Origin of the sequence: uncultured Mailhella sp., assembly GCF_963931295.1 — a bacterium.
GTDB lineage: Bacteria > Desulfobacterota > Desulfovibrionia > Desulfovibrionales > Desulfovibrionaceae > Mailhella.
Genome location: NZ_OZ007001.1, coordinates 976911 through 1034581 on the forward strand (window position 1 = coordinate 976911; position 57671 = coordinate 1034581).

Annotated in this window: 48 protein-coding genes (1 of these 48 only partly in view); 20 read left to right on the forward strand and 28 right to left on the reverse strand. The window is 62.3% G+C overall.

Going from position 1 to position 57671, the window contains the following annotated elements; genetic code table 11:
• A protein-coding gene (locus ABGT79_RS03875) for a LysM peptidoglycan-binding domain-containing protein (protein WP_346665090.1) crosses the window boundary here: on the reverse strand, positions 1-207 show its beginning. The gene continues 1701 nt to the left of window position 1, outside the view; the window shows 207 of its 1908 coding nt (coding positions 1-207); its start codon is at positions 205-207; its stop codon lies beyond the left edge, outside the window.
• A 306-nt stretch (positions 208-513) separates the two neighbouring features.
• Between ABGT79_RS03875 and ABGT79_RS03880 the strand changes: the two genes are divergently transcribed.
• Positions 514-1251, forward strand: a complete 738-nt coding sequence (locus tag ABGT79_RS03880) for an RNA methyltransferase (protein WP_346665091.1) — start codon at positions 514-516, stop codon at positions 1249-1251.
• A gap of 321 nt (positions 1252-1572) precedes the next feature.
• Here the strand turns inward: ABGT79_RS03880 and ABGT79_RS03885 are convergent, their stop codons facing one another.
• The 5 genes from ABGT79_RS03885 to ABGT79_RS03905 form a co-directional block, all read right to left on the reverse strand.
• Complete coding sequence (locus ABGT79_RS03885) at positions 1573-2286, reverse strand: YggS family pyridoxal phosphate-dependent enzyme (protein WP_346665092.1); 714 nt, start codon at positions 2284-2286, stop codon at positions 1573-1575.
• Positions 2287-2355: 69 nt separating this feature from the next.
• Positions 2356-3297 carry a GTPase Era gene (era, locus tag ABGT79_RS03890; RefSeq protein ID WP_346665093.1) on the reverse strand — a complete coding sequence of 314 codons (942 nt, stop codon included), beginning with the start codon at positions 3295-3297 and terminating at the stop codon, positions 2356-2358.
• A gap of 115 nt (positions 3298-3412) precedes the next feature.
• A complete protein-coding gene (ybeY, locus tag ABGT79_RS03895; RefSeq protein ID WP_346666648.1) occupies positions 3413-3772 on the reverse strand; it encodes an rRNA maturation RNase YbeY in 360 nt (119 codons plus the stop codon).
• 122 nt (positions 3773-3894) lie between these two features.
• Positions 3895-6483: an HDIG domain-containing metalloprotein gene (locus tag ABGT79_RS03900; protein WP_346665094.1), complete on the reverse strand. Its 2589-nt coding sequence runs from the start codon at positions 6481-6483 to the stop codon at positions 3895-3897.
• Complete coding sequence (locus ABGT79_RS03905; RefSeq protein ID WP_294485365.1) at positions 6470-7480, reverse strand: PhoH family protein; 1011 nt, start codon at positions 7478-7480, stop codon at positions 6470-6472. Before ABGT79_RS03905 ends, ABGT79_RS03900 begins: the two co-directional genes overlap by 14 nt.
• Positions 7481-7993: 513 nt before the next feature.
• Between ABGT79_RS03905 and ABGT79_RS03910 the strand changes: the two genes are divergently transcribed.
• From ABGT79_RS03910 to ABGT79_RS03925, 4 genes are all read left to right on the forward strand, one after another.
• Positions 7994-9112, forward strand: coding sequence for a nitronate monooxygenase (locus ABGT79_RS03910; protein ID WP_346665095.1), 1119 nt, complete (start codon positions 7994-7996; stop codon positions 9110-9112).
• Between the two features lie 244 nt (positions 9113-9356).
• Positions 9357-10037, forward strand: a complete 681-nt coding sequence (locus ABGT79_RS03915; protein WP_346665096.1) for a flavodoxin family protein — start codon at positions 9357-9359, stop codon at positions 10035-10037.
• Entirely contained in the window at positions 10034-11161 is a 1128-nt protein-coding gene (locus ABGT79_RS03920; RefSeq protein ID WP_346665097.1) for an MBL fold metallo-hydrolase, read from the forward strand. Before ABGT79_RS03915 ends, ABGT79_RS03920 begins: the two co-directional genes overlap by 4 nt.
• 390 nt (positions 11162-11551) lie before the next feature.
• On the forward strand, positions 11552-12415 hold the full coding sequence (locus tag ABGT79_RS03925; protein ID WP_346665098.1) for an AraC family transcriptional regulator: 864 nt from the start codon (positions 11552-11554) through the stop codon (positions 12413-12415).
• A 402-nt stretch (positions 12416-12817) separates the two neighbouring features.
• Here ABGT79_RS03925 and ABGT79_RS03930 read toward each other — a convergent pair whose 3' ends face one another.
• The 5 genes from ABGT79_RS03930 to ABGT79_RS03950 all read right to left on the reverse strand — a co-directional run bounded on the left by ABGT79_RS03930 (position 12818) and on the right by ABGT79_RS03950 (position 17523).
• Entirely contained in the window at positions 12818-13462 is a 645-nt protein-coding gene (locus tag ABGT79_RS03930) for a flavodoxin (RefSeq protein ID WP_346665099.1), read from the reverse strand.
• Between the two features lie 120 nt (positions 13463-13582).
• Entirely contained in the window at positions 13583-14434 is an 852-nt protein-coding gene (locus ABGT79_RS03935; protein ID WP_346665100.1) for a carboxymuconolactone decarboxylase family protein, read from the reverse strand.
• A 236-nt stretch (positions 14435-14670) separates the two neighbouring features.
• Positions 14671-15669, reverse strand: a complete 999-nt coding sequence (locus ABGT79_RS03940; protein ID WP_346665101.1) for an aldo/keto reductase — start codon at positions 15667-15669, stop codon at positions 14671-14673.
• A gap of 22 nt (positions 15670-15691) precedes the next feature.
• Complete coding sequence (locus tag ABGT79_RS03945) at positions 15692-16741, reverse strand: alcohol dehydrogenase catalytic domain-containing protein (RefSeq protein ID WP_346665102.1); 1050 nt, start codon at positions 16739-16741, stop codon at positions 15692-15694.
• A gap of 290 nt (positions 16742-17031) precedes the next feature.
• The gene (locus ABGT79_RS03950; protein WP_346665103.1) at positions 17032-17523 is read right to left on the reverse strand and encodes a cupin domain-containing protein; all 492 of its coding nucleotides are present in this window, start codon (positions 17521-17523) and stop codon (positions 17032-17034) included.
• Between the two features lie 448 nt (positions 17524-17971).
• Between ABGT79_RS03950 and ABGT79_RS03955 the strand changes: the two genes are divergently transcribed.
• Entirely contained in the window at positions 17972-18451 is a 480-nt protein-coding gene (locus ABGT79_RS03955) for a flavodoxin (RefSeq protein WP_346665104.1), read from the forward strand.
• A gap of 69 nt (positions 18452-18520) precedes the next feature.
• Positions 18521-19465, forward strand: coding sequence for a cyclophilin-like fold protein (locus ABGT79_RS03960; protein ID WP_346665105.1), 945 nt, complete (start codon positions 18521-18523; stop codon positions 19463-19465).
• 189 nt (positions 19466-19654) lie between these two features.
• On the opposite strand, the gene ABGT79_RS03965 is transcribed toward ABGT79_RS03960, so the two are convergent.
• From ABGT79_RS03965 to ABGT79_RS03995, 7 genes are all read right to left on the reverse strand, one after another.
• Positions 19655-20002, reverse strand: a complete 348-nt coding sequence (locus tag ABGT79_RS03965) for a DsrE family protein (RefSeq protein ID WP_346665106.1) — start codon at positions 20000-20002, stop codon at positions 19655-19657.
• A 17-nt stretch (positions 20003-20019) separates the two neighbouring features.
• Positions 20020-22038, reverse strand: a complete 2019-nt coding sequence (htpG, locus tag ABGT79_RS03970) for a molecular chaperone HtpG (RefSeq protein WP_346665107.1) — start codon at positions 22036-22038, stop codon at positions 20020-20022.
• 292 nt (positions 22039-22330) lie between these two features.
• Positions 22331-23071 carry a DUF4851 domain-containing protein gene (locus ABGT79_RS03975; RefSeq protein ID WP_346665108.1) on the reverse strand — a complete coding sequence of 247 codons (741 nt, stop codon included), beginning with the start codon at positions 23069-23071 and terminating at the stop codon, positions 22331-22333.
• 389 nt (positions 23072-23460) lie between these two features.
• On the reverse strand, positions 23461-24405 hold the full coding sequence (locus ABGT79_RS03980) for a TIM44-like domain-containing protein (protein ID WP_346665109.1): 945 nt from the start codon (positions 24403-24405) through the stop codon (positions 23461-23463).
• 136 nt (positions 24406-24541) lie between these two features.
• Positions 24542-25285 carry a sulfite exporter TauE/SafE family protein gene (locus ABGT79_RS03985; protein WP_346665110.1) on the reverse strand — a complete coding sequence of 248 codons (744 nt, stop codon included), beginning with the start codon at positions 25283-25285 and terminating at the stop codon, positions 24542-24544.
• Positions 25286-26099: 814 nt separating this feature from the next.
• Positions 26100-27695 carry a (Fe-S)-binding protein gene (locus tag ABGT79_RS03990; protein WP_294485395.1) on the reverse strand — a complete coding sequence of 532 codons (1596 nt, stop codon included), beginning with the start codon at positions 27693-27695 and terminating at the stop codon, positions 26100-26102.
• Positions 27696-27707: 12 nt separating this feature from the next.
• A complete protein-coding gene (locus ABGT79_RS03995) occupies positions 27708-28628 on the reverse strand; it encodes a respiratory nitrate reductase subunit gamma (protein WP_346665111.1) in 921 nt (306 codons plus the stop codon).
• 355 nt (positions 28629-28983) lie between these two features.
• On the opposite strand from ABGT79_RS03995, the gene cobA reads away from it, so the two are divergent.
• The 5 genes from cobA to lpxB all read left to right on the forward strand — a co-directional run bounded on the left by cobA (position 28984) and on the right by lpxB (position 34045).
• Positions 28984-30504: a uroporphyrinogen-III C-methyltransferase gene (cobA, locus tag ABGT79_RS04000; RefSeq protein WP_346665112.1), complete on the forward strand. Its 1521-nt coding sequence runs from the start codon at positions 28984-28986 to the stop codon at positions 30502-30504.
• Positions 30501-31175 carry a phosphoribosylglycinamide formyltransferase gene (gene purN, locus ABGT79_RS04005; protein ID WP_346665113.1) on the forward strand — a complete coding sequence of 225 codons (675 nt, stop codon included), beginning with the start codon at positions 30501-30503 and terminating at the stop codon, positions 31173-31175. Before cobA ends, purN begins: the two co-directional genes overlap by 4 nt.
• Before the next feature lie 80 nt (positions 31176-31255).
• Complete coding sequence (locus tag ABGT79_RS04010; protein WP_346665114.1) at positions 31256-31702, forward strand: hypothetical protein; 447 nt, start codon at positions 31256-31258, stop codon at positions 31700-31702.
• A gap of 275 nt (positions 31703-31977) precedes the next feature.
• A complete protein-coding gene (locus tag ABGT79_RS04015) occupies positions 31978-32958 on the forward strand; it encodes a nucleoside recognition domain-containing protein (RefSeq protein WP_346665115.1) in 981 nt (326 codons plus the stop codon).
• Positions 32930-34045 (forward strand): lipid-A-disaccharide synthase, encoded by a 1116-nt coding sequence (gene lpxB / locus ABGT79_RS04020; protein WP_346665116.1) that lies wholly within the window; start codon positions 32930-32932, stop codon positions 34043-34045. Before ABGT79_RS04015 ends, lpxB begins: the two co-directional genes overlap by 29 nt.
• Positions 34046-34364: 319 nt before the next feature.
• Here the strand turns inward: lpxB and ABGT79_RS04025 are convergent, their stop codons facing one another.
• Positions 34365-35822, reverse strand: coding sequence for a catalase (locus ABGT79_RS04025; protein WP_346665117.1), 1458 nt, complete (start codon positions 35820-35822; stop codon positions 34365-34367).
• Between the two features lie 441 nt (positions 35823-36263).
• Positions 36264-36944: a septal ring lytic transglycosylase RlpA family protein gene (locus ABGT79_RS04030; protein ID WP_294485410.1), complete on the reverse strand. Its 681-nt coding sequence runs from the start codon at positions 36942-36944 to the stop codon at positions 36264-36266.
• Between the two features lie 436 nt (positions 36945-37380).
• Here ABGT79_RS04030 and ABGT79_RS04035 point away from each other — a divergent pair, with 436 nt between their 5' ends.
• The gene (locus ABGT79_RS04035) at positions 37381-40491 is read left to right on the forward strand and encodes a hypothetical protein (RefSeq protein WP_346665118.1); all 3111 of its coding nucleotides are present in this window, start codon (positions 37381-37383) and stop codon (positions 40489-40491) included.
• A gap of 16 nt (positions 40492-40507) precedes the next feature.
• Here the strand turns inward: ABGT79_RS04035 and ABGT79_RS04040 are convergent, their stop codons facing one another.
• The gene (locus ABGT79_RS04040; RefSeq protein ID WP_346666649.1) at positions 40508-40975 is read right to left on the reverse strand and encodes a tRNA (cytidine(34)-2'-O)-methyltransferase; all 468 of its coding nucleotides are present in this window, start codon (positions 40973-40975) and stop codon (positions 40508-40510) included.
• Positions 40976-41705: 730 nt separating this feature from the next.
• On the opposite strand from ABGT79_RS04040, the gene ABGT79_RS04045 reads away from it, so the two are divergent.
• The 6 genes from ABGT79_RS04045 to ABGT79_RS04070 all read left to right on the forward strand — a co-directional run bounded on the left by ABGT79_RS04045 (position 41706) and on the right by ABGT79_RS04070 (position 48179).
• Complete coding sequence (locus tag ABGT79_RS04045) at positions 41706-42542, forward strand: histidinol-phosphatase (protein ID WP_346665119.1); 837 nt, start codon at positions 41706-41708, stop codon at positions 42540-42542.
• Positions 42543-42764: 222 nt separating this feature from the next.
• Positions 42765-43625 (forward strand): zinc metalloprotease HtpX, encoded by an 861-nt coding sequence (locus ABGT79_RS04050; RefSeq protein WP_346665120.1) that lies wholly within the window; start codon positions 42765-42767, stop codon positions 43623-43625.
• 143 nt (positions 43626-43768) lie between these two features.
• A complete protein-coding gene (locus ABGT79_RS04055) occupies positions 43769-45343 on the forward strand; it encodes a hypothetical protein (protein ID WP_346665121.1) in 1575 nt (524 codons plus the stop codon).
• A gap of 124 nt (positions 45344-45467) precedes the next feature.
• Positions 45468-45902 carry a glutaredoxin family protein gene (locus tag ABGT79_RS04060; RefSeq protein WP_346665122.1) on the forward strand — a complete coding sequence of 145 codons (435 nt, stop codon included), beginning with the start codon at positions 45468-45470 and terminating at the stop codon, positions 45900-45902.
• Positions 45880-46209 carry a ferredoxin-thioredoxin reductase catalytic domain-containing protein gene (locus ABGT79_RS04065; protein WP_294485422.1) on the forward strand — a complete coding sequence of 110 codons (330 nt, stop codon included), beginning with the start codon at positions 45880-45882 and terminating at the stop codon, positions 46207-46209. Before ABGT79_RS04060 ends, ABGT79_RS04065 begins: the two co-directional genes overlap by 23 nt.
• A 485-nt stretch (positions 46210-46694) precedes the next feature.
• Positions 46695-48179: a histidine-type phosphatase gene (locus tag ABGT79_RS04070; RefSeq protein WP_346665123.1), complete on the forward strand. Its 1485-nt coding sequence runs from the start codon at positions 46695-46697 to the stop codon at positions 48177-48179.
• Positions 48180-48202: 23 nt separating this feature from the next.
• On the opposite strand, the gene ABGT79_RS04075 is transcribed toward ABGT79_RS04070, so the two are convergent.
• The 7 genes from ABGT79_RS04075 to ABGT79_RS04105 form a co-directional block, all read right to left on the reverse strand.
• Entirely contained in the window at positions 48203-49135 is a 933-nt protein-coding gene (locus ABGT79_RS04075) for a DUF1848 domain-containing protein (RefSeq protein ID WP_346665124.1), read from the reverse strand.
• Between the two features lie 211 nt (positions 49136-49346).
• Entirely contained in the window at positions 49347-50123 is a 777-nt protein-coding gene (gene trpA / locus ABGT79_RS04080) for a tryptophan synthase subunit alpha (protein WP_346665125.1), read from the reverse strand.
• Between the two features lie 33 nt (positions 50124-50156).
• Entirely contained in the window at positions 50157-51326 is a 1170-nt protein-coding gene (gene trpB, locus ABGT79_RS04085) for a tryptophan synthase subunit beta (RefSeq protein WP_346665126.1), read from the reverse strand.
• Complete coding sequence (locus ABGT79_RS04090; RefSeq protein WP_346665127.1) at positions 51323-51988, reverse strand: phosphoribosylanthranilate isomerase; 666 nt, start codon at positions 51986-51988, stop codon at positions 51323-51325. The genes trpB and ABGT79_RS04090 overlap by 4 nt, the downstream gene beginning before the upstream one ends.
• Positions 51978-52793, reverse strand: coding sequence for an indole-3-glycerol-phosphate synthase (locus tag ABGT79_RS04095; protein ID WP_346665128.1), 816 nt, complete (start codon positions 52791-52793; stop codon positions 51978-51980). Before ABGT79_RS04095 ends, ABGT79_RS04090 begins: the two co-directional genes overlap by 11 nt.
• Positions 52790-54376, reverse strand: coding sequence for an anthranilate phosphoribosyltransferase (trpD, locus tag ABGT79_RS04100; protein WP_346665129.1), 1587 nt, complete (start codon positions 54374-54376; stop codon positions 52790-52792). Before trpD ends, ABGT79_RS04095 begins: the two co-directional genes overlap by 4 nt.
• On the reverse strand, positions 54357-55787 hold the full coding sequence (locus ABGT79_RS04105; RefSeq protein WP_346665130.1) for an anthranilate synthase component I family protein: 1431 nt from the start codon (positions 55785-55787) through the stop codon (positions 54357-54359). The genes trpD and ABGT79_RS04105 overlap by 20 nt, the downstream gene beginning before the upstream one ends.
• 819 nt (positions 55788-56606) lie before the next feature.
• On the opposite strand from ABGT79_RS04105, the gene ABGT79_RS04110 reads away from it, so the two are divergent.
• Entirely contained in the window at positions 56607-57404 is a 798-nt protein-coding gene (locus tag ABGT79_RS04110; protein WP_346665131.1) for a 2-amino-3,7-dideoxy-D-threo-hept-6-ulosonate synthase, read from the forward strand.
• Positions 57405-57671 lie beyond the last annotated feature (267 nt).

Here is a 57671-nt window from a genome sequence, read left to right on the forward strand (position 1 = left end):
ATTTTTGTCCAGCTTGGAGGTGCTGGAATACGCCTTTTTCTCCGCGGAAGTGAGGGAGGAAAGAGAACCCAGATCCACGGCTTCCTGCCGGGCTTGGGAAGCCAGCAGGTCCGGGGATTCCACCGTCTGCTGTTTGCCGCAGGCGGAAAGCATCATCAGCACTGCCATTCCCGCAAGGGGAAGGCAGCACAGTTTGCCAATTTTCATGTCAGCGCTCCATCATGTGGACTTGCATCTCGAACAAAAGCAGGATACCAGCCAGAGAGCACGTTGCCAAAAACATGCCCCGAAGGCCGAAAAAAACACATGCCCGCAGACCGGAAACACGTCGGCTTTCCAGAACAGGCGGGCGACCGGGGAAAAGAAACAGGAATGTTTCCCGCGACCTGCTCCCAATAAGGGGCAAGAATACCTTGAAAAGGGCGGAGATTCAATCGGCCGTGACCGCCCCATGCCCGATTTTTTAACGTTATCCAGCGGAAATAACTTATAATGACGACGACTGACAAAGATATGGAAAATTTTTTGCCGGGCATGAAGCCCGTGCTGGAGCTTCTGGAACGCGAGCCGGAGAAGGTGGACATGGTGTATGTGCGCAAGGGACGCGCCAGCGCCGAAAGTTCCCGGCTGCTTGATCTGTGTCGTGAGTACGGCGTGCGCTTCTCCCTCGTGAACGACGACACGCTCTCGCGCATGGCCGCCCATGCGGGACATCAGGGCGTCATTGCGCGCCTGCGCGACGCCGCGTTCACGCCGTGGGAAACCTTTCTGGAACAGGCCGCGCACGCGCCTCTGCCGCTCATGGTGGCGCTCGATCAGGTGCAGGATCCCGGCAACGTGGGCACGCTGGCCCGCACGCTCTTTGCCATGGGCGGCGCCGGACTCATTCTGCCGAAGCACAACAGCGCCTTTCTCGGCCCCGGCGCCCGTCGTTCCGCCGCTGGCGCGCTGGAACGCCTGCCCATCACGCAGGTGGTCAATCTTTCCCGCGCGGTGAAGGAAGCCCGGGAGGCCGGATTCGTGACCTGCGCTGCGCAGAAGGTGGACAACAGCGTGAATCCGCTCACGGAAAAGCTGCCGCTGCCCGCCCTGCTGGTGCTCGGCAACGAAGACAAGGGCGTGCGCCCCGGCGTGCTCAAGCACTGCGAATGCAGCCTGTGCATCCCCTTCCGGCGCGAGTTCGACTCCCTCAACGTGGCGCAGGCCGGAGCCATTCTCATTTCCTGCTTCGCTCGCTCGCTGGAGCTCTGACGCCTGCCCGCCCTTTCGGGCAGGCCTGCGGACGCGTCCCTCCCTCAATTGGGATGTTTTCCGCGCGTCCGCGCCCGGCGGGGTCTCAAACAGTCCCGAGCATGCCCGGCTCCGGCGGCAGCGCCGCCGTCCGGCTGCGGCAGAATCCACGCGCCCGGGAAGTTCCCTTCGTCTCCCGCATCGAGCGCCCAGGCAAAAGGCCCCGACGCCGCCCCGTCTTTCCAAAACACCAAACGCCGCCCGGACACATCGTCCGAACGGCGTTTTTTTCATTCGTTCACGAAGCGGCAGCCCGGCGGATCGCCGCGCCCCGGCACAGCCCTACATCTTCACCGGACGCGGGCCGAAAATTTCCGTGCCCACGCGGATGATGGTGGCTCCTTCCTCCACGGCTTCGTGATAGTCGCCGGACATGCCCATGGAAAGCTCGGGCAGCGGCAGGCCGAAACGACGCACCATGTCGTCGCGCAGTTCTCGCAGACGCGCAAAGTACGGTCTCGCGGCCTCGCCCTCGCCGCAGCGGGGCGGCAGGCACATGAGGCCGAGCACCCGGAGTCCGGGCCCTTCGGCGCTTATGAGATCATCCTGCAGAAGCTGCTCGAAAAGTCCGGCCAGATCGGCGGGATGCACGCCGGATTTCTGCGGCTCCTCGCCGATGTTCACCTGAATGAGCGCGTCCTGCGTTGCGCCTTCCGGCAGACGACGCGACAGGGCGCGCGCGAGCTCTTCGCGATCGAGCGTGTGCAGCAGCGCAAAGCGGCCGGCCACGTCCTTGGCCTTGTTGGTCTGCACCGGGCCTATGGCGTGCCAGCGGATGTCGAGATCCGCAAGTTCCGCCTGCTTGGCGCGGGCTTCCTGAATGTAGTTTTCTCCGAAATCCTTCTGGCCGAGACGGCAGAGCTCGGCGATGTCCGACGCGGGATGAAATTTCGACACCGCCACAAGGCGCACGCTTCCCTGTTCGCGTCCGGCCCTGCGCACGGCTTCGGCCATGCCGTCCAGCACTCCTCTCCAGCGTTCTTCCAGCAATGTCATGTTCAATCCTTTGCCCCTGAGGCGCAATCTTCGGAAAAAAGGGCCGCCCGGAGGCGACCCTGAAATCCGTTATTCGTTTTCAAATCCGAGGTCGTGGAGCAGTTCGGTGTCCTCGGCCCAGTTGTCCTTCACCTTCACCCACAGCTGCAGATGAACCTTGCCGCCGATGAGCTTCTGAATGTCGCGCCGGGCCTCCGTGCCGATTTCCTTGATGGTGGCTCCCGCACGACCGATGACCATGGCCTTGTGCGAAGGACGCTGCACGAAGATCACCGCGTGAATGACGGTGAGATCGCGTTCCGGATCCTCCTCCCAAGCTTCGATGTCCACGGCGGTGGTGTACGGCACTTCCTGACGCAGCCGCTCAAACACCTTTTCGCGCACGATTTCCGCGGCGAGAAAGCGCGTGGGCGCGGTGGAAAGCTGATCCTCCGGGAACTGGGAGTCGCCCTCAGGCATCATGTTCACGATGATCTTCTTGAGATCGTCGAGTCCGTCCTTGGTCAGGGCCGACATGGGGAAGATTTCCGCCTTCGGGAAATATTCCTGAAGCGTCACCAGAAGCGGCAGCATGCGGGACTTGTCATGGAACAGATCGACCTTGTTCACCACCACGAGCAGCGGGCGCTCGTCTTCCGCCAGCGCGTCGCGCAGCGACTGGATGTCGCGTTCGAGAAATTCCGGTCTGCGGATGTAGAGCTCGGAGTCGAGCACCAGCATCACGGCGTGGGCGGCGGCCATGCTCTGCCACGCGGCCTGACTCATCATCTTGCTCAGATGACCGCGCTGCTGCTGACGCGAGTGGTTCACGCCGGGGGTGTCCATGAAAATGACCTGCGCGCCCGGTTCCGACATGATGCCCACCACGCGGCTGCGCGTGGTCTGCGGCTTGGAGGTCACAATGCTGATCTTCTGACCCAGCAGAGCGTTGAGCAGCGTGGACTTTCCGGCATTGGGCGGGCCCATGAGCGCCACCCAGCCGCAACGGTGTTCATTCTGTATTCTGGTCATAATGTCTCCGGTATGTATGATGTATGCGGACGCCTTCCCCCTTGCGGAAGAAGCGTCCGTCTGATGTCGAAAAGGATTTTTCAGCTTGTACTACGCGGGGCTGAACGTCAAGAGTCTATTCCCGCGTCTCTGCCGGAAGCGGACAGGATTCTTCCAGATACTCGCAGAACGCGTCCATCTCCGGGCCGTGATCGAAACCCGAAATGTGTCCCATGCCGTGCGCGAGCAGGCGTTTCGCGTGCGTTTCCGGGTCCTGACCGTAGAGCACGCATTCGCGCTCCAGCGTGTCGGCGCTGAGAAAAAGCGTGCCGAGCTCGCCCGCTTCGCCGGGAAAGCTCAAAATGTTGGTGGGGCCAAAGCAGCCGAGATTGCGGAGATTCACGGAAGCGATGTCGCCGTCGCCCGCCACGATGAGCTGTACGGGAAGCTCTTCCGGGGCAACGCTCGACTGTTCGGCCGCGCGGGGCCCGTTCATCTGCCCGGGCAGCATGCCCGCTTCGGCTGCGGCTGCACGCATGGCGGCAAGCCACGAGAGCCATTCCCGCCGGCAGAAGCGGCACGGACGGCGCATTTCCACACTGAGGCCGGTCAAAGAGCTCATGCGTCCTTCTCCGGGCTGTCCGCACTTTCTCCGTCGGTCGCCGCAGCTTCGCCCGCGGCGGCATCGCCGGGGGCCGATTCATTGCCGGGGGCCGGGGCGTCGCACGACGGCGCATGGCCCGCCGCTGCGCTGCCCGACGCCGTGCCGCCGGAAGTTGCGTTGCCTTCCGGGGCAGCCTTGGCGGTCGCTCCGCGGTCGCAGGGCCTGGCGCATTCCGCGGCACTGCCGCAGGCGCCCTGCTCCGCCGCGCGCTCCGTCTGCGCGCCCTTCTCCCGCTTTTCCTTCGCGCGGCCGGGTTCGATCACCCATTCCGGACGCAGCTCCTCGGCTTCGTCCTTGCGGCACTCCTCGTTTTTGCGGCCGTTCTTGTGGGGATCGGGCTTTTCCTCGGGGTAGGCGATGCGCTGATGAAAAAGTCCCGTGATGCCGCGCACGAAGCTGTCGATGAGCTTGTTCAGGTCGCGGAAGGTCAGGTCGGATTCATCGAGCTGCCCTTCGGCGTACACGCCCTTCACTATCTTGGTGACGTGGGCCCGGATGCGGGCGGGCGTGGGATCGACCAGCGTGCGGCTCGACGCCTCCACGGAGTCGGCCAGCATGACGATGGCGGCTTCCTTGCTCTGCGGGCGCGGGCCGGGATAGGAATAGTCCTGAAGGCGCGGATTTTCGCCCATCTGCTGAGCCTTGTTGTAAAAATACATGGCTCCGCGCGTGCCGTGATGCTGCACGATGATGTCGGTGATCTCGCGGCCGAGGTGATATTCCTCCGCAAGTTCCGCGCCCTGCTTGACGTGGGAGAAGAGGATGAGCGCGCTCATGGCGGGCGAGAGCTTGTCGTGCGGATTGGGGCCGCCGAACTGATTTTCCACGAAATATTCGGGGCGGGAAATCTTGCCGATGTCGTGATAGAGCGCGCCCACCTTGCACAGCAGGCTGTTGGCTCCGATGGCCGCGGCTCCGGCCTCCACGAGGTTGGAGACCACCAGCGAGTGATGATACGTGCCGGGCACCGTCATCATGAGTTCCTGAAGCAGCGGATGTTCCAGATTCATGAGCTCCATCATGCGGAAGCGGGTGGTGTAGCCCATGAGCATTTCCAGCACGGGGCTGAGAGCGAAGAGCAGAAACAGCGAACCCACGGCGTTGCAGATGAGCGCGAGCAGCAGGAAGGGAAGCTGCGCCCATTCCAGATGGATGAACAGCGCCGCGCCGACGCCGGTCATGAGCATCCAGATGAGCAGCGGAACGCTGCCCCAGACCACGTCCTGCCTGTTCTGCGCCCGCAGCACAAGCCAGGTGTTGGTCATGGACGACATGAAATAGAAGAAGAACAGCGCGATTTCGCCGCGGAAAATGACCGTGGCGAAGAACGAGAGCACGAGCCCCACGGTGCAGTAGCGGCGCGCGGCGAAAATAAGCGCGGCCATGCCCGTGCCGCCCGCCACCGGAAAGGCGAAGGCCAGCACGTGCGCCGTGGAGGCCGAAGCCGCCTCCACCAGAACGTACATGGTACACCACGCCGTGCCGCCGAAAAACACGAGCAGCAGCGCAATGAGGTTCTGATCCTTGGTGCGCAGCACCGTGCCCTTGTTGCCGCTCGGCGTGATGAACAGGCCGAGCAGCAGGAAAAGTCCCAGCACCACGCAGCCGCCGAACACGTGCCAGTCCACCACGCCGGGGGTGGCGCGGAAGAGCGCCTGCAGCTTTATCTGCTGTTCGTGGGTCACCATGTCGCCGGCGCGCACCAGCACTTCGCCGGGCTGCACCTTGTAGAACACGGGCTCCACGGCGGCGAGCATTTCCTCGTTGCGCTGACTGGTCACTTCCTGATTCACGGCGAGTGAAGGCACCACCATGAGCGGCATGACTTCCTGAAGCACGACCTTGGCGCGGGAACTGAGCTTGTCCTCGGCGCGCAGTTTTCGTCCCAGCGCCACCTGGAACGAACGCAGATCCTTGAGGCCTCCGGCCTGCGTGCGCAGCACTTCCGTGCCGCTGTCCAGATCGCGCACGATGACGGCGTTGTCGGTGTTGGCTATCTGACGCATGTCGGCAATGACGCCGTTGGACAGCGTGGACTCCATCCACGGAATGAGCGTGCCCAGAAGATATTCCTGCACGTAGGAGGCCGTCAGCTGCCGGAAGGCAGCGGCCGAGACGTCGGAGAGATGCCGTTCGTTGAAGGCGCGGCGCACGTTTTCCAGACCGGCGTTGTCCAGCCCGCGCTTGTTGATTTCGTCGATGAGACCGAGACTTTCCTCCCGGAAGCTCTCGATGGCCTTCTTGTCGATGTCGAAGACCATGGGCTGGAGCGCCAGCGCCCGATCGCGGCGCAGCTGCGTGGCCTGCGGATCCTCGACGAGCAGATCCCTGTCGGAAACCACGTCGTGCGCGGCGATCTCTCCGGCGGGATACACCACGCGGGCCGTTCTGCCGGGCTGGATGGCGCACAGAAGAGAAATGAACACCAGTGCCGCCGCCAGAGACAAAAGTCCCCAGTCGTGGTGATGGTGCATGAACATGGAACGGGAATGTCCCCAGAGCTGGGAAACGCTTACCGGAGATATCTTCCTAGTTTTTTTCATAAATATCGTAAGCTTCCACGATACGGCCCACCAGCGGATGGCGAACCACGTCGGAGCTGTGGAAATGGTGGAAGGCCACGCCCCGCACGCCTTCGAGCACCTTCAGCGCATGCACGAGTCCGGAACGGGTTTCCCCTTCCTTTTCCCCTTCCCTCAGAAAGGCCCTGTTCACGGGAGGAAGGTCTATCTGCGTCACGTCGCCGGTGACCACCACGCGGGAACCGAAGCCCATGCGGGTGAGAAACATCTTCATCTGTTCGCGGGTGGTGTTCTGCGCTTCGTCGAGAATGAGGAAGGCGTCGTTGAGCGTGCGGCCGCGCATGAAGGCCAGCGGGGCCACTTCGATGACTCCGGCCTCCTGCTTCTGGGCAAAGCCCTGCGGCCCGAGCATGTCGCTGAGCGCGTCGTAGAGGGGGCGCAGGTAGGGATTCACCTTGTCTTCCATGTCGCCGGGCAGAAAGCCGAGCTTTTCTCCGGCCTCAACCGCAGGCCTGGTGAGCACTATTTTCTTCACGCGCTTCGCGGCAAGCATGGAAATGGCCATGGCCACGGCCAGATAGGTCTTGCCCGTGCCCGCGGGGCCGGTGGCGAACACAAGCTCGTTGCGGCGCAGAAGCTCCATGTACTGCCGCTGCGCCGTGTTGCGCGCCACGATGCTCTTGCGCGGAGACACGATGACGCTCGCCTCGCGGAACATCTTGCTGATGTCGGCATGGGGATTGCGCAGAAGCTCCTCATAGCCCTGAAGAAGATCTTCGCCCCGCAGCGTATGCCCGCTGCGCAGAAGTCCGTACCCCTGCGTAAAAAGATTGAGCAGCAGTTCCCGCTGCGCCGGACGCGGGTCGCTCACGGTAAGTTCCGTGCCCCGCGTCTGCAGATCCGCGCCGGAAGCGTCGGATATCAGTTCCAGATGGGCGTTCAGGGGGCCGAAAAGCTGACTGGCCAGACCGGCGTCGTCGAAGGCCAGCGTTTCCGCATAGGACGATTTCACACGCATATCCTGTTTTTCCGTTGAGCCGCGGGCCGCGCCCCCGGCATGGTTTTCTTCCTTACGCCAAAACAGGCAAAGAGTCCACAGCCGCCGAAATCTCCCTCGAACCCGTCAGTTTTCCTTGCGTTCCCCGGCTGGCACGCGTCTTTTTTCCCGCCCGGACGACGTTATTTTTTTGTTCCGCCGCCCGCGCCGATCCGACACAAAAGAGACTTCGTTGTCACATTCATGCAACAAAGCCTTCCGCGGGCGCTTTTTCCCGAACCGTCTCGCCGGAACGACTGTTTAAAGCGCCGAAAAAATTTTTCCCCTCTTGTTTTGAAAATAACGGCGATTTTATAACTAACCCTTTGAACTGACGACTTTTAACGCTTATCCGGTAATAACTGTTATTTTTCTTCCCCCCTTGTCATAAAAGAAAACGGGTTTTACTATAGCGCCGCTCTCCAGGAAGAGCCCTTTATTATAACGAACGAACAGTTCCGTCTCCTTCGTCGGAGACCGGAGGTAAGGTTTTTCATGTCTTTCCCCGCGTTGAAAATCGGTGATCTGGTCGCCCGCACGCCCATCGTTCAGGGCGGCATGGGCGTCGGCATATCTCTTTCCAAACTGGCGTCCGCCGTGGCCAACGAAGGCGGCATCGGCGTCATCGCCGGAGCCATGGTCGGCATGCGCGAACCCGACGTGGCCTCGAATCCCGTGGAAGCCAACGTCCGCGCCCTGCGCCGCGAAATCGAAAAGGCCCGCGCCGCCACCAAAGGCATCATCGGCGTGAACATCATGGTCGCGCTCACCACCTTTGCCGAAATGGTGCGCGCCTCCGTCGAAGCGCGCGCCGACGTCATTTTCTCCGGCGCCGGTCTGCCCATGGATCTGCCGAAAATCTTTCTCGACGCCTGCGCCCAGAAAAAGGAAGAATTCCGCACCAAGCTCGTGCCCATCGTGTCTTCCGGCCGCGCCGCCACGCTCATCGCCAAAAAGTGGATGCACAAAACCGGCCTCATTCCCGACGCCTTCGTGCTCGAAGGCCCCAAGGCCGGCGGTCATCTCGGCTTTTCCGAAGAGCACATCTTCGACGAGGCCTTCTCCCTCGAACACCTGGTCTCCGGCGTGGTCGACGCCGCCAAGGCTCTGGAAGACAAGGCCGGACGCGCCATTCCCGTGATTGCGGGCGGCGGCGTGTTCAGCGGCGCGGACATCGCCAGAATGCTCTCGCTCGGCGCCTCCGGCGTGCAGATGGCCACCCGCTTCGTGGCCACGGACGAATGCGACGCGGACATCCGCTTCAAGCAGGCCTACGTGGACGCCAAAGAAGAAGACGTGACCATCATCCACAGCCCGGTGGGCATGCCCGGCCGCGCCCTGAACAATTCCTTCATCGAGGCCGCGCGCGAAGGCAAGCGAAAGCCCTTCAAGTGCGTGTTCCACTGCATCAAGACCTGCGATCCGAGCACCACGCCCTACTGCATTTCCTCGGCGCTCATCAACGCCATGAAGGGCAATCTCGACAAGGGCTTCGTGTTCTGCGGAGCCAACGTGGCCCGCGTGAAGAGCATCGTTTCCGTTCACGAACTCGTGGAAACCCTGCGCAGGGAATACGACGAATGCCTTGCCCAAAAGGAATCCGCCGCCGGATAATTCCGCACTTTCGGCGTTCCGCCTCGCGTTCCCAAAACGACGGCGGAACGCTCCTCCTGAGCAGAAAACGCCGCCTCAGAGACGGCGTTTTCCTTTTAAACGGCAAAACTTCCGCAATTCTCCACGCCCTGACAGAATCAGGCAATTAATCGAAAGAATAGTATCTATTCTGACCGTGCCGTGAACGTTATCGTCAGTGAAACAACGCGGGCGACCGCCCCCGTCGCCGACGCACGGAGGATTCATGAACCGGCGAGACTTTCTCAAACGCTCTCTCATGGCCACGGCCGTCGGAGGTCTGCTTCTCTCCGGCGCGGCGTCTTCCCTTTCCGAAGCGCGCGGCGCAGAACCTGACAAGGAGAAAAAGATGAAGATTCTCGTTCTCACCGGCAGCCCGAGGGAACACGGCAATTCCAACACGCTGGCCGATCACTTCATCAAAGGCGCGCAGGAAGCCGGGCACGACGTGTTCCGCTTCGACGCCGCGCAGAAAAGCGTTCATCCCTGCATCGCCTGCAACAGCTGCGGCATGGACGGCCCCTGCGTGTTCGATGACGACGACTTCAGTCTCGTGCGCGAGCACATCGTTCCCGCCGATCTCGTGGCCTTTGTCACGCCCATGTACTACTTCGGCATATCCGCCCAGCTCAAGGCCGTCATCGACCGTTTCTACGCCATAAACGGCTCCATCCACACGCCGAAGCAGGCCGTGCTCCTCATGACCTACGCCAACAACTCAAGGCGCGACGAAAGCCCCATGCTCACGCACTACGAAGTGCTGCTGGACTATCTCGGCTGGACCGACGCCGGACGCATCGTCGCTCCCGGCGTGTGGACCGAAGGCTCCATACGCAACACGCCCTTCCCCGAAAAAGCCCACCGCCTCGGCAAAGGACTGCGCCTTCAGGGAGAGCGCTCGCTATGAAACGACGCGCCTTTCTCGGCATGATGGCGGGAGCCGCCGTTGCGGCAGGCGCAGGCGGCGTGTTCGCCTTTCTGCGTCAGGAACAGTTCGGAGCCCTGCCCGAAGGCGAAGATATGCGCCGCATTCTGCGCTCGCCGCACTATGCCGACGGAGCCTTCCACAATCTCATTGAGCGCCCCGTGCTCAGCGACGACAGCACCTTTGCGGGCGCGCTGCTCCGCTCTCTCGTGGAAGAGCGCCCCAATCCCGCGCCGAGCGCGCCGGTTCCCTCCCAAAAGCCCGACCTTCTCTCGCGAGACCGCGCCGAAAACTTCGTGGTCTGGCTCGGGCATTCCAGCTTTTTCCTCCAGATGGGCGGCAAACGCCTGCTCATCGATCCGGTGTTCAGCGATCACGCCGCGCCGGTCTCGTTCAGCACTCGGGCCTTTGCCGGAGCCACGCCCTGCACGGTGCGCGACATGCCCGACATCGACGCCCTGCTCATCTCCCACGATCACTGGGATCACCTGGACTACCCCACGGTCACGGCGCTGAAAAAACGCATCGGCCTTGTCGCGTGCGGACTCGGCACGGGCGCGCATTTTCGGCGCTGGGGCTTTGAGCGCGAGCGCATCCGCGAGGCCGACTGGGGCGACGACATCGACCTGAACGGCGTTCGCATCCGCTTCGTCACGGCCAGCCACTATTCCGGCCGCACCCTCACGCAGAACAAGACACTGTGGACCGGCTTCATGCTGGAAGCGCCGGGCTGCCGCGTCTTCTTCAGCGGAGACAGCGGCTACGGCCCCCACTTCGCCGACATCGGAAAAAAGCTCGGCGCGCCGGATCTCGCGCTGCTCGACTGCGGACAGTACAACGAGCGCTGGAAGTACATCCACATGACGCCGGAAGAGGCCGTGCAGGCGGCGCAGGATCTGGGCGCAAAGGCGCTGCTGCCCGCACACGTCGGCAAGTTCGCCCTGGCCTGTCACCCCTGGGACGAACCGTTCCGCCGCGTGACGACCGCCTCGCAGGGAAAGGCGTTCCGTCTGGTCACGCCGATCATCGGCGACGTCGTGTCCCTGACGCGACCTCTGCCGGAATTTCCCCGCTGGTGGGAAGCGCTGGCCGCCCGGCAGGCCTAGCGGAGCGCTGCGAAGGCGCGGGGCCCCGCGGAAAAATTACGCCGGGCTCAGGCGCGGTGCGGACGCCGACGCGGATCCCCTCTCCCGCCGGAAAAGGGCCGCCGAAGTCAGGAGGCTATCTTGCCGTCGCAACGAGGCGCGCCCGCCGAAAGAGCTCCGGCAACGCAAAGTCTGCGTCGGGCGCGCCGGGACGGCATGTGAAACGCCGGACGGGAACATTGTTCCTTCGGCTCGACGATGAAGCAACCGAAAAACGCGTCGGGCTCACGACCGGTCTGCGCGTCCAGCGCCCGCGGGCCGGAAAACATTTTTTTACTCTGGCGGAGGTCATGGCCCATGTCGGAACAGCTGCAACGGATCAGGCAAATTCAGGAATCGCTGAAGAAAAACATGCTCCGCTATCTGGAGTCTCCCCGAATCTTTGCCACGGCCGTGGAGGGCTTTCACCTCGTCCGCCGCGAAGACAGCGGAGCGCCGGAACAGTGCTTTGAAAAGCCCCTCGTCGGACTCGTGGTGCAGGGCACGAAGCATTCGATCATGGCCGGGCAGGAATTTGTCTATACGGAGAACCAGACCGTCGTGGCGGGCGTGGACATGCCCATTGCGTCCTACCTGGTCAATCCCACGCACGACCATCCGTTTCTCTTCGCCTACCTCTATCTGAACAAAAAAATGCTCTCCTCCCTGGCCCTGGAAATGAAGGACGCGCTGCCCGAAAGCGACGAAGAAAGCGCAGGCGTTTCCGTGGCCGACGCCGACGTCGACATCATGGAAATGTTTCTGCGGCTTATCGAGCTTCTGGAAAAGCCCGAACAGATTCCCGTCCGCGCGCCCATGATGCTGCGCGAACTGCACTATCTTCTGCTCATCAGTCCGCACGGCCCGCTGCTGCGCCGTCTGAACACGCCGGGCACGCAGAATCATCAGGTCATGCAGGCCATCAGCTGGATACGGGAAAACTACAGAAATCCGCTGAAGGTGGAATCGCTGGCCAGGCAGGTGAACATGTCCGCATCCAATCTGCACCGTCACTTCAAGCTGCTCACGGGGCTGAGCCCGCTGCAGTATCAGAAGCAGCTTCGCCTGTACGAGGCCCAGCGCCTCATGCTGGTAGAGCACGAACGCGCTTCCAGCGCGGCGCTCAGCGTGGGCTACGAAAGCGTGACGCAGTTCAACAGAGAATACAAACGGGTGTTCGGCGAGCCGCCGCTGCGCGACATGAATCGCCGCAGAACCTTGTCCGGCCTCTCCTGACGAAGGCGCGGCCACGCAGATCGCGTCGGAACCTCAAGCCCCGACGCCAAAACGACGCGCCCGCCGCGCCGACGACAAAAACCGCGAGGACAAGCGACGCTCGTAATCCAACGATGCGCCCGGGATAAATAACTTGCGCCTGCCAAGAGGCCGCCCGCGGAAAAAACGAAGCCCGAAGCAAAAACACGCAACGAACAACGCGCAAAACAAAAAGTTCAAACGCTGTCCCCACAGGCGGGGCAGAGCTCAAGGCAAAAGCGCCGAACGTACCAAGCCCGCGACAAGTCGCAAAGCACGAAATCGAAGAGTTATCCCTACCACCACGACAAAGGGCGGCCCTGAAAGCCGCCCTTTCGCAATGCTACGCTCTCCGCTCCCCCCACAGAAGCGGAAAGCCCGCGTTTACCCGGCCGTTTTGAAGCCCAGACCGCTCAGCCATTCGTTCACGTCGTCGGCTGCGCCGGACACGCGGGAGCCGCGCACCTCGAAGCCCTCAAGCATGCGGGCCTGCGGGCACAGCGCTTTGAGATCTCTCTCGCTGCGTCCGAAGCGGCTGCCCTCGTGGGTGCAGAACGGAATGACGGTCCGATTGCCGAGATCGTACTTTTCAAGCAGCGTGAAGAACGGCATGGGCAGCGTGCCCCACCAGTTCGGATAGCCGATGAACACCGTGTCATAGCCGTCCAGCGAAGGCAGTTCCGTGGCAACGGCCGGGCGGGCGTTCGCCTCCTGCTCCTTCTTCGCCTCGTCCACCACGGTATCATAGTCTTCGGAATAGGGCTTCACGGTTTTCAGTTCCACCATGTCGCCGCCCACGCGATCGTGAATGAATCCCGCAAGACGACGCGTGTTGCCGCTATGAGAAAAATACACGATCAGCACCTTGCCTCCCGCTTCCGCGGCCAGGGCCCGCGTGGAAAACAGCGCGGGCGCGGCCAGCGCGGCGGCCCCCAGCGCAAGAGTCTTCAGAAAAACGCGTCTCGACGCGACGCCGACCTCAAGAGAACACATGTCTGCCGACACGCGGCGATCATCAGAGTTGCTCACAATCGTCTCCTGTTCATGACGCCGGGCTCTGCGCCCGACGGAAAAAACGTGCAGACCAAGACCATCCCGCTCAACTGCGGGATCCTCAGTCAGGCGAAAAACGCCTTTTGTCGGAAAAAGCTACTTGCCCGCGGCCGGAGCCACGGCGTTCACGCAGGCCAGCGCGTTCAGCGTGCGCGGGAAGCCCATGTAGGGCAGGCTCTGCGCGAGCGCATCGATCAGATTCTCGCGGGTGTTGCCCACGGCAATGTTGCCCTGCACATGGGAACGCACCTGAGAATCGCATCCGCCGAAGGCGCTGATGATGGAAAAGGTGAGAAGTTCGCGGGTCTTCAGATCCAGCCCCTTGCGGGTGTAGATGTCGCCGAAGCAGAAGGCGGAAAGATAGTTCTGCACCACGGCCTTCTGATCCTCGGTGGCAGCCTCGTGCATTTTGTCGATGCCCTCGCCGAAAATGGACTTCTGCACCGCCAGACCGTCGGCGTAGCGGGTCTGCTCCGTCACGGTGCTCTGCTTTTCCAGAGGCAGGGCGATCTTGTGTTCCGCAAACACTTCGTTCATCAGCTTCACGGCCGCTTCCGTGCGGGGAAAGCCGATGTAGGGCGCGCACTGATACAGCGCTTCCCGAATTTCCACGGGCGTTGCGCCCACGCGCAGCGCGGCGTTCACCTGCGTCTTGAAGTCGTCCAGCGTCTGACCGGCGGTCAGCACCACCAGCGTGACGAGCATGCGCTGCTTGTCGCTCAGCGTGCCGTGATCCATGATCTCGCCGTAGAGGAGCCTGTCGCGCATGGCGGCAAGATCGGGATCCGTGGCCGCCAGAGACGACGTTGTGCTTCCGAGAAACTTCTGCATGTTCCGCGCCGTCGCGTCCACGCGTCCTGCGCTCTGATCCGGAGCGGCAAGGGCCACGGCGGAAGACAGCATCAGGCCCGCAACAATCATCGCACCCAGAGTAACGGCTTTCTTCATAAAAACTCCCTTGCCCGGCAAATATGAGCCGCGGCGTCTTTTTGTTGTTTGTGCCTCAATCATATCAGGCCATGCCCAGGCCGCCAGATACATTTCTCTTGAGTTCTTGCCCGATTCTGCCCGAGGCGGCGTGAACGGAACGCCTCACCGGCGCCACCGCACAGGCCGGGCGCCTTCCTGCCCCGCTCCGCGCATGCTCGCCCCCGACTCCCTCCTCGGCGAACGCCGCCGTCCGGCTACCTGGCCCTCACCGAGCCCAGCCGTTCGATATCCTCGTCCGTTCTGTTGCCGTGTACGACCATGCCCGAAAGCGCGCGCTCCAGAGCCTCGAACTCCTCGTCGGAAAGTTCCACGTCCGCCGCGCCGAGGTTCTCCACAATGCGCTCTTCCCGACGCATGCCCGGAATGGGAACCACAAAATCCCGACCATGCAGCATCCAGGCCAGCGAAATCTGTGCGGGCGTGGCTCCCTTGTCTTCGGCAACGCGTCGGAGCAGCGTCAGAATCGGCTCGTTGGCCGCCATGTTCCCGGGCTCGAAACGGGTGATGACGCGGCGCACGTCGTCGCCCTGATACACGGCGTTCACGGCGCACCTGCCGCTGAGAAAACCGCTGGCCAGCGGCGAAAACGCCACAAAGCCGATGCCGAGCTCGGCGCAGGCGGGAATGACGTCCTTTTCAAACATCCGCTCCATGATGGAATACTCACTCTGCACGGCCGCAAGCGGCGTGACCGCATGGGCCCGGCGTATCTGCGATTCCGTGGACTGCGACTGTCCCCAGCCGCGTATCTTGCCCTCCGCGATCAGCTCGCCCATCCAGAACGCCACATCTTCCACGGTTTCGTCGTCGGGAACGCGGTGCTCATAGTAAAGGTCGATGTAGTCCGTGCGCAGACGGCGCAGCGAATCCTCCACGGCACTGCGCACCCCGCTTCGGCTGAGCTTGCCCTCGGGCATGTTCTGACCGGGCAGCGCAAACGGCGAAAACTTCGTCGCCAGCACGATGCGGTCGCGAAAAGGCTCCACGGCCCGCCCCACAAGTTCCTCGTTCACAAAGGGCCCGTATCCTTCCGCGGTATCGAAAAAGGTGCAGCCGAGCTCAAAGGCTCGGCGTATGAGCCGCACGGCCTCCTCTTCCGAAGGGACGGCCCCGTAGCCGTGCGAAAAGCCCATGCAGCCCATGCCTACGGCCGAAACTTCCAGGCCGCTGCGCCCCAGATTTCTTTTCTTCATGTCGCACCTCCCCGGCGGCCCGCTACGGGCGGATCACCGTTTTCAGCACGCGTCCCTCGGAGGACACCTGCATTTCCAGCGCATGCTGAAGTTCTTCCAGCGGCAGAACGTCGGTGACGTACTTTTCAGGATCAATAATGCCGCGGGCAATGAGATCAATGGTTTCCTCAAATTCCCGGCGCGTGCAGGACACGCTGCCGGTGAGCCTCACTTCATGCAGCACTGCCCGGTTCAGCTCGAAAGGCACCGTGGGCGCGACGGAATTGCCTATCATGACCACCTCTCCGCCGGGCTTCACGCCGTCCAGACAGGCCGCCAGCGAGTCGCCGGAACCCACGGCCTCAAAAACCACGTCGAAGCCGCCCTCGGAAAGCTCCAGCATTCTTTCGGCCCTGTCCGGCGCGTTGCCGTACACGTAGGCGTCGAAATCGCCGATTTCACGCGCCTTGCCCGTCTGCCGATCGTCGATGCGGGACATGACGAGCAGCGAGGCTCCGGCCTTCTTCGCCAGACCGCCGATGAGCTGGGCAATGATGCCGCTGCCCACGACAAGCACCTTGTCGTGCAGCTTCAGCCCCGAACGACGCACCGCGTGATAGGCCACCATGAGCGGATCAATGAGGCCCGCGGCCACGTCCGACACCGAATCGGGCAGCCGATAGGCGTTCATGGCCTTGCCGACGAAGTATTCCGCATAGCCGCCGTTGCACACGAAGCCGATGTAGTTCGTGCCGTTCACGGCGCGGCAGAGCTGTTCTCTGCCCGAGCGGCACATGTCGCATTCGCCGCAGTACAGGTTGGCCCAGAACGTGACGCGCTCGCCTGCGCGAAAATCGCTGTCGCCGGGATCGGTCACCGTGCCGCAGAATTCGTGTCCCATGATGAAGTGTTCCGGCGGCTGACTGCTCCAGCCCTTGCCTGCCTTCCACATATGGATATCGCTGCCGCACACGCCGCAGGCGCTCACGCGAATGCGCATCATGCCCGGAGCCATGTCCGGGACGGGCACGTCCATGATCCGCACCTCGCCGGGACCGACGAGCACGCCGGCCTTCATGGTGTTCTCTGCCATAAAAAATTCTCCTTTGTTTACGAATGAGTCTGATGAACGAACGTTGCCTTGCCCGGCGCGACCGCGATCTGCTTCGCTCGGCGCAGACAACGCGCGCAAGGCTCCGCCGCCTCCCTCTGCTGTGTTCAGAGGCGACTAAGCAGGACGCATCGCGCCTCGGTACGCACAGGGCCGAGCATGCCGTTCGCTCAAAAATGCCGCGGCATGCAGGCTGCGACACAAGAAAAACACCCCGCCCCGGGACTTGCCGCAGGACGGGGATGACCGCTCACTACTGCGGAATCAGACAATTACCTGGCGTTGTACTGTTCGTCGGTGACCTTTTCCATCCAGACCACGACCTTGCCCGGTTCCTTTTCTTCGCAAATGGAAATGTGCGTCATGGCGCTGTTCGGCGCTGCGCCGTGCCAGTGCTTGACATTGACGGGACAAATGACCACGTCGCCCGCACGGATGACCTGAATGGGCTTGCCCCACTCCTGCGTGAGGCCCACGCCGGACGTGACGATGAGCGCCTGCCCCACCGGATGAATATGCCAGTTGGAACGCGCGCCCGGTTCAAAGGTGACCACGCCCACGCTGGAGCGCATGTCGTTGTTGGCGGGATAGAGCTGTTCAACGCGCACGCTGCCGGTGAAAAACTGATCCGCCCCCTTGGCGGTCGGGAACTCGCCGTTGCGCAGAATGGTCTGCGACTTGCCGATTTCGGCAGCGTCGCTCTGCCCGGGCAGAGCACAGAGGGCAGCGAGAGTCAGGGCCATGGACAGGATCAACTTGTTCATAGAGAAATCCTCCGGTTTTTCGATGAGCATGAAGGCATGGTACCGGGAGGCGCAGCGCTCAGCCAGCTACGATACTCTCTATTTTTTGCCCGATCGTTGCAGAAGCAACAGGCCGCCCCACGCTTTTGCCCGAAGAGACCGCATCTGCGTTGCCCGTAACAAAACAATCTGCGAGAAACAGGCAAGAAGATGCGAGAATTGCAGCTGTTCGCCGTCGCGCCCTCCCGTTATGCATAAATAAGAAGCGGATCTCTTTCCGCCGACGCTTCTCCCCGGCTGCTTTCAACCGGAGCGCATCCGGCGGAACATGCATCCGGGAGGAACCATGCATTATCCAAAACCCCTTACGTCCCCTCTCTTCGTTCTTCTGGCGTTCTTTTTCGTTTTCTGCGGCACGGCGTCGGCCGCGCCTCAAAGCAGTTCTTCAAAGCACGCAGACTCTTCGCGCATGCTCATCGCCTACTTTTCCCTCTCAGGAAACACCCGTCTCATCGCCCGCGACATTCAGCGCATGACCGGCGGAGAACTCTTTGAAATACGTCCCGTGCGCCGCTACGGCCCCGACTTCGACACCGCCGTGGAGCAGGCCAGACAGGAACTCAGGGAACATGCGAGGCCGAAGCTAAAGGAAACCATCTCCGACATGAGTCGTTACGACGTCGTCTTCGTGGGCTTTCCCAACTGGGTGGGAACCATGCCCATGCCGGTCTTCAGCTTTCTGGAACAGCACGATTTCAGGGGAAAAACCATCGTGCCCTTCTGCACGCACGGCACCAGCGGCCCGGCCAACACCATAAACGATCTCAAGGCCCTTCCCCTGCATGCCACTGTCCGCGACGCGCTTTCCGTCTATCGAAACGACGTGCGCGACGCCGAAGGCAGAGTGCGCGCCTGGCTGAAGGATCTCGGCTATCTGAAGGAAGACTGATCCGCCCCTTGCCACCTTTTCCCGCACGCAAAAGAGTCCATCATCTCCAACATTCAAGGAGCACACTGCATGAAGGACATACTCGCCACGCTGCTTGGAGCCCTGCTCACCTTTACTCTTGCCTCGCCCTGCTCCGGCGCTCCCGCCTCGCCAGACTCCGGCCGAAGCCTCATTCTCTTCTATTCGCTCTCGGGAAACACCCGTCTGACGGCCGAAGCCCTGAGCCGTCTCACCGGCGCGTCCCTGGCGGAAATAAAAACCGTCGAACCCTATCCCGACGACTTTCACGCCGTGGTGGAACAGGCAAGGCAGGAGCGAAGCACCGGCTATCTTCCTCCCCTTCTGCCCCTTCAGGCAAATCTGAACGACTACGACACCATCTATCTCGGCTTTCCCATCTGGAGCAATTCCATTCCGCAGCCCATGGCAACCTTCCTTTCCGAACATCCTCTCGAAGGAAAAACCATCCTTCCCTTCTGCACGCACGACGGGTACGGCCCGGGACGCAGCGCCCGCGTGGTGACGGAATACTGTCCGAAGGCGCAAGTGCTCCCCATATTCGACATGCTCGGCTCCGAAGCCAGAGACGCGGAACCAAAACTCGCGTCATGGCTGCAGGAGCTCGGCGTGGCCGCTTCCTCCGCGCGGAACATCGTCATCCGCATCAACGACGTCGAACTTTCCGCCGTGCTCGACAACAGTCCCGTCGCCGGGGAATTTATGCGCCGACTGCCGCTTTCGATACCCATGGTGCAGTACGGCGGCCGTGAATACTACGGCGGCCTCGACCGGGAAATCCCCACCTCGGAAGAAGGAAGACTGCGCTTTGACGACGGCGACATCACTTACTGCCCGCAGAACAACAGCGTGGCCATCTTCTACGCCCAGAGCTCGCGGCCGAATCTTACCATGAAGGTCATTCCCATGGGCCGCGTGACTTCCGACCTTGCCCCGCTGCACGAACTGCCCTCGTCCGTCATCGCGCACTTTTCCCTGCAAAGCGCTCAGCCCTGATGCGCGCCGCCTGTTTTAACCCAAAAACGCCGTCCGGAATTTTTTCTGTTCCGAACGGCGTTTTTCTCTCCGTAAAGAGCGCTGCCTGCTCGCAGACGCAAAAGAGGCGGAACGCTCACGCGTTCCGCCTCTTTGTTTCGGCGCGCAAAGCTTCTTTCCGAAACATCGCGCGCCGTTGTCTGCTAAAAACTACGGACGCAGCAGGGCAAAGCCCTCGCGCTGCAGCTTCACGATTTCCACCACGCCCGCAGGCACGACTTCGCAGCCTTCCCACAGATCTTCGCGGGCCACGCTGAACGACTTCAGCGCGTTGTTGCACAGTCTGATGGAAAGACCTTCGGCCATGAGCTTCGCGCCGCGTTCGGCAAGAGCTGCGTTGGCGCGGGTAAAGAGCTGCACCGCCGGTCCGTTGGCCACCATGACCACACGGAAGTCTTCGCCGGGCAGCGCGGCCTTGTAGTTGGCCACGTTGTTGAAGGCCAGATTGAGACGGGCGGGATCATTGTCGTCCACATGGATGACGAGGTCGTAGTACATGGGCGCTCTCCTTGCGTTTATTTGCGCAGATCAGAATACCAGCCCGCGGCCTGACGAAGCAGACGCATGCTGCGTTCCGCCATGGCGAAGGGCTCGTTCATGTAGCCGTCGAGCAGAAGCGTGGAATCGAACAGGGCGTTCACCATGTCCTTGAAGGTCTCGTCCTCGGCTCCTTCCTTGCAGATGCGCATGAGCGAGCGCACCAGAGCGTGATCGGGATTGAGTTCGAGAATCTTCTTCGGAATGCCTTCGCTCTTCTGCATGACGCGCATGAGCTTTTCCATGGAAGAGCTTACGCCCTCGGGCGAAACGAGACAAGCCGCCGCGTCGATGGGGCGCGAGGCCGCGCGCACGTCCTTCACCTGATCGCCGAGAATGGTCTTCACCGCACTGATGAGCGCGTCGAGTTCCGGCTTTTCCTCCTCGGAAAGCGGCTCGGGTCTGGGCTCGGCGTTCTCCACGTCCGGGAAGGCGTCAAGCGCGCCGGCTTCGACCAGCTCCACGGACTTGAACGGATGCTTCTGGTATTCCATGATGGCTTCCAGCGCGAACTCGTCCACCGGATCGGTGAGGTACAAAACTTCCAGGCCCTTGCGGCGGAACTGGCCGAGATGAGGATTCACCTTGGCCGCCTCGATGGACGGAGCCGACACGTACCAGATTTCCTTCTGATCGGGCTTCATGCGGGAAATGTAGTCGTCGAGGCTGGTGAGCTTGTCGTCCTGCGCCGTGGAGTAGTAGCGCAGCAGCGGAGCCACGCGGTCGCGGTACTGATAGCTGTCGAAGCCGAACTTGATGTACTTGCCGTGCAGCTTCCACATGGCCTCGTACTTTTCAGGATCGCTCTTGGCCATGCGCTCGAAATGAGTGAGCAGCTGCCGGGTGATGGTCTGGCTTATCTTGCGCAGCACCACGTTTTCCTGAAGCGTTTCGCGGGAAATGTTGAGCGGCAGATCTTCGGTGTCCACCACGCCCTTCATGAACGCGAAATAGTTGGGCAGAAGCTCCTTGTTGTGACGGTCGATGAGCACGCGGCGAACGTACAGATCGGGGCCCCATTCGTCCTTGCGCTCGTCGAAGACGTCCACCGCCGTGCCGGGAATGTACAGCAGGCAGTTGAACTGCACGGGCGCGTCCACAGAGAAGTGAATGACGTCGAGCGGTTCCTTCTGATCGAAGGTAAGGAACTTGTAGAACTCGTTGTACTGTTCCTTCGTGATGGAGAACTTGGGCTCGCGCCACAGAGCCGCCGTGGTGTTGACGCGCTCGCCGTCGAGCTGAATGGCGAAGGGCAGGAAGTTGGAATGCTTGCGGATGACTCCTTCAAGACGATATTTTTCCTCGTACTCGTGGGCGTCGTCGCGAAGGTAGATCTTGATGCTGGTGCCGCGCTTCAGGCCTTCGGCCTCCGTTCCTTCCAGCGCGCGGATGGTGAAGCTGCCCGTGCCGTCGGAAGTCCAGACGTGCGGCGTGCCGTCGCCCGTGGCGGAAACGGAGGTCACTTCCACCTTTTTGGCCACCATGAACACCGAATAGAAGCCGATGCCGAAACGACCGATGATCTGAGCCGCGTCGTCTGGCTTGCTGTCGTCGTGCTCCACGATGGGTTCTTCGGCGTCAGCGGGCTTTTCCTCGTCGTCCTTGTCCTCGTCGGACTTCTCACCTTCGGCCTTCGCTTCTTCGGCGGGCTTGCCTGCGGCCTTTTCCGCCTCGCGCTCCTTCAGGAACTGTTCGGAACCGGAACGCGCAATGGTGCCCAGGTTGTCGATCATTTCCTGTTCGGTCATGCCTATGCCGGTATCGGCAACGGTGATGACGTGATTATCCTTGTCCGTGGTGATGGTGATTTCCAACGGCAGTTCCGGATCGCGCACCTCGCCGCCGGTGCTCTGAAGAAAGCGCACCTTTTCCAGGGCGTCCGAAGCGTTGGAGAGCAGCTCGCGAAGGAAGATTTCGTGGTTGGTGTACAGAGAGTGCGTAAGAATATTGAGCAGCTTGCACGTTTCCGCGCGAAACTGATGAGTGGTTTCCGCCATGACATGGCCTCCTGATATGTTTCCGAACGCGCGGCAGACGCCGCCGTGCGGTCATCGCTGAAGAAAGGGCCCGACAGCGTTCGGGCCCAAGAGTCACATAAGGCGGAGAGACGGCAAGTCAAGGGGACGACGCAAAAAAAAGCCGGACTCCCGACGCCGCGTCGGAGTCCGGCCCGGGGCCGTGCGCCTGTCCTGCAGGGATCTTCTCCGCAGAGCGGAAAAGCGGGGACCATGCCCTGCGGCGGCAGATGCCGCCTCGCGCTGCCACAAGGACAGACGCACGGGGCTGCCGTTACGAAGGATTATCCATGGTAGAGCCGAGCACCGTGCTCAGCAGTCTGGACGATACGCCGGAATCCCCCCAGGCGTAGGGCCGCACCATGTCGGCAGAAATGTCGCCGTTTTCCCCGAATCTGGCTGAAAAGGCCGTGTCGGCGCGCTGCACGAATGCCTTGAGTTCGGCGTCTTCCACGATGGGGCAGCGTTCGGTGGCCAGCGGTTCGCGGTATTCCACGAGCAGCTTGCTCTCGCCGTTGTTCACTATCCATTCGTACTGGCTGACCATGACGCCGGCCGTCCAGCCCATGCCGCGTTCGGCAAAGGCGGGCATCCAGGGATCAAGCTGCACGGGGCGGACGAACACACGCTGGGTGACGGTTTCGGGCCTGTCTCCGCCGCAGGTGTACAGCACGGGCAGAAATTCCAGATTGGTGGACATGATGCCCGGATACCAGTACTTCGAGCCCGCGTCGGCGAGCGCCACGGCAAGCTGAGCGCCGCTCTTTGCGCTCAGGCTGTACCACACCACGCCCGGCTCGGAACGGGGCAGTTCACGGTCGGTGGAAAGCATGACCGTCATTTTGCCCTGCGCCACGGCCGAGAAATCGGGCGAGGTCTTGACCGCCACCGTGGGACGGGCCGTGGACTCAAAAGCGCCGACATTTCCCGATCCGCGCACCAGAGCCCATTCCGCACAGGCCGCCGAAGGAATCGACAGCGCCAGAAAAGCCAGAATCGAAAGCATTCTCTTCATGACACGCTCTCCATGTTTCTTGTCCCGGATTATCCCGGAACAGGGCTCACACTAGCAGAACGCGCATGATAAGGCATCGGATGCAACCATGAGCGGCATGAGTAATCATGCAAAAACATTGATAATAACGCTGAAAAGGACGCCTTTTCCGCCCGGAGGATGCGCGGATTGCCCGTGCGGTCAAAAATCATATCTTCCCGGGCGCAGGAAGGGAAAATCGCGTGCCCTTCGCGCCGGAGCGCCGCGACAGGGGCACTCCCGGCATGCTTCTTTTCCGCGCCAAGGCGTGAGGCCGTACCGCAAGAGCACAAAAAAAAGACCGGCCCCCCATGATGGAGGAACCGGCCGAATCCGGACGCCCGGAGGCGGGGCGTCCGTTTTTTTCAAGTTCAGGCAAGCTGCTGAATGCCGTCGAGCTTCCAGCTGTCGCCCTCGGCGCGGGAGCACACGAAGTGCCAGACTTCCCGCACCTGTTCGGGACGGGCGGCGCGCTGATCTTCGCGCATGAGCACGTCGAAGTACACGGCCACGCGGCGCAGGTCGCCCTCGTCGCGCACCTCGATGACGGAGGCGTTCACCAGCAGAATTTCGGTCTTGCCGGGATTCGGATCCTGCTTCGCCTGCTCGCGCAGTTCGCGCATGACGTCTTCGGTGGCGAAGTTGGCGATGTCGTCAAGGTCGCGGCGATCCCACGAAGCCTGGAGGCGCGTGTAGGCCGCCTTGGCTCCGCGCAGGAATTCGTCCTGATCGAAGTCGGCGGGCAGAACCACGTCGTTCTGCGCTTCCGCAGCCTGCTGAACCGGCTGTTCGGAGCGAAGATTGTCCCATGCGCCGCCCTGAGAGGCCTGACGAGGCGCTTCGTAGTCACGGGGAGCGTCGTAGCGGTAGGCCTGACGATCGTTGTTGTCGGAAGAGGCCTGGCCGCCGCGGAAGCGACGGAACATGCGCACGCCGAAGTACACGAGCAGGCCGAGAATTATCAGATTGAGCACGCCGCCCAGCATGCCGCCGCCCATGCCGTGGCCGCCGAACAGGGAGCCCAGCAGAGTGCCGGCAAGAAGGCCGCCGAACAGGCCGCCGAGAAGACCGGTATTGTTGCGGGCCATGGTGGCGGCGCCGCCGTTGGCCGTGCTGGCCATGGGGGCCTGACGCTGCACCGAGGAGGAGCCTCCGCGGAAAGCGCCGGAAGGAGGCGTGGCCGGCCGGCTCATGATGGAGGAACTGCCGAAGCTTCGCCCGCCGCCGAGACGTGCGGCATCCGCATAGTCAGGCATGGAGAAGGAGAGCGTGGCGAGGCAGGCCGCGCAGAGGGCGAAAGTTTTCCATTTGTTCATGTTCATTCCTTATGGGCTGAGTTATCGACCATCCGCCCCGAAACGGAGCGGTTACAGTCACCAATACCATAATCACGAAAAAGGCCGTTGGGAAGAGCCGAACAAGCCTTTTCGCGCAAAGCATAACGCGGAAATATTACCATCCCATGGCACGAGCAAAAAGAATCACCGCGGCGAGCGCCAGAAATCCCAGCACGATGCGCTGAAAAAGCTGCTGATTGATGCGGCGGCCGAGACGCACGCCCGCAATCTGTCCCAGGAAACATCCCGCCACGCCCGCGAGCGACACCTGAAACAGCGTCATGGTGTACAATCCGGCAAAGGCCTGCGAAAGCACGGAGGCCACGCTGGTGAACACGTAGAACACGCTCATGTTGCCGCGCGCCCTGTCGGCCGACCAGTGCTTCATGAGCACGTAAATGCCGAGCGGAGCCCCCACCATGGCCACGGAACCACTCACGAAACCGCAGGCGAAACCGGCAGCAATGCCGATGAGCGTGGAATCCGGCAGTCGGTACGAAGCCGCCTTGTGAAAGCACTGCATGGCGATGAAGCAGGCGAGCATGGCGCAGACCATGAGCTGAAGGGTCTGCATGGAAGCCACGCGCAGCACCAGCGCGCCGAGAAAACAGCCCGGCACCGCGCCGACGACAAGATCACGGATCTCCCGCCAGCAGCACGACTTGCGGTAGGAGTAGGAAAGATGAACAGTGCCGTACAAACCCGTGAGGCAGGAAACCAGCACGGCGTCGCCCGGCGAAAGCACCGCCGTCATGAGGGGCATGGCCACCATGATGGTGCCTATGCCCGTGGCCCCGCCGACAACGCCGCCGAAGCACCAGCCCAGCCCGACCATGAAGCACGTCCAGAAAAAGTCCATAATTCCTCCTCGGGCTCGCGTTTGGCGCGGCGCGCAGGTTGCAGATTGATCGCCGGTAAACTGAGCAGAGTTATACTCTGGCTATTTCGCCTTGTCCAGACGGGAACAAAACGATTTGCGCTCCCCGCGGCGGAGCGTCGCTGTCGCGTCCGCCTTTTTCCGGTTCCGCTGTCCGTCCCCGTCACGTCACGCGCGCCGCGCGGAGACCGGAGCAGCCATCTCCGGCAGTCTCCGAATGCTTCCGAAGCCCCCGGCAGTTGAGCTCGACTGACGAGCGCTTCCCGCGCTCGAAGCCGCGCCGACTCCGCCCGGACGCCACGGCACGGCCTTTTCCCGCAATTCCTTGCGGCCGCACCGTCATGAAATGGCAAAAAGCCGGAAATCAGCCTGCTGAAAGGTCCAATTTCCGACTCCGTACCGGCTTGCATACGGTTCAGACCCCATGCGAACCGTTGTCGTCGAACTCCCGCGCTGCTGAGCTCGCCTCTCCCGGCCCTGCGCGAACATCGGGCCCTCCAGACAACGCATTCTCCGTGAATGCGCGCAGACTCTGCCGCCCTGCCCTTCCGCCGCCTCTGCTTCCCCGGACGAATCTCCATGAAAGAACAATCCTGCGACGCACCGGAGCCGCCGGACGCCCTGCCCGCTCCGAGACTTCACTGCCGTCAGTGTACGCCGCCCCTGCCCGGACGATGTTTCACGCGTCATGCCCGGCTGACGTTTTCCCAGCGGATTAAAAAAACAGGACGGAAGCCGGAGCCTCCGTCCTGTCGTTCTCAGGGGAGGAAGATCGCTCTTCCTCCCGCCGTTGTTCTTATTCTTCTTCCCACTTGATGAAGCCGGGCTTCACGTCGGTCATGGCATTGACGATGAGTTCGACAAGGCCGCCGTACTGCATGCCGTTCTTCTCAAGCAGATTGTTCTGTTCGAGCAGTTCGCGGATCTGGCCCTTGCAGTTGGAGCAGGGAGCGCAGATGTACTTCTTGACTTCAGGACCGAGGCAGTCCTTGAAGGCGCCGCAGATCTGTTCCATCTTTTTACGGCCGGTGATGTTCATGCGCCATTCGTTGATGTTGTTGCGCGTCATGATGGCGAAACCGGAACCGCCGCCGCAGCAGTAGTTTTCCACGCCGTGGGGCGTCATTTCACGGAACTGCGGGCAGATGGCGTGCAGAACGTCGCGCTGAGGCTTCACCACGCCCATGAGACGAACCAGGTTGCAGGGGTCGTGCAGGGTGACGGGGAAGTTGTTGCGGCTGGGGTCGAGCTTGAGGCGACCGCCGAGCACGATGTCGCGCAGCACCGGGAAGCAGCTTTCGCGGGGGATGTTCAGGTCGGGCGGCAGGATGCGGTCGGCAATGACGGTGAGGGCCTTGTGGGCGTGACCGCATTCGCCAAGCACGATCTTCTTGACGCCGAGCTTCTTGGCGGCTTCGGCGTGCTTGATGGCCACGCGGGCGGCCTGCACGTCGTCGTAGAACACGCCGTAGTTCACGGAGTCGTAGCCGGCGATTTCGGAGCTCAGGGTCCAGGACAGACCGGCGGCTTCGAAGATCAGGGAGAAGGCCGCGATGTTGTCGGGCCAGGCGAGCATTTCACCGGCATTGTGGATGAGCAGAATGTCGGCGTTCGGCACGTCCCAGGGGGTCTTGAATTCGTATTCCGTGGTTTCGACGTAGTCTTCGTCGATGAATTCCACGGTTTCCTGAACCACGGAGGGATTCATGCCGGTGGAGGAACCGACTTCGAGCTGCAGCTTGGTGCCCTTTTCATGCAGTTCGCGGGGGTTCCAGCCGAATTCCTGGCTGAAGAGCTTGCGCAGTTCGCGGGCGACGAGGCCGTTGTCCACGCCGATGGGGCAAACCTGAGCGCAGCGGCGGCACAGGTTGCAGCGGTAGGAGAGTTCGGCCAGACGCACCACGGTCTTCCAGTTGAGTTCGGTGTCGCCGTAACGCCACTTGGCGAGGGGTTCCTTCTTCACATACTGCTTGTAGATGCGGCGGAACAGCTCGGAGCGGAAGTTCGGACGATACATTTCATGCTCGTTGGACATCTCGTACAGATGGCAGGCCTCGGAGCAGGAGTTGCACTGCGCGCAGTAGTCCATGGTGGTGTCGAGCATGGCGAGGCAGGTCCAGTTGTTCTCGGGAGTGAACAGCTTGCGCACGCCGTCGAGGAAGCGATTGACGATCTCTTCTTCCTCGGCCTTGGTCTGAGGCACGGGAATGAGCAGAACGTTGATGTCGTCGAGCAGGCAGCAGTACTGCTTCTTCTGCTCGTCGGTGATGACCTTCCAGGGGAAGGTCTGGTAGTCCACGGGCATGGGACGAAGGGTATTCACATCAACCGTGGTGAGCAGCCCTTCTTCCCTCGACAGATCATTAAAGGTAAGTTCCTGCGAAGTTTTCATGTATGGAGCTCCTTAGTTCTGCTTCTCGGGGTTGGAAGTGGCAACCTCAGCCCAGGTCTTCTTGCCGTCACCCTGAACATGCGGGGCACGCCAGCTGACGGGCAGGTTCAGGTTGTTGGCAAGCTGCTTCTGAAGCTTGGGGTTGTTGATGGTGGGAGCATCGCCCCAGCGGATGTCGTGCCAGGTGAAGTACTTCATGAAGAGGTGGCCCAGGAAGCTGTAGGGCACCCAGAAGAACATGAAGAAGCCGATCAGCAGATAGAGAACGTAGAGGGGAGTCAGTTCCATGGCAGTGAAGGTGAACATGCCATAGATGAAGCTGTTGCCCATGAGGGCGAAGTCGTACACGCCGTGACCGAGGCACAGCATGAGGCCGAACAGGCCGTACACGCCGAACAGACCGAGGTTGAAGAAGTGTTCGTTGGTGGTGTACTTGCGCAGACCCTTGTCGCACAGACGGCGCTGAATGAGGCCGATGGAGCCGAACAGGATGCCGGCAAAGCCGAACACGTCGCAGATCACGGTGATCACGGTGCAGAAGGTCACGAAGCCGTCGGCGCCGGCGAGCATGCCGAGGGCGGAAAGAATGGTCATGCCCATGGCGCCGATGAGAAGGTACAGACCGATGTGGAAGGGATACGTGCGCACCCAGAGAGTGCGGTTGTGTTCCCACACGGCCTTGAGGAACAGAGCTTCAATGAGGAAGCCCTTGAGAGCGCCGACCATGCAGCTGCGATACTTGTCCTTCCACCATTCGGTGTTTTCAAGGTAGCTGCCGCCGTATTCGACCTTTTCAGGGTCTTCATGCGCCACGGGATACAGTTCCCAGCGCAGATGCTGAGGTTTCTTGAGATAGCCGATGATTCTCATCAGAGCCACGGCCACGAAGGCTATAACCGCCACATAGGCCAAACAGTAGAAAAAGATGCTCATGGTTGTCTCCTGTCGCGTTGTCCGCCAACTTGCATCCTGACAGGGGCAATCTGCCCCGGCCACATTTCCGCACCACGCTTCCAAACCGCCCGCCGCATCGCCGTTCTATGGATAAAAATATGTGGAATTATTCCACATATTTCCCGGCGAGAGCTATTGCCGGGGCGGCCGGACCGGCGCAAGGATGCACCGGAGGAAAGCTGATGAAGATTACCTCACAAAGCGCAAAAAAACAAGTCTGCGCCCACAAGAACTTTCACAAGGTGACAACGCGCAGAGAGGCCCGCCGAGGAAAGTCTTGCTCACCATCCTATTAATAAGTACACTGCGCCTGAATTCAAGACCCGGAGGACGGATGTACGTTTATCTCATCGGCGCAGGCCCCGGCGATCCCGGCCTGCTCACCTGCAAAGGCAGAAAGGTTCTTTCTGAAGCGGACGTCGTGGTGTACGACTATCTTTCCAGCGAGGAACTCCTCGCCCTGGCCCGGCCCGATGCCGAACTCATCTATGTAGGCAAAATCGCCGGCAATCACGCCATGAAACAGGGCGACATCAACAAGCTGCTCATCGCCAAGGCGAAGGAGGGCAAGGTTGTTGCGCGCCTCAAGGGCGGCGATCCCTACATCTTCGGACGCGGCGGCGAAGAGGCCGAGGAACTCGTGGACGCGGGCGTTCCCTTTGAGGAAATTCCCGGCATTTCCAGTTCCATTGCCGGTCCGGCCTACGCGGGCATTCCGCTCACGCACCGAGCCTGGTCGTCCTCCGTCACCATCATCACCGGTCACGAAGATCCCACCAAGCCCGGCTCCGTGCACGACTGGAAGGCTCTCGCCCGCAGCGCCTCCACACTGGTCTTTCTCATGGGCATGAAGAACCTGCCCGACATCGCGGCCAAGCTCATCGAATCCGGCATGGACGGGAATACTCCCGCGGCTCTGGTGTACTGGGGCACTACCGACAGGCAGCGTTCCCTCGCCTCCACCCTGGCCGATCTGCCGGACGCCGCCGTGCGCGAAGGCTTCACCAATCCTTCCATCATCGTGGTGGGCGACGTGGTGCGCCTCAAGGACAAGCTCGACTGGTTCGAGAAAAAGCCCCTCTTCGGCCGCACCGTGGTGGTCACGAGGGCGCGCGAGCAGGCCAGCGGCAGCGCCGCGCTTCTGGCGGAAAAAGGCGCGCGCGTCATTCAGTTCCCCACCATCAAGATCGTGCCCATGCCCGACTATGCCGAACTCGACGAAGCCGTGAGTCATCTTTCCCGCTACGGCTGGGTGGTGTTCACCTCGGTGAACGGCGTGCGCTTCTTCCGGCAGCGCCTCTCCGCGCTCAATCTCGACGCCCGCGCCCTCGGCTCCGTGAAGGTGGCCGCCATCGGCCCGGCCACGGCGAAGGCCGTGGAAGAAATGGGCATTCGCCCCGACCTCGTCCCCTCCTCCTACGTGGCGGAAGGCGTGGCGCAGGCCATGCTCGAACTCGGCATGAAGGGACAGAAGGTGCTGCTGCCCCGCGCCAGGGAAGCCCGCGACGTGCTGCCCCGCGCGCTGCGCGAAGCCGGAGCCGACGTGGACGTCATTGCCGCCTATGAAAACGTGCCCTCCGAGGAAAACCGCGACAAGGTCATGGAAGCGCTCGAAGCGGGCACGCTCGACTGCGTGACCTTCGGCTCCTCCTCCACGGTGCGCAATTTTCTTGCCTCCATTCCGCTCGACGAGCTGAAGAAGCACCCGGGCGTGCATTTTGCCGCCATCGGCCCCGTGACGGCGGAAACCATGCGTTCGCTGGGCCTCGAGCCCGACATTCAGTCGGAATCCTTCACCATTCCCGCAATGGTGGACGCCGTGTGCGCGGCCTTTGCGCACAAGGAGCGCGCATGACCCTCAAGCTCGGCATTCTCGCCTCGGGCAGCGGAACCAACGCCCAGGCCATGATCGACGCCGCGGAAGCAGGCAGGCTCGATGCGGACATCCGCATCATCATTGCGAACCGCCCGGGCGCGCCGGTGCTCGACCGCGCCGAGCGGCACGGCATCGCGCATCTGTGCCTCGATCACAAAACCTTTCCCGACCGCGAAACCTTCGACAGACGCATGGTGGAGGAACTTACTGCCGCCGGCGTGGACACCGTGGCTCTTGCGGGCTACATGCGCCTCGTCACGCCCGTGTTTCTCGACGCCTTTCCCGGCCGCGTGCTGAACATTCACCCCGCCGTGCTCCCCGCCTTCCCCGGCACGCACGGCGCGCGCGACGCCTGGCAGTACGGCGCCAAGTTCAGCGGCTGCACCGTTCACATCGTGGATCCCGTCATGGACGGCGGGCCCATCATCGTTCAGGCCACGCTTCCCCTGCGTCAGGACGAAGACGACGAAGCGCTGCTCAATCGCATTCACGTGTTCGAGCACCGCATCTACGTGCAGGCTCTGCAGTGGCTGGCCGAAGACCGTCTGCGCCTCGACGGCCGCCGCGTGCTCCTTGAGCCGTCGAGCCGTCCGCAGGCTCCGCAGCCGGAACTCGCCCTGATCTGGCCGCCGCTGGAAGAAGGTTTCTAACGCTTTTTGCCGGAGCCCCCGGCTCACATCGCGCGGCGCTGCCGCGCCCACACGGCTGACCTTCAGCCGAGGGAGATTGCATGAAAGCTCTTCGTTTTTTTGCCGCATCGGCCCTGCTCGCCTGCCTGTGCATGAGCTCCGCCGCCTTTGCGGCCGACGACGCACCCCGCAAGGCGGAGCGCCGCACCCCCGTCGTTGTGGAATTTGAAGGCGACGACAGCATCGGCGTGGCGCTCTTCAACAGCCTGCAGAAAAAAATCAACAGCTCCAATCCCGCCAATCCTCCGCGCGAGGCCAAGTTCCGCATTCTGCTTTCCACGGCGGCGGAATTTCCCTCCCGTCCCGGCGTGGGCTCCGTGTACGCCGTGGTCTGGACCCTCGCCCTTTCCGAAGGCTCCATGGAATACTATCTCGTGCGCGATCTCGGCATCGTCACGCCCGACACCGTGGACGAAGTGGCCGACCGCATCGTGAGCCGCACCGACGGCGTGTCCGCCCGCTACGGCTATCTCGACCGCGAAAAATAAACGCCTTCCGGGCGGGGACGATGCAAACGCCCCGCCCGGATCGCGGATGTGCTCCGCAAAAAACTCTTTCCCTCCCCCCGCCCTTTGCCGCGCCGCAGCGCCCTTTCCCCGGCGGGCAACCTTCTTTCTCCGGTGCAGGAACGCAAGCCTTTCCGCAGGCGTCCGCAAATACGCCCGCTTCCCGCCGGCTCCCGGCTCGTTCCGAACAAAACGCCCCCTTCTCCCCACGGCGCTCCGCCCTCTTTTCCGGCCCGCCCTCACGCACGGATGGCATCATGAACGCTCTTCTGAAACACCTGTCGGACTGCTGGCGCGACGGTCACAGAGTCGCCCTCGGCATTTTCCGCTTTCTCATTCCCATCGTCGTGCTCGTGAAGATTCTGGAAGAAAGCGGTCTCATTCCCTGGATCTCGCTGCCCATGCGTCCGGTCATGGATCTCGTCGGCCTGCCCGCGGAGCTCAGTCTCGCCTGGATCTCCTGTATTCTGGTGAGCATGTATTCCGGCCTCATGGTGCTCATTTCCCTTGCGCCGCAGCTTCCCGACCTCACCGTCGCCCAGACAACGGTATTCGGCGTGCTGGTGCTCATTGCGCACAGCCTCATTCTCGAAGTACGCATCGCCGGACAATGCGGCGTGTCCATGCCGTTTCAGTTTTTCCTGCGCCTCGGCTCGGGCATTCTCGCCGCCTTTCTGCTGCATCTTGTTCTCGACGGCTTCGGCCTGCTTCAGCAGCCGGCCGCCATTCTGCTTTCCGCCGGGGCCACCACTTCCTGGAGCGACTGGCTGATTCAGCAAGTAAAAACGCTGGCTGAAATGTACGTCATCATCTGCGCCGTCATGCTGCTGCAGCGCTTTCTCGACGTGTTCCACATTTCCGACTGGATGGGGCGTCTGCTCGGCCCGGCGCTGCGCCTGCTCGGCGTTTCCCCCAAGGCCGTGTCCATCGTGGTCATCGGCTTCACCATGGGTCTGCTCTACGGCAGCGGCATACTCATCAAGAACGCCCAGCAGGGCACGCTTTCCCGTCAGGACGCGCTCTGCGCCATCTCCCTGCTCGGGCTTTCCCACTCCCTCATCGAAGACACGCTGCTGCTCACCCTCGTGGGCGGCAGCCTGTGGGGCCTGCTCGGCTTCCGCCTCGCGTTCACGCTGGCGGCCGGAGCGCTCATCAACGCCTTCTACCCTGCCCTGAAGCGCTTCGCCGGGACAGATCACGAGGTTTCCCATGAAGACACTGTGGATCAATGCCGGTGAAATTTCCGGCGACCTTCAGGGCGGCGCGCTGCTTGCCGCTCTGCGCGAAATCACGCCGAAGGACGCGCTGCGCGTCGTGGGCATGGGCGGCGACAATCTGGCCCGCGCCGGTCAGGAAAATCTGCTGCGCGTGGAAGAGCTTTCCGTCATGGGCATTGTGGAAGTGCTGACCAGTCTGCCGCGCATCTTCGGACTTCTGCGCCGCATCCGCCGGGAAATGGAACGCATCCGGCCGGACGCCGTGCTGCTCATCGACGCGCCGGAATTTAACTTCCGCGTGGCGAAGATAGCCCGTGCCCTGAACATTCCCGTCTATTATTTCATTCCGCCCAAGGTGTGGGCCTGGCGCACGGGCCGCGTGAAATTCCTGAAGGAACACGTGCGCCGCATTTTCTCCATCCTGCCCTTTGAGGTGGATTTCTACCGCGCCCACGGCATGGACGTGACCTATGTGGGCAATCCGCTGGTGGATCTTGTGGATTACGCGTCCATCAAGGACGTCTCCCCCGTTCCGCACCGCATAGGGCTCATGCCCGGCAGCCGCCGCAAGGAAGTGGATTCCCTCATGCCGGCCTTTGCGGGCGCGGCCGCGCTGCTAACGAAGAAGTTTCCCGATCTGGAATTTCACTGCATACGCTCCTCGAACTTTTCCGAAGAGCATCTGCGCTCGCTCTGGCACTGCAACGCGCCCCTCGTGATGCACGACGGCGCAGACCGCTACCGCCTCATGCGCTCGTTTCAGTGCATTCTTGCGGCATCGGGCACGGCCACGCTGGAAACGGGCCTTGCGGGCGTGCCCACGCTGGTGGCCTACAAGGTGTCCCCGCTCTCGTATCAGATTGCCCTGCGCGTCATCAAGGTGAAGTGGATCAGCCTGACCAACCTCATCATGAACCGCACCGTGTTTCCCGAGCACATCGAAAAGGACGCCGACCCCGAACCCATGGCGCGACGCGTGGCAGACTGGCTCGAACACCTCGAAAAGCTGGAGAGCATCGTGCGCGACCTGGAAGAGCTCCGCGAACGCTGCGGCAGGCCCGGCAGCGCGCATCGCGCGGCCGAAGCGCTGGCGCGGGAACTTTTCTGACGCTTTGGCTCCCTGTCCGCCTGCGCATCCCCCCGAGCGACTGAGCGCGCGGAGAGGAAGACGCGCGGCTTCCCTCGCAACGCCGCGCCGAACGCTTCGACACGAGGCGTTTTAGACGCCGCGCCCCGCGACACAGGCGGACGCTCCCCCCTGCGCCTGCCCGGACGCCCCCAACTCACCGTCTTGCTTCTGCAAGCGCGCAGACTGCAAAAATGCCTTGCGCCGAAAAAACACAAAGGCAGGCATGCCGTTCGGCGCGCCTGCCTTTCCTTATTTCCGATGTTTCCCGGGAGGATGGAACCGCCGGAATATTCACTCACTAGATTTCGCTTTCCGGAATGCCGCAGGCCCGGGCCACGCCGATGCCGTACGCCGGATCAGCCTTGAAGCAGTGGCGGATGTGACGCAGCTTGATTTCCCTGGGCGCGTCGCCCAGAGACCTTGCCGTGTTGCCGAAAAGCGCTTCCTGCTGTTCCGGCGACATCAGACGGAACAGTTTGCCGGGCTGCTCGAAATAATCGGCGTCGTCGCAGGGATAGTCCCAGCGGGCCGCGTCGCCGCTGATCCTGAGCGGCGGTTCCGCAAATTCCGGCTGCTCGCGCCAGGCCCCCGCGCTGTTGGGCTCGTAGCTCGTGTAACTGCCGTAATTGCCGTCCACGCGCATGGCGCCGTCGCGGTGGAAGCTGTGATACGGGCAGCGGGGCCTGTTCACCGGAATCATGTTGTGATTGACGCCCAGACGGTAGCGCTGCGCGTCGCCGTAGGAGAACAGCCGCCCCTGAAGCATCTTGTCCGGCGAAACGCCGATGCCGGGCACCAGATTCGCGGGATTGAAGGCCGCCTGTTCCACCTCGGCAAAATAGTTTTCAGGGTTGCGGTTCAGCTCCAGCACGCCCACTTCGATGAGCGGATAGTCTTTGTGGTACCAGACCTTCGTCAGATCGAACGGATGATAGGGCAGCTTTTCCGCGTCTTCTTCCGGCATGACCTGGAAATACAGCGTCCAGCGGGGGAAATCGCCCTTTTCAATGTGCTCGTACAGATCGCGCTGATGGCTGTCCCTGTCCCTACCGATGAGCGCTTCGGCCTCGGCGTCCGTAAGGTTCTTGATGCCCTGCTGCGTCTTGAAGTGGAACTTGACCCAGAAGCGCTTGTTTTCCGCATTGATGAGGCTGTAGGTATGGCTGCCGAAACCGTGCATGTGCCGGTACGACGCCGGAATGCCGCGATCGCTCATGACCACGGTGATCTGATGCAGAGCTTCGGGAAGCAGCGTCCAGAAATCCCAGTTGTCCGCGGCGCTGTGCATGTTGGTGCGCGGATTGCGCTTGACCACGTGATTGAGATCCGGGAACTTGAGCGGATCGCGCAGGAAAAACACCGGCGTGTTGTTGCCCACCATGTCCCAGTTGCCCTGATCCGTGTAGAACTTCACGGCAAAGCCTCGGATGTCGCGCTCCGCGTCCGCCGCGCCGCGCTCGCCCGCCACCGTGGAAAAACGCGCGAACACTTCCGTTTTCTTGCCCACCTCGGCAAAAAGCGAGGCCTTCGTGTACTTCGTGACGTCGTGCGTCACCGTAAAGGTTCCGTAGGCCCCGGAGCCCTTGGCGTGCATGCGCCGCTCCGGAATGACCTCCCGGTCGAAGTGAGCCAGTTTTTCCTGAAACCAGACGTCCTGCATCAGCATGGGACCGCGGGGGCCGGCAGTCAGCGCATGATTGTTGTCGGCCACAGGCGCACCGGTACTGGTAGTCAGATAGTCGTTCTCATCAGCCATAAGCTTGCTCCTTGGTTGCGCACCATGAGGTGCCGTGTGAGAAAATTCTCATGACGCCTTTGAGGAGAACATGACACGGTCGACAATTTTTGTAAATAGTAAAGATTATCATTACTATTTAATACCGTCCATGATAGCCTGTCCGCCGGTCAGAAGCCGCCCGGCTGAAGGCAAAAAAATCCTTGCTCTTCGGCACGACATGCGGCACGAAAACACTGTCGAGTCCTGGCAAAAACGCGCGCAAGAGTGCCGCGACTCCGCTTTTTTGAGAGAGCCGCGCAGAGAACAAGCCGCGCTCCGCCGCACAAAAAGCCGCCGCGAGGCAGGCCCCGGGCCGCAGGGCATAAAAAAGCCCCCGGGCCTGAAGCTCGGGGGCAAGCGCATCGTGTGGCGGCGTTTCTCACGCGCCGCGAGGTCGGTTCGCCTTTTCCGGGGGCGAAGCTACCTTTCGGCCACGGCCTGAACGGCCGGGGACATGGAGTTTTTCTCCGCAAGCATGATGCTGGCTCCGGGGTGGGTGGTGGCCACGCGCACCAGCGCATCCTGCGATTCCTGGAAGCTTGCGTACGGGCCGATGGCCATCAGGCCGTCGCGCGTATGCAGCAGGGAGGCCGCGTCGTACAGGCCCAGGCGGATAAGGCGGCGCAGCTGCTGGGCCACGGCGTCGGAAGACACCTGCGTTTCCGCCAGTTTGACGAAAAAGGCCTGAGAACTCAGCAGCGGATGACCCTCGCTGTCGCCGACGATCTGGAGGGTCACTCGGGAAACGCCCGTCTCGGAAAGGCCGAGACTGTCGGCGGCCGCAAACGACAAGTCGATAATTCTGTTTTTGGAATAAGGCCCGCGGTCGTTGATGCGCACGATGACGCTTTTGCCGGTGGCCTTGTGTTCCACTTTGACCAGTGTGCCGAGGGGAAGCGTGCGATGCGCCGCCGTCATGGCGAACATGTCGAAGGCTTCACCCGTAGCGGTTGACTTTCCATGATGCCAGGGGCCGTACCACGAGGCCACGCCCGACTGGAAAGAGGCATCCTGGCCATAAGCCGACGGCAAGGCGAGGAACAGGCACAAAAGCCACGCTCCGCACACTGCCATCAGACTTCGGTAGGAAGATGATGTCATGCAGACTCCGGGTTGAGATGAAGTCACGCGGCCGATCCGTCTGCGATCCTGGCTGCGTGGAGCGGAAATCGCCCTTTTTTCCTCTGTCCGCCGCGATCACTCCCGGAACGGGGCGCGGCTCCGATGCGCAAGGCAAGCCGAAAGTCCATTCTTCAGAGGACCTCGGGAACGGAGGAAAACGACGGAAGCGCGACACGCTTCAAAGCGTCTGTCGTCTTCCGTACACGTCTCATAGGGGGCCTAATATCTCATCCGGAAAAAAATCTGTCAAGCAGGTCTGTATAACGCCCCGATTTCTTCTGTAAAACTCTCATGTTTCACAGCGAAGCACTGCAATTTTTCCCGCCTTTTTGCCGGACGCTCCGACCTGCGGCTTGCGCCCCGACGCCCGTCGTACTACTATGGAAACCCATTTTTTTATGCCGCAGGTACCGTCATGACACATCGCTCTCTCCGCTTCGATCCCCAGGACTATCAGCTTCTTGCCATGATCAACCGCACCGTGACGAAAAGCCAGAAAGGCCTGCCCAGCCTCATGCCGCAGCTCAGTCCTTCCGGCATCATGGAACTCGCCGTGCCCGTGGAGCTGCGCATGGCCTCCTCGGTGCTGCGGCTGCTCGACACCCTCTCCCAGGGCCGGGCCGACGACAGAATCGAAGCGCTTGCCGCCCTGCGCGACGAAGTGCTCGTCATGGCGCGCACGTCTCTGCGCATCAACACGGGCCGTGTGCTCGTGCAGCTCATGAAGGAGCTCGTGCGCTCCCACGGCGATTTTGAAACCCAGCTCCGTCTTGCCCATGACTTTCGTCAGGCGGCCAGCGGCCGTCACGTCGTGGTGCGCCGGCTCCTGCACCGCTACTTCATGCTGGAAATGCCCGAGGACTGGAACCAGGCCGTGTTCGACAACCATGTTCACGACGCCAACACCAAGGGCCGCAAGAACGCCACGCACCTCATCATGGACGCCTGGCTCAAGGGCATACGCTCCCTTACCGTCATCTACTACAACTACGTTTCCCCCGAGGCCGCAAGCGAACTCATACGCGCCGCGCGCATCATGGGCATCACCGTGCGCATAGGCCTGCTCTTCCACGCGCCCTACCTCGGACGGCTGGTCGATCTCATCTGGATACCGCGCGGCTTCACCAACGACGAAGACTTCATCGCCTTTCTTTCCACTCCGGCCATGTCCACGCTCATGAACGAAGGCCGCGCCGCCACACGCTGGCTGGAAAAGCGCATCCTGCGCCTGCTCGAATACTGGAACCGCATCGAACGCTTCCGCCTTGAGCCCATGCTCCACGAAACGCCCGAAGCGCTGGATGCCCACGAATTCATGCTCTTTGTGGGACACGGTCAGGCATCGCTGCTGCACCTTGCCGAATTCATTCATAAAAAGCTATTTCCTGTACTGGAGAAGCGCGCCCGGCACATTCGCTCCCTACTCGCCTCTCCCGACGTTTCCGCGGAAGAGAGCCTCGGCTTCATGCACGAACTCGACACTCTGGACAAGTTCACCACCGAAACCGTGATTGCCAGACTGAACGATCCCGAACTCTTTCCCGAAACTTCCGCGCTCCAGAACGCCTGCGAGTCCGCCGACTGTCCGGAGCTGCTCAATCAGACGCCGCTGCACCTGCTCACGCGGCTGTGCGATCTCAAGAGCGGCTGCCGCATCACCCTGAATCTGGCGCGGCTCTCCGCCGAAGACGTGCTCAATCTGCTCTGGGACTGCCAGGGCCGCATCACGCATCTGGAGCTCTTCAATCTCAAGGACTGGCAGAACGGCGATCTGGAACATCTGCAGTCCATCAACGAGCTGCAGCGCGCCATCAACGAAGGCAGCGTGCCGCGGCTCAAGCAGATCATCATCGGCATGCTCCGGGACGCCGGAGCCCTGCCCGAGGTTTCCGAACAGGAAGGATTCAGCACCCCGCGCGGCAGCGCCACCCTGCACTCCGCCGACGCGCCCAAGTCTCCCCGCGTGCGCAAGCTGCGCATCATTCTTCAGAACATTCCCGTGCTCTGCGGCTACTATCAGACAGCCAAGCTGCGCGCCACCATGGGCACCGATTCCACGAGCCGCCCCGGCCACCGCTACGGCATGGGCCTCGCCTATCCCGAAACCCTGCCCCTGCGCGCCCGCAGAGAGCTGAACGATCCGCGCCGCTCCGCGCATCTTCTGCTGCCGCTGCGCACCGAGCTGCTCGAACAGGTCACCTACAGTTCCGACGCCCCGGGCGAAGAATCCTCCCGTCTGGAATGCCTGCTGCGGCGCATTCCGGGCTTCCGCCATTTCCGGCAGGACAGCCACACCGAATGGACGCCCGTTTCGGAAAACACCGTGGTCTGCAATCACGGCGACTGCTCCATCGCCACCGCCGACGTGAGCTCCACGCGGGGCAACATCATCACTCTCGGCGGCACGGACGCGAACATGACCAACGGCTTCATGCCCGCCAAGCCCCGCAGCGAAAGTCTGCTGGAAAAAAGCCACTACCTCAACACCGGCTTCTCCAACGCGCTCTGCATGGTGGTGGGCTTCATTCCCGCGTTTTTGTCCTTCCTGTTCACGCAGACGGGCCTGCTCGCCTGGATCGGCGCGCCGCTCTGGTTCCTCATTTCCGGGCTGCGCAACATTCTGCAGGCCGTGCTCGGCAGCGGCGGACTGCACCGCTCCTCCGTGCTGCACTGGAAAAGCTACGTGAGCTGGTCGAGTCTGTACGTGTCCCTCATGTACAACGGGCTTTCCGTGGTGCTGCTCGAACCCATACTCCGCTGCCGCATTCTCGAACAGGGCATGGGCGTCAACGCCGTGAACGCTCCCCTGCTCACCTATTCCATACTCATGGGAGGCTGCGGCGCGTACAAGGTGGCCACCCATCTGCTGCGGGGCTTTTCAAGCAAGAGCATTCTTTCGGACATCTTCTGCATTCTGCTCTCGCTTCCTCTTGCGCTGCTCTTCCACGCGGCGCTCATGCTCATGATCACCCTTGCCGGCGGCAGTCCGGAAACGCTGGCGGCCGCCGCGGTGTTCGTGGTCAAGCTCGCGTCGGACACGGTCATCGGCGTGGTGGACGGCATTGTGGACAGAGGCCGCAACATCCGCCGGCGCATGGCCGACTACCGCAGCCGTCTGCACGAATCGCTCGCGCTCTACGGCAGGCTTGAGGAACTCTTCCCCGAGAAGAACGTCATGGCCCTGCTCGGACGCCCCGAAACGCTGCCCCGCATCGTGAAGGCCGTCGATCCGCAGCTGTGGCTCGACATGATCATCAACGCCCTCGATCTCATGTACTTCTGGTTCTATCAGCCCCGGGCCAACTATGCGCTCGACATCATGCTGCGGCGCTTTTCCGACAGCGAACGGCAGGTGCTGCTGCGCATGCAGCAGATTCTCATGCTGGAAAAGGAAGTGAGTCAGCTTCTGGTGGACGGTCTGGTGGGCCGCAACTTTGCCGCCCCGCTGTCCTTCTACCTGGCCAGAAACGAGGAATATCTGCGTCAGATGAAGGCCGTGTGCCTGCCGCCGCAGCCGCAGAAGTAGCCGCGGCGATACGCTTTCACTGCGCGGGCCAGTTATCGAGACCGCCGAGCGAGGCGAGCGCCATGTAGAGCACAATGCCCGCCGAGGTGGACAGGTTGAGGCTGCGGATGCAGTTTCGGATGGGAATGCGCACGTGTTCCTGCGCCGCGGCCTGCACTTCGGCGGGAAGTCCGGAGGATTCCGGCCCGAAAAGCAGACTGTCCCTGTCGGAAAACGCGAAGCGATGCACGCCTGCGCCGCGTCTGGCGCTCGTGGCCACCAGTCTGCGGCCTGCGCCGTCGGCGCGAAGATAGGCTTCCAGCGAAGGCCACGCGGTCACATCCACATGGGGCCAGTAATCGAGCCCTGCGCGGCGCAGATGTCTGTCGTCGATGGAGAAGCCGAGCGGCTCTATGAGATGAAGACGCGTGCCCGTGCCTGCGCACAGTCTGGCGATGTTGCCGGTGTTCGGCGGAATTTCAGGATGATACAGAACAATGTGCAGCATGGATGCTTCCGTGGGCCCGGACGCGCTCACGACGCGCCGAAAAACGAAAAGAAAAACGCCCGACGCTCTTGAGCGCGGACGTCACACAAGACGGCGGAACCGCCGTTCTGCCGGAACGCGGAAAGAAAGCGGAACAGGCGAGGCCTCTTCCGCCGTTTTTCACCAATCAATGATGTCTGTTGGGAGACGTTTTCTTGATATAGGTAAGGGCGCAGATCACCGCAATGATGCCGACGAAGAAGAAAAGGAAGTCCATGACGCTCTCCTGTGCTGAGGAATGCCCTGCGGGCGAACAATGCCTGTTTACCATATCCTCAAGCGGCTGTTTGCGCAAGAGTCCCGATGGGAAACGGCGTTCCCTTTCGGTCGACCGTTTCCGCTGAAAAGCGGGGGCGAAAAAGACGCATCGACCGCCCGGCTGCGCGCATACCGGAGGGTACCGGGCGTCCGCGCCAGTTCTGCCTCCCCGCCAAGGCCCGAGCGCTTCTTCCCCCTCAACCCCGCGCACCGTGGCTGTCTGCCGCCCCGCCTGCACGTCCGGCGTTCCGCTACGGCGCGGCAAAAAAAAGACGCACGACTGCTTTTGCCCCGCCCCCGGCCCGCTGCCCGCTCCAACTCGCCGCTTTTGCCGGACTTTTCCGAATTTCCCCGCCGGTTCTCGTTGCGGGCGGCAGGCACATGGGCTATGCTCTCCCCCGTTCAACCTTTGTTTCGTCAGGAAAACGCCATGATACGAGTCGATCTTCACACCCACACCAATCATTCCCACGCGCGCGACAGCGTCCGGCAGATGTTCGACGCCGGACAGGCCAGAGGCCTTGTCGTGCAGGGTTTTTCCGAACATTCTCCGCGGCCCGCGGGATACGACTATCCCTCGGAATACCGCGATCATCTCGCCGCCACCTTCAACGACTATCTGGCCGAAGTGTCGGCCCTGAAGGAAGAACAGGCCCCCAGAGGCGTCACCGTGCTGCTCGGCCTTGAGGTGGACTGGCTGGAAAACGAAGTGCCCTACCTGCGCGCCATGACCTCGGAACATCACTACGACTACCTCATCGGCGGCATTCATTTTCTCGATCACTGGGGCTTCGACTCCGCCGCCTCCGACTGGGAGCCGCTCTCCTTCGAAGAGCGCTGCGCCCTTTACGAGAAGTACTACCGCACCATGAAGACCATGGCCGAAACAAGGCTCTTCAACATCGTCGCGCATCCCGACCTCATCAAGATATTCTCCGTGGAGGACTTCCGCCGCTGGCTGGAGATTCCCGCAAGCATGGATCTTGTGGGCGACGCGCTCACGGCCGTGCGCGACGCGGGCATGGCCATGGAAATTTCCTCCGCCGGTCTGCGCAAGCCCTGTCAGGAAATCTACCCCGGCCCGAAGATCCGCCGACTCGCCCGTGAGCTCGGCCTGCCCGTCACCTTCGCGTCGGACAGCCACGCCACCGAACAGGTGGCCTGGAACTTCGACGAGCTGGCCCGCTGCGCCGCGGCCGAAGGCTGGAAGGAAAGCCTGGTCTTCTGCCGGGGCAAGGTGACCGCCATGCCTTTCGACGTCGACTAAGAATCTTCCGCAGACGCGCCCCGCGACCGCGCCATGCCCTGCCGCGGCGGATTTCTGCGCCCGGGCCGGAGCGCGCCTTCCCCGGATCGCCATTGCGGCAGTCCCGGAGCCCGGAGAGACGGGTCCCGCTGCAACAATTTGCAAGCATTCCGCCCTTGGCAGGGCGTCGAAGCATGGTTATCCTTTCCCCATGGCCTTGCGACCACAACATCAGGAGAAACTATGACCAGCCAACTCAAGACCTTACTGCTCATGGCCGGCCTTTCCGCCGTGCTCATCGTCATGGGCAGCGCCCTCGGCGGCAGACAGGGCATCGTCATCGCCCTCGTGCTCGCCGTCATCATGAACATCGGAAGCTTCTGGTTCTCCGACAAAATCGTGCTTTCCATGTACCGGGCGCAGGAACTTTCCCCGGAAGACGCGCCCATGGTGCATCAGATAGTGGAAGAGCTCGCCGGACGCGCGGGCGTGCCCAAGCCCCGGCTGTTCATCGTTCCGCAGGAGGCCCCCAACGCCTTTGCCACGGGTCGCGATCCGGAACACGGCGTCATCGCCGTGACGGACGGCATCATGCGCCTGCTGCCGCCGGAACAGCTCCGCGGCGTGCTCGCCCATGAAATGGCCCACATCGCCCACCGCGACATCCTCATTCAGACCGTGGCCGGCGTGCTTGGTTCCGCCATCACGGCCATCGCCAACATGCTGCAGTTCTCCATGATCTTCGGCGGTTCGCGCGACGAGGAAGGCAACAGCAATCCGCTGGCCGCCATCGCCATGATGATTCTCGGCCCGCTGGCCGCCACCCTCATTCAGATGGCCATTTCCCGCCGCCGCGAATACATGGCCGACGCCGCGGGCGCCGAATACTGCGGCGATCCGCTGGCCCTCGCCGGAGCCCTGAACAATCTCGACGCCTACAGCAGGCACATTGCCATGCAGGCCAATCCGGCCACGGAAAACATGTTCATCGTGTCGCCGCTCTCGGGAGACGCCATGCGCCGCATGTTCAGCACGCATCCTCCCATGGAAGAGCGCATCGCCAACCTGCAGGAAATGGCCCGCACCGGCCGCTATCCCGGCTAGGCGCTCCAACCTTCCGTCCGCAGGGCGGGATCCGCAACGCGCGGGTCCCGCCTTTTTTCGTTCATTTTCGCCTTGCATTTCCCCCCGGATTACGCCACCCTCTCAGCAACGTCCCGGCAGCCTTTTTCCGCACAGGATTTTCCATGATCACACCTCTCTTTTCCGCTCCCGACAGCTTCGCCCGGCGCGGGCTGGAACAGCTGTTCCTCGTTCTCGACCGCGTCATGCCCATGAACGGTTCCCAGAAACGCGACCTCGCCATGGCCTGCCGCGATCTTTCCGCGCTGCTCACCACGGAACGCGACGGTCTGAGCCGCCCCTACTGGACTTCCCCCCGCCTGACCTCGGCCTATCTGCGCTATTTTCTGCCCTGGAACCTCGTGCGCCTCTCCGCGCTGCTGCCCGGACTCGATTTCGGCCGCATTCCCGACGAACCGCTCATCCTCGACATGGGCAGCGGCCCGCTCACGCTTCCGCTCGCGCTGTGGCTCTCGCGCCCCGATCTGCGCGCCCGCCCCGTCACGCTGGTGGCCAGCGACACCACGCCGCACATTCTGGAACTGGGCCGGAACATCTTTGAGGGCATGCGCGCCGCGCTGGATCCGGAAAGCCCCTGGATCATCCGCACCATGCGCTCGTCGGTCACGCAGGCTCCGCGCCGCCTCTACGCGAAGCCCGGCTCCCTTTGGATGGCGTGCATGGGCAACGTGCTCAACGAAATGGAGGAACGTCGCGCCAGACCCGGCCATCAGATAGGCGACAGAATGCGCGAACTCTTGGAAAGCGCGGCCGAGATTCTCTGCGAAGACGGCCTCATTCTTTCCGTGGAGCCCGGCACTCGTCAGGGCGGACGCCTCGTGTCGCACCTGCGCAAGAGCGCGCTCGGCGGCGTGGATGAAGAGCCGGAATACGGCGATCTCACGGCCTTTGCCCTGCGCGAGGAGCAGGCAGGCCGCCGCGAGGACGTCGATGACGACTGGGACGACGACATGGACGACTTCGGTCTGCCGCCCCTGTTCGAGCCTCTCGCGCCCTGCCCCCATGCGGGTCGCTGCCCCATGCTGAACAGGAGAACCACGGCCTGGTGCCATGTGAACGCGCCCGCCGAACACGCGCCCGCCGCGCTGCGCGAACTTTCCGCCCGCGCCGGACTCGACAAGGATTCCATCAGTCTGTCCTTCCTTCTGCTGCGCAAGCTCCGCGAAGAGGACATGGAACACTTTTCCGACGAACAGCCGCAGCCCAAAGGACGCCCCTTGTCCGCCCGCATCGTTTCCGACGCCTTCGTGGTTCCCGGCTATCCCGGACGCGCCCGCTACGCCTGTTCGCCCCTCGGTCTCGCCCTCATACCCGCCTCGTCGCACCTGCCGCCCGGCGCGCTCTGCGAAGCCTGGCCCACGCGCGAAAAGGACATGAAGTCTCGGGCAATCATCCTTTCTCTGGAGCCGCCCCATCGTTCCGGCAGAAGCGAGCGCGAACCGGGACGATTCTCGAACGAGCGGCGCGACCATCGCCGCCCTGCGCCTGAACGCGGACGCGAATACTCCGGCCGCCGATTTCCGGCCGAGCGCGGCCGCGCCTTCTCCGAAGAGCGCGACAACGAGACGCGCCGTCCCTCTCCCCGCCGCCGGGACAACGATCGCCCCCGGAGAAACGAGAGTAGACCACCGGCCCGGGATCAGGAACGCCGCCCCGACAAAACCCGCGGAAAACACTGACGAAAATATCGGCTTTCGCTTTTTTTGCGGAACGAAAGCCGTTGCCTCTGGCTTTTTTTCACAAAAAGAGCATACTTTTTTCATTCGCCTTCAGGCGAAGCATCCTCTGTAAGGAGACCATCCCATGAACTCTACCGTCGCCCTCATAGCCGCCGCCGTTGTCGTCATCGTTCTCATTGCGGTTCTTGTTCTGCGCAGGAAAAAGACCTCCGAACCGGACTCCGACAATCCGAAAGAGGAGGAACTCAAGGGCGATCAGGAGCTCTACCAGCTCGGAATGAATCCCATTTCCGAAAAGCCCATCATGTACGCCCTCACTACATGTCAGCACTGCAAGAACACGAGAAAGTTTCTTGACGCCAATAATGTCGATTACATCGTCATCTATCTTGACGAATATGCAGGCTCGCAGCGTTCCGATCTCATGGAAAAAGTGCGTACCTACAATCCCCGCGGAACTTTTCCCACCATTCTCGTGCCGGGCGGCAAGGTGATTGTGGGATTCCGCAAACAGCTCATGCAGGAGGCACTGATTCATGACTCCGGAACAACTGCTTGAACATCTGGCGAAGGGAGCTGAATCCAAGGGATACTATCTTCACGCCGATCACGATCACTGTCTTGGCACGGCGGAAAGTCTGCTGGCCAACAAGGAGCGCTACGGCTACATGTGCTGCCCCTGCCGTCTGGCCTGCGCCGACAAGCAGCAGGACAGCGACATCATCTGCCCCTGCGTGTACCGGGACGCCGACATTGCCGAGTACGGCGCGTGCTTCTGTTCCTTTTACGTGTCCAAGGAGCACAAGGACGATCCGGACTTCTTCCCCGAGGTGGAGGAACGCCGCGACCCTTCCCGCGGACTGTAATTCGCCCGTAAACGGAAAACGGGCCGTCCGCGCGGCAAAGGATCTTTGAACCAGGGTCGTCAGGCGGATGCCTTTCCGGCGCAGACGCAATGAGCGCAGAGCGCCGTCTCGGCGCTTTGCATCGGGCCGTCCCTCCCCCTGAGCTTCAAAGAGGTCGCCGGACACTGCTCTTCAAACAGCGCGCTTCGGCGCCTCCCCCCAGTGGCCGAACACGGCGTTTCGCGCGGAGCGCTCGACTTTCCGTTTCGCGCCGACCGTCCGGGCAGCGCTTCACACCGACGCCAGAGCCTCCGCTGCAACATGGTTGTGTTCTTCGCCCGCGCGGCAAAGATTCCCGCCCGGCCCGGCAGCATGCCCGGCAACGGGCCTCAAGCAGTGCGGCAAGGCGCGTCAGCATTACTCTAACACACTCTAAAAACTAAAAATCCTTGCCCGCCGTCACGGCGCATGCCATACTTTTTCCAAAACAGGAAAAGGAGCCGATCATGCGCCGCGTTTTTATTGTCACTGCCGCTCTGGCGGGTGTTCTTTTCTGTTCGCCTCTTCCGGACGCCCTTGCTCAGGATTCGCCCAGACTGCTCAAGGTGGTGGCGCTGAGCCGCCACGGCGTGCGTTCGCCCACGCAGTCGCCCTCCACGCTGGAGTCATGGAGTTCCCGCGGCTGGCCCGCATGGAACACGGCTCCGGGCAATCTCACGGAACGCGGAGCGGAGCTCATCGAGGGAGAATGGACCGGGCTGCGCGAATCCCTGGCCTTCGACGGGCTGCTTCCGGCCTCGGAATGTCCGCCCGCAGGCAGCGTGCTGATCTATGCCGACAACGAACAGCGCACCCTGGCCACGGCCGCGGCCATGCTGGAAGGGCTGGCTCCGGGCTGCGGCATGAAGACGCTCTCAAGCCGCAGCGGGCACGATCCCGTGTTTCATCCCGTGCGAGGCGGTCTCATGGCCTCACCCGCCCTCACCAGCGAAGAAAAATCGGAACTGGAAGAAGACCTCGCCGACGTTCGCGTCGACATGGACAGGCGCGTGGCGGAACTCTCCGCGCTGCTCGGCCCGGCTTCTTTGCAGCTGTGCGAGCCGGGGCAGCCTTTCTGCACGCTGAGCGACATGCCCACGCTGCTGCAATACCCCAAGCCGGGCTCCCGCGAAGGCGTTTCCCTGCGCGGCGGTCTGGCGCTGGCTTCCACCACGGCGGAAATTCTGCTGCTTGAAAGTCTGGAATGGCCGGTGCGCTCCCAGATGATTCCCGCCGCGACGCCCGTGACGCAGCCTGCCGGGCCCGGCACGCCCGTGGAGCAGAAGGCGAGGCAGATCATTCTTGCGCCCCGCAGCGACAAGCCGGGCGTGGTGACGCTTCCCGCCCGTCCGCGCTGGACGCCCGCCCCCGTCGCTCCCGCAGACGGCGAAATCATGGTGAATCCTTCCACGGCCCTGCACCTTCTGCCCGTGCATACCCGCGTGCAGAACGCCCTTCAGCGCTTTCCCGCCATCGCCCGGCAGGAAGGCCTGCCGCTGCTGCTCTTCATGGCGGAAGCGCTGGCCGGAACCTCGCCGCTGGGCGAAGTCAACAGGGCAAAGCTGGTCATCTTTTCCGGGCACGACACCAACATCGTCAACGTGGCGGGCCTGCTCGGCCTGCACTGGAACAACACGCCCTTCCCCAGAGACAGCACGCCTCCCGGCTCCATGCTGGTGTTCCGGCTCTGGGACACGCCTCAGGGGCGGCTCGTGCAGGCGACCTTCCAGTGTCAGACGCCGGCGGCGCTGCTGAGCACCGACGAGAACGTCATGAACAGCGCGGCGCTCCGGCAGGAAACGCTCGTGCTTCCCGGCTCCTTCGCGCCGACGCCCGCGGGTCCGGGGCTGCCTCTGGAGCATTTCCTCTCCGCCGTGCGCGCCATGGCCGGAAAGGATCTCGACGCGAGGCTGAACGCCGTTCTGGCCACGACGGCGCGTCCGCAGCCCTAGCAGGCCAAAGCTTCCGCCGCGCGTCACAAAAAAAGCTGCCTGTCCCCGCAGGCTGTCCCCGCTCTTTCCACAACCACGTCCCCGGGTTCGCTGTGCCCCACGAGAAACGGCGAGCAGGCTTCGTGCCTGCCCGCCCCCGCGGGCGCGCCCGATCGTCCGGCGCAGGCGTAGCAGTAGCGGCAGCCGTGCAGACAGGTGTCGTAGGCGCCGATGTCCACGCTCTCCGCGCAGCCGCAGGCCGGGCGCTGATTAGGGTCCTTCTTTGCCTTCAGCGTCACCCCGCGCAGCCTGCCGAGCAGATCGGCATCTACGCAGCGGGCGCGTCCTATGCAAAATTCGCCCAAATCCATGTCTTCCGCACAGGCCTCCAGCGTGAGATCGTGCGACCGGGCAATCTCGGCCAAGGCCGACGCAAGCGCCCGCCGCTCCTCCATCGACGCGTCCCGCAGACCAAGCGACGCCATGTTCCGCCGCGTGTTCCGATAGACGTCCAGAAAGCTGACGACGCACTTTTCCGTCCACGGCGCAAGCAGCGCGGCCAGCCTCTCGAAGTAGCGGACGTGATGTTCCATCGTGTACGCGGAGCTGAAGAACACGGGATCATAGCGCCAGATCACCCGCTCCCGCCCCGCCAGCTCGGAAAGACGCCGAAACGCCGGAATGATCACGTCCCGCTTGGAAGGCACGCCGGATTCCGCGTCCCGGCCGTAGGCGTTGAGCGTCACCTGAAAATAATACGCGTAGTCCCGGAGGCGCGAGAGCCGGTTCAGCATGGGCGAGGGATTCTTTGTCCAGAACACGAAGCCGTCCGTCGCATCGGGCGACAGGTTCACCCGGCTCACCCGGCTCGGATTCACGGGATTGCGCACCAGCGCGAATCCTTCCTCCAGTCTGCGGAAAAACCAGTCCGCGTAAAAGGCCGGAATGTCCGTTCTCCGGCTAACGCTTACGATCATGCTGCTCCGCGCCCGCGTAGGCGGGCTCATCTCTTCGTTGTCCGGCAGGCATCCGCGCGAAAATCCTGCCCATGCCTCAAAAAACGCCCGGCAATCCGCCTGTCCTCCGAAAAGGCAGGACATCACGGAGCGCCGGGCGCAGAACGCTTCTCTTTTCAGACCGTCCGCCCCTTGCGGCGAAGGCGGGCGCATTCCTGAACGCAGGAAAGCCCTACCGGGCGGACTTCCACGTTTTGATGAAGTCCGCAGGGGCCTTGCCCGCCGCAATGTGCCTGAGGAGCGAACTGCCGAACACTGCTGCGTCCGGCCGGATGTCCTTCGGCAGCGCGTCGAGCTGTTCCGGAACGCGCAGGCCGAAGCCGAGCGCCACCGGAAGAGAAAACACCCTGCGCACGCGGGAGAGCACCTCCGGCACTTCCGGCGGCAGGCTCGCGCGCTCGCCCGTGGTGCCCATGACGGACACCACGTACACGTAGCCTTCCGACACGTCGGCGTAAAGCTTCATGCGCTCCTCGGAGGTGTTCGGCCCCACCAGAGGAATGAGAGCCAGTCCGTGCGCCGAAAGCGCCGCGCGCATGTCGCCCGCCTCGTCGTAGGGAAGATCGGGCACGATGAGACCGTGAACTCCCACGTCCTGCGCCTCCGTCGCCAGCTTGTCGAGACCGTACTGCAAAAACGGATTCATGTAGCCCATGAGCACCAGCCCGGCCTTGAACCTGCCCTTGCGCTCGCGCAGCCCTTCCATGATACGGCGCAGCGTGACGCCGTTTTTCAGCGCCTCCACGGACGCCGCCTCCACCACGGGACCGTCGGCCACGGGATCGGAAAACGGAACGCCGATTTCAATGACGTCCGCGCCGCTTTCGTCCAGCTCTTCAATGACGTTCCAGAAGGCGTCCGGCGAGGGATATCCCGCCGTCACAAAGGGAATGAGCGCCGTGCGTCCTTCGGCCGAAGCGTCGCGTAACTTTTTTTCCAGCAGATGCATACTATTGTTCCTTCGCGGCCGTGCCGCCGAAAATCAGAGGTTCAGCGCCTTTTCCACAATGTCCATGTCCTTGTCGCCGCGGCCGGAAAGGTTCACCAGCACGCGGCTGCCGGGAGCAAATTCCCCGGCGTGCGCCAGAACGTAGGCCAGCGCATGGGAGGATTCCAGCGCGGGCAGAATGCCTTCCACGCGGCAGAGCTCCTGGAAGGCCGAAAGCGCTTCGTGATCGTAGGCCACGCCGTACTTCACGCGTCCCACGGCCGCAAGATGGGCGTGTTCCGGGCCCACGCCGGGGTAGTCCAGTCCCGCGGAAATGGAGCCGGAAGGCAGAATCTGCCCGTCGTCGTCCTGAAGCAGCATGGTGTACTCGCCGTGCAGCACGCCGGGGCGTCCGAGATTGATGGCCGCAGAATGCATGCAGCCGGGCTCGCCCGTGCCGCCCGCCTCCACGCCGATGATCTTCACCGACTCGTCGGGCACGAAGGCCGTGAACATGCCGATGGCGTTGGAACCGCCGCCCACGGCCGCCACCACGTAGTCGGGAAGGCTGCCCGTGCGCTCCAGCATCTGCGCGCGGGCCTCGCGGCCGATGACGCTCTGAAATTCCCGCACGAGATCCGGGAACGGATACGGCCCGGCCGCCGTGCCGAAGCAGTAATGCGTGGTTTCCTGAAGGGAAATCCAGGCCCGGAGCGCCGCGTTGATGGCGTCCTTGAGCGTGCGGGAGCCGCTCTCCACGGCCACCACGTCCGCGCCGAGCAGACGCATGCGCCGCACGTTGGCGGACTGCCGCTCCGCGTCTTCCGCGCCCATGTACACCGTGCACTTCATGCCGAGGCGCGCCGCCGCGGCCGCCGTGGCCACGCCGTGCTGACCGGCGCCGGTTTCCGCAATGAGCGAGGTCTTGCCCATGTGCCTGGCCAGAAGCGCCTGTCCCAGCGTGTTGTTGATCTTGTGCGCGCCGGTGTGCAGCAGATCCTCGCGCTTGAGCCACACCTCAAAGCCCAGCTTTGCCGAAAGCCCGGGGCAGAAGGTGAGCGGAGTCTCGCGCCCGGCGTAGTTCTTCAACAGATCGTCAAGCCCGTTCCGAAACGCTTCGGAAGGCAGAATGTCCTTCATGGCCTCCTCAAGTTCCATGAGGGGCGGCATGAGCAGCTCGGGCACGAAACGCCCGCCGAAATCGCCGAAGTATCCTTTTTTCATAGCCTGTCACCTTTTCTGCTGTCTGCCGCGCCTCTGCCGCAGTCCGACGCGCCACTTGCGCATGCGCGAACCGCCGCCACGGCCTTTTCCATGAGTTCCCCGCTCTTTCTGCCCGGGGAGGATTCCAGTTTGGAGTTGAAGTCGAGCCCGTCCGGAGAACAGGCCGAAAGCGCTCTTGCCACGTTGTCCGGCCCGAGTCCGCCGGAAAGAAACCACGGATGCGGAAACGAAAGATCGGCAAGACTCTGCCAGTCGAGCTCCCGGCCGCTGCCCATGCCCGCGTCGAGCAGGTACATGCCGCAGGTGTCGGCAAAGGCGTCGATGTCCTGCTGAAGCGCCTGCACGGACGAATATTTCCCCGGCCAGAGCACGCGGATCACCCTTTCTGCCGGAAAGCGCCCGGCAAACGCCGCGCTCTGGCCGCCGTGCAGCTGTACGAAATCCAGCCCGGCTTCGCTTGCGATGCGCTCTGTTTCCTCCGCGCTCTGACGAACGAACACGCCCACGCGCTTCATGCCGTGCGTGTCCAGAGACGCAACCAGCCTCGGCGACACGTTGCGCGGGCTCGGCTCGTAAAACACGAAGCCGCAGAACTCCACGCCGAGCGCGGCCGCCTCGTCGATGAGACGCTGCTCGCTCATGCCGCAGATTTTAATCCGCATGCGCCGCCTCCCCGCCAAGAAGAGCGCGCAGCGCCTCCCCCGGACGACCGTGTTCCATGAGCGCGGAGCCCACGAGCGCGGCCCGGAATCCGGCCTTCGCGGCCTCTTCCAGGTCGGAACGGCAGCTCATGCCGCTTGCCGCAATCCAGAGTTCTCCCTCCTGAGGAGGGCACGCCGCTGCCAGCGCGAGACAGGCCCTTCTGTCCACCGCAAGTGAAGCAAGATCGCGCGCGTTCACCTGAATGATGTTCGCCCCGCTCTCGCGTGCCAGCGCCACGTCGCGCGCGTCGAACACCTCGACCACCGTCTCCATGCCGCCCGCCTCGGCCTGCTCGCGCAGCTCGCGAAGAAGACCGGCGTCCGGCGTGAGGCGAACGATGAGCAGCAGCGCCGACGCCGGCGTGGAAAGCGCCGCCGCCACCTGCAGCGGATGAAAAATAAAATCCTTGCGCAGCATGGGAACCGCCAAGCCTTCCCGCTGCATGGCCGAGGCCATGCGGAAAAGGTACGACAGCGAGCCGTGAAAATACCGCTCTTCGGTGAGCACGGAAATCGCGCCCGCCCCGGCCTTTGCGTACTGCAGGGCCACGTCTTCGGGCTCCAGCGTTTCGCAGATCACGCCGCGCGAGGGAGAGGCCCGCTTGTACTCCGCCACCACGGAAAGAGGCCCGGCCCCTCCGTTTTCAAGCGCACCGCGAAACGAAGGCCTGCCGCCCTTCCACGGATGCAGATTGTCCTCCCCGAGGCGCTCAAGCCCGGCTATCTCCGCCCGCTTGGCCTCCACAAAACGCTCAAGTCCAGTCATGCCAGCACCCTCATGCCCGCGCCTTCGGCCACGCCCTTGCGGGCCAGCTCCACGCACTCTTCCATGCTCTTGTCGTCTTCCAGCATGTAGATGGCAAACGCCGCGTTCACCGTCATCATGTCGCGCATGGCCCGGGGGCCGCGTCCGGCCAGAAGTTCCTTCAGCACCGCCGCGGCTTCTTCCTTGTTCTTCACTTCCACGTCCTCGGGCTCGCAGGGCTCGAAGCCGTAGAGCGCAGGATCAAACATCATTTCATCCATCTTGCCGTCGGTAATGAGAATGACGCGCGTTTTGCCCATGGTGGTCAGTTCGTCGTAGCCGCCCGCGCCGTTGAACACCGCCACCTTGTGGAAGGGACGCTTCTGCAGCGTGGCCGCAATGAGATCCACCTGATTAGGATCGCCCACGCCCATCATGAGATAGTCGGGGCAGGCCGGATTAAGCATGGGGCCCAGCATGTTGAACATGGTGCGCATGCCGAGCTGCTTGCGCACCGGCCCCACGTTGGCGAAGGCCGGGTGGAAGTACGGCGCAAACTGGAAGGCGAAATTGCGTTCCTTCAGCATCTCCACGATGGCTTCGGGATCCTTTTCCAGCGGCAGACCGAGTCCTTCCAGAGCGTCGGCTGCGCCGGAGGTGGAAGACACGGCGCGGTTGCCGTGCTTGAGCATGCGGTAGCCCATGCCCGCCAGCGTGAGCGACGTGGCCGTGGAACAGTTGAACGAACGCTTGCCGTCGCCGCCCGTGCCCACGATGTCGATGCACTTTGCCGGAATGCCCGTCACCTTCACGGAGCGCGCCAGCATGATGCGGATGGCCGCGGCCAGTTCGGCGGGCTTTTCGCCCTTCATGCGCAGGCCCATGAGCAGGGCTCCGGCCTGAGCGGGGGTCATGGTGCCGTCGAGCATGGAGCCGAAGGCCACGTCGCATTCCTCGTCGGTCATGTCCCTGCCGCGGGACACGGATTCCAGAATGGAACTGATGGTGGGCGCGGCGTGAACCGTGGGCAGCAGGCTGCCCGGGAAGTTTTCCAGAAGACGCAGACCGTCGGGCGTGAGGATGGATTCGGGATGATACTGCACGCCCACCCACGGGCGATCCTTGAAGCGCATGGACATCACTTCGCCCTGCGGCCCGCGGGCGGACACCGAAAGCAGCTCGTTGGGGTGCTCGTCGTCCACGCGCACCACCAGGGAATGGTAGCGGCCCACCACCATGGGATTGGGCATGCCGCGATACAGCCCCTTGCCGTCATGCACGATTTCCGAAGTTCTGCCGTGCATGACCACGGGGCCGGGCACGACGTCCGCACCCGCATAGAGGCCGAGAATCTGATGCCCGAGGCACACGCCGAGCACCGGAATGCGGGGACTGAGCTGCTTCAGAAAGTCGAGGCAGTATCCGGCCTGCGAAGGATGCCCCGGTCCGGGGGAAATGCACACCATGCGCAGCGAAGGATCGTTGGCCATGGCCACCAGACCGGGATCGTCATTCTTGACCACGCGGGGACGGTGTCCCAGACGGCAGAAGGCCTGAACAAGATTGTAGGTAAAGGAATCGTAGTTATCGATGAGCAGGAACATGGAACTCTCCCGTGGTGAAACAGGCCTGACGCATGATGGCCGATTTGTTGCAAACCTCCTTCCATTCCAGGGCCGGCACGGAATCGTGAACGATGCCGGCTCCGGCCTGCCAGTACAGGCGATGATCGCGCACCCACATGCTGCGGATGGTGATGCCCGTGTCGAGGTTTACGCCGTCTCTGTCCAGACCGAGCCAGCCGATGCAGCCTGCGTAGGGTCCGCGCGGACAGGGTTCGGTTTCGGCAATGATTTCCATGGCGCGAATCTTGGGCGCGCCGCTCACCGTGCCCGCCGGGAACGTGGCTGCAAGCACGTCCACGGCGTCGAGACCGTCCTCAAGTTCCGCGGTGACGCGGCTCGTGAGATGCATGACGTGGGAAAAACGTTCCACCATCATGAGCTTCTCCACTTCCACGGTGCCCGGGCGCGCGAGTCTGCCGAGATCGTTGCGGCCGAGATCCACGAGCATCATGTGCTCGGCGCGCTCCTTGGGGTCGGCGATGAGCTCCTCGGCCAGGGCTTCGTCTTCGGCCACGGTCGCGCCGCGGCGTCTGGTTCCGGCAATGGGAGCGGAAAGCAGTCTGCCGTTCTCGCAGCGCACCATGACTTCCGGCGAAGAGCCGAACAGCGTGATGCCCGGCAGGCGCATGAAGAACATGTACGGCGACGCGTTTTCACTGCGCATGCGGCGGTACAGGGTGAAGGGGTCGCCGTCGAACGGCATGCTGAAGCGCACCGAAGGCACCACCTGAATGGCTTCGCCCATGCGCAGCATTTCCCGTATGCGTTCCACGGCCGCCTGGAATCCGGCCTCGCCGGGTTCGGCCAGCACATCCGACTTGTCTGGATGCGTCGAAACCTGACGGGAAAACGATCCGCTGCGGCCCAGATCCCTGTGTTCGCCGAGACTTACCTGCGCCAGTCGATTGTACATGTGATCGAAAAGCAGCAGCGTTCCGGGCAGGCAGAGCACGCATTCCGCGTCTTCCGGCTTCATGACGGGGGCGAGCTTCGGATGAAAGAGCGACGCCATGCCGTAGCCCAGATAGCCGCACAAAGAACGCGTGATGGGCGGCAGATCCGCGGCCTGCGGATCGGGCAGAATTTCCAGCGAACGCATGACCGAGCGAAGCCCTTCCACGAAGTTCATGCCGTTGAAGGCGGCAAGACGCGCAAGGCGTTCGTCTTCCGTGCGGCATTCGAGCTTTCCTTCGCGGCAAATGAGGTACAGGGCCATGTCGCAGGCAAGCACGCTGTAGCGACCCCATCGCCCGTCCACTTCCGCGCTTTCCAGAAGAATGCCGTCCCTGTCCCGGGCCATGTCCAGGAAAAGACTGATGGGCGTGTCCATGTCCGCCGGGAGCCAGCGGACGCTCTGACGCACTCGAATGGGCGATGTCTTGGTTGTCATGTCGATAATCCTCAGTGTGAGTTAATAAAAAAATGCCGCTCCCCGGAGAGGGAACGGCATTTATTGCTTCCGAATCTGCACCATTACTCAGACGTCAAGACCGCATCCTCTCCCTGAAGAAAAGATACGCCACCACCACTGACCGGCGAAGGACATGGTGAAAACGGCTGCGGACATGGAAGACTCCTGAACGTGAATGGTGAACTTTCCTTCTGTGTATGCAAGAGCGCTCCGTTTGTCAACGGCGTCGGAAAAATTTTTTCCGGAAAGGATGCGTCTGCCGCAACTTTCCGGATCATGAAGGCCGACGGATCAGGTATAAAACAATTTTGCATCAGCCGTGTCATCTTTTTTCTGTATGAGTCATGATATTGCACGGCATGACCGGAAAAAGCGCATTCATATACAAAAAAGTATCGGCGTCTGTGCAAAATATCATGCAGATTTTTTCGTTCCGGGCAAAAATCGAGGCGCAGCGCGGCCTTGCGGAAAGCAAGTCCGCCTCCGCAGACGCCCATGACGCAACATTCGATCATTAATTATGAACGACGAGACAAAAAGATTGCTTCCCCGCTTGACAGCGATTCCAGACCGGAGCTATGAGAGAAAAAAGGTTGGCACATCATGTTCAGCGCGTTCCGCTTCGGCTATTTTACCTACGCCAGCAGCTTCGGTTGCTGGTGCTATGCGTATTATTTCCGGCCAAGCGGCGAGCTGTGCTGATCTCTTCCGTCACACAGGAATATAAAGCCGCAGGCATAATCAAAAGCCGGCGGCTTTTTTCGTAACCGCCGGAATGCCTGCAAAGAGGTACCTCTCATGGAAGTCGGCTCTCTCAGAAGATTCAATCGCATCATCAATCCCAAAACCGGCCGCGCCATCATCGTTCCCATGGATCACGGCATGTCCGACGGCGCGCCCCGCGGTCTGCGCGACATGGCCAAGGCCATTCACGACATGGACGAAGGCATGGCCGACGCCGTGCTTCTGCACAAAGGTCTCATTCACAAGGCCGACTACGAATCCCACATGCGCCTCGGCTTCATCATGCACATTTCGGCGTCCACCAGCCTTTCGCGCCGCCCCAACAAGAAGATGCTCGTGGGCGACGTGGAAGAGGCCGTGCGCCTCGGCGCGGACGCGGTGTCCATTCACATCAACCTCGGCGACGACGACGAAAGCCTCATGATGGCCGACGCCGGCAGAATCGCCAAGGAATGCAGCCTGTGGGGCATGCCGCTGCTCATGATGGTGTACGCGCGCGGTCACGACGTGGACAGCTATGATCCGCGCAACATCGCCCACTGCGCCCGCGTGGGCGCGGAACTCGGCGCGGACATCGTGAAGGTGCCCTACACCGGCGATCCCGAAACCTTCGCCGACGTGGTGGAAGACTGCGGCGTGCCCGTGCTCATTGCAGGCGGCCCCAAGCTCGATTCCACGCGCAAGCTGCTGGAAATGGTGTACGGATCGCTGCAGGCGGGCGGTTCCGGTCTTTCCGTGGGCCGCAACGTGTTCGAGCATCCGCGCCGCGTGGAACTGCTCAAGGCCCTGCGAGCCATGGTTCACGGCAACGCCACCGTGGAAGAGGCCCTGGAAATGATGGGCGAAAAATAAGACGAAAAAGTTTTCGTCTCCCGCCATTTTCCTGTTGACAGATTTCTTTCTCTGGGATTAGTAAATTCTTAAACTTTCAATGGTTGTTTGTCATGCATACTCTGTATTCCGCCACCGCCCAGTTTGAAACCAACGGCTTTACCTTTGGTTTTTACTTTTATTTTACCGGGCCCTGTGGTCGGAAGAGTTGCTGACATCCTCAGTTTGCAAACTTCGGGCCGCAGGCGAAACAAGCCGGCGGCCCTTTTTGTATGCTACAGCCGCCAC

Coding starts and splice junctions, on each gene's coding strand:
- ABGT79_RS04070 (WP_346665123.1), top strand. CDS start 46,695: ATGCGCCGCGTTTTTATTGTCACTGCCGCTCTGGCGGGTGTTCTTTTC.
- ABGT79_RS04025 (WP_346665117.1), bottom strand. CDS start 35,822: ATGGCTGATGAGAACGACTATCTGACTACCAGTACCGGTGCGCCTGTG.
- ABGT79_RS04060 (WP_346665122.1), top strand. CDS start 45,468: ATGAACTCTACCGTCGCCCTCATAGCCGCCGCCGTTGTCGTCATCGTT.
- ABGT79_RS03920 (WP_346665097.1), top strand. CDS start 10,034: ATGAAACGACGCGCCTTTCTCGGCATGATGGCGGGAGCCGCCGTTGCG.
- ABGT79_RS04105 (WP_346665130.1), bottom strand. CDS start 55,787: ATGACAACCAAGACATCGCCCATTCGAGTGCGTCAGAGCGTCCGCTGG.
- ABGT79_RS03965 (WP_346665106.1), bottom strand. CDS start 20,002: ATGTACTACGACCTCGTCATCCATGTGGACGACAATGATCCCGCCCGT.
- ABGT79_RS04090 (WP_346665127.1), bottom strand. CDS start 51,988: ATGCGGATTAAAATCTGCGGCATGAGCGAGCAGCGTCTCATCGACGAG.
- trpA (WP_346665125.1), bottom strand. CDS start 50,123: ATGCATCTGCTGGAAAAAAAGTTACGCGACGCTTCGGCCGAAGGACGC.
- ABGT79_RS04010 (WP_346665114.1), top strand. CDS start 31,256: ATGAAAGCTCTTCGTTTTTTTGCCGCATCGGCCCTGCTCGCCTGCCTG.
- htpG (WP_346665107.1), bottom strand. CDS start 22,038: ATGGCGGAAACCACTCATCAGTTTCGCGCGGAAACGTGCAAGCTGCTC.
- ABGT79_RS04045 (WP_346665119.1), top strand. CDS start 41,706: ATGATACGAGTCGATCTTCACACCCACACCAATCATTCCCACGCGCGC.
- ABGT79_RS04075 (WP_346665124.1), bottom strand. CDS start 49,135: ATGATCGTAAGCGTTAGCCGGAGAACGGACATTCCGGCCTTTTACGCG.
- ABGT79_RS03905 (WP_294485365.1), bottom strand. CDS start 7,480: ATGCGTGTGAAATCGTCCTATGCGGAAACGCTGGCCTTCGACGACGCC.
- ABGT79_RS03985 (WP_346665110.1), bottom strand. CDS start 25,285: ATGGACTTTTTCTGGACGTGCTTCATGGTCGGGCTGGGCTGGTGCTTC.
- ABGT79_RS03945 (WP_346665102.1), bottom strand. CDS start 16,741: ATGGCAGAGAACACCATGAAGGCCGGCGTGCTCGTCGGTCCCGGCGAG.
- ABGT79_RS04015 (WP_346665115.1), top strand. CDS start 31,978: ATGAACGCTCTTCTGAAACACCTGTCGGACTGCTGGCGCGACGGTCAC.
- ABGT79_RS03900 (WP_346665094.1), bottom strand. CDS start 6,483: ATGAAAAAAACTAGGAAGATATCTCCGGTAAGCGTTTCCCAGCTCTGG.
- ABGT79_RS03925 (WP_346665098.1), top strand. CDS start 11,552: ATGCTCCGCTATCTGGAGTCTCCCCGAATCTTTGCCACGGCCGTGGAG.
- ABGT79_RS04065 (WP_294485422.1), top strand. CDS start 45,880: ATGACTCCGGAACAACTGCTTGAACATCTGGCGAAGGGAGCTGAATCC.
- ABGT79_RS03950 (WP_346665103.1), bottom strand. CDS start 17,523: ATGAACAAGTTGATCCTGTCCATGGCCCTGACTCTCGCTGCCCTCTGT.
- trpD (WP_346665129.1), bottom strand. CDS start 54,376: ATGTTCCTGCTCATCGATAACTACGATTCCTTTACCTACAATCTTGTT.
- ABGT79_RS03975 (WP_346665108.1), bottom strand. CDS start 23,071: ATGAAGAGAATGCTTTCGATTCTGGCTTTTCTGGCGCTGTCGATTCCT.
- ABGT79_RS04110 (WP_346665131.1), top strand. CDS start 56,607: ATGGAAGTCGGCTCTCTCAGAAGATTCAATCGCATCATCAATCCCAAA.
- ABGT79_RS03980 (WP_346665109.1), bottom strand. CDS start 24,405: ATGAACAAATGGAAAACTTTCGCCCTCTGCGCGGCCTGCCTCGCCACG.
- ABGT79_RS03960 (WP_346665105.1), top strand. CDS start 18,521: ATGAAGGACATACTCGCCACGCTGCTTGGAGCCCTGCTCACCTTTACT.
- ABGT79_RS03935 (WP_346665100.1), bottom strand. CDS start 14,434: ATGAAGAAAGCCGTTACTCTGGGTGCGATGATTGTTGCGGGCCTGATG.
- ABGT79_RS03880 (WP_346665091.1), top strand. CDS start 514: ATGGAAAATTTTTTGCCGGGCATGAAGCCCGTGCTGGAGCTTCTGGAA.
- ABGT79_RS04035 (WP_346665118.1), top strand. CDS start 37,381: ATGACACATCGCTCTCTCCGCTTCGATCCCCAGGACTATCAGCTTCTT.
- purN (WP_346665113.1), top strand. CDS start 30,501: ATGACCCTCAAGCTCGGCATTCTCGCCTCGGGCAGCGGAACCAACGCC.
- ABGT79_RS03885 (WP_346665092.1), bottom strand. CDS start 2,286: ATGACATTGCTGGAAGAACGCTGGAGAGGAGTGCTGGACGGCATGGCC.
- ABGT79_RS03940 (WP_346665101.1), bottom strand. CDS start 15,669: ATGAAGAAAAGAAATCTGGGGCGCAGCGGCCTGGAAGTTTCGGCCGTA.
- cobA (WP_346665112.1), top strand. CDS start 28,984: ATGTACGTTTATCTCATCGGCGCAGGCCCCGGCGATCCCGGCCTGCTC.
- ABGT79_RS03995 (WP_346665111.1), bottom strand. CDS start 28,628: ATGAGCATCTTTTTCTACTGTTTGGCCTATGTGGCGGTTATAGCCTTC.
- ABGT79_RS03955 (WP_346665104.1), top strand. CDS start 17,972: ATGCTCATCGCCTACTTTTCCCTCTCAGGAAACACCCGTCTCATCGCC.
- ABGT79_RS03910 (WP_346665095.1), top strand. CDS start 7,994: ATGTCTTTCCCCGCGTTGAAAATCGGTGATCTGGTCGCCCGCACGCCC.
- ABGT79_RS04095 (WP_346665128.1), bottom strand. CDS start 52,793: ATGACTGGACTTGAGCGTTTTGTGGAGGCCAAGCGGGCGGAGATAGCC.
- ABGT79_RS03990 (WP_294485395.1), bottom strand. CDS start 27,695: ATGAAAACTTCGCAGGAACTTACCTTTAATGATCTGTCGAGGGAAGAA.
- ABGT79_RS03915 (WP_346665096.1), top strand. CDS start 9,357: ATGAACCGGCGAGACTTTCTCAAACGCTCTCTCATGGCCACGGCCGTC.
- lpxB (WP_346665116.1), top strand. CDS start 32,930: ATGAAGACACTGTGGATCAATGCCGGTGAAATTTCCGGCGACCTTCAG.
- ABGT79_RS04030 (WP_294485410.1), bottom strand. CDS start 36,944: ATGACATCATCTTCCTACCGAAGTCTGATGGCAGTGTGCGGAGCGTGG.
- ABGT79_RS04055 (WP_346665121.1), top strand. CDS start 43,769: ATGATCACACCTCTCTTTTCCGCTCCCGACAGCTTCGCCCGGCGCGGG.
- trpB (WP_346665126.1), bottom strand. CDS start 51,326: ATGAAAAAAGGATACTTCGGCGATTTCGGCGGGCGTTTCGTGCCCGAG.
- ybeY (WP_346666648.1), bottom strand. CDS start 3,772: ATGAACGGGCCCCGCGCGGCCGAACAGTCGAGCGTTGCCCCGGAAGAG.
- ABGT79_RS04050 (WP_346665120.1), top strand. CDS start 42,765: ATGACCAGCCAACTCAAGACCTTACTGCTCATGGCCGGCCTTTCCGCC.
- era (WP_346665093.1), bottom strand. CDS start 3,297: ATGACCAGAATACAGAATGAACACCGTTGCGGCTGGGTGGCGCTCATG.